Raw genomic sequence first — 55,898 nt, forward strand, 5'->3', positions numbered from 1 at the left:
GCCAAAGACGACACCGAAGACAAGATCACCGGCTTGACGGTCGGGGGCGACGACTATGTCACCAAGCCCTTCAGCCTCGACGAGATCGTCGCGCGCATCAAGGCGATCCTGCGCCGCACGATGCACGCCGAGGAAGACGCGGTCATCCGCACGGGCGAGCTCACGATGGACCAGGACACCCACGAGGTGCTCGTCGGCGACGTGCCGGTCGAGCTCTCCCCGACCGAGTTCAAGCTGCTGCGCTACCTCATGCTGAACCCCAACCGGGTGCTGTCGAAGGCGCAGATCCTCGACCACGTGTGGGAGTACGACTTCAACGGCGACGCCGGCATCGTGGAGAGCTACATCTCCTATCTCCGCCGCAAGCTCGATCAGCACTCCGCCGAGCCGCTGATCCAGACCAAGCGCGGATTCGGCTACATGCTGAAGTCCTCCAAGGCCTGACTCAGGAAGGCCCACCTAGACTCGGCCCGCCATGAATCAGATCTCCGAGCGGTGGAACCGCATCTCGCTGCGCACCAAGATCACGGGCGTCACCGTGCTCATGCTCACGCTCGGCCTTCTGGTCTCCGGAATCGGCACCGCGGCCATGCTGCGTTCCTACGTCGAAGCGCAGATGACGACCAAGCTCGAGACGATCGCGTCGGGTGAACTGAAGAAGTACTTCACCGATGAGAAAGACCTCGACAAGCGGGAGTTCATGCCGTCTGACGATGTCTTCATCGCGATCTACGATGCGACGACCGGCGAGAAGCAGAATACCAACTGGATCGATGGTGGGCCCGAGACGCATCCCGTCGTCCCCGAGAACCTCACGCAAGATCAGGTCAACGAGCTCAACGGCTCGAACTACCAGGTCTTCCCACTGAAAGACGCCAACGGCTCGCCGAGCTTCAGAGGGGTCGCGGCGCTCATGCTCGCCGACGAGCACGGTGCATACTCTCCCATCATCATCGCCGTCTCCTCGAAGGACACCGAGCAGCTCCTCGCCGTCTACCTGACGATCTTCCTCGGCTTCGGGTTCGGTGTCGTGCTCGTCGGCGCGCTCCTGACTCGCATGCTCGTGACGACGACCTTCATGCCGCTCCGCGAAGTCGAGCGCACCGCTGCCGCGATCGCCGACGGCGACTTCAGCCAGCGCCTCGGCGGGGCGACGCCGAACACCGAGGTCGGGCGGCTGAACCGTTCGCTCAACACGATGCTCAACCGCATCGACCGGGCGTTCCGCGACCGCGCACGCACGATCGACCAGATGCGCCGGTTCGTCGGCGACGCCTCGCACGAGCTCCGCACTCCTCTCGTCTCGGTGCGCGGCTATGCCGAGCTCTACCGTATGGGCGCCCTGCAGAGCGCCGAAGAAGTCGGTCAGGCGATGGAGCGCATCGAGAAGGAGGCCATCCGCATGGGCGGCCTGGTCGAAGACCTGCTCGCCCTCGCCCGTCTCGATGAGGCCAAGCCGCTCGAACTCGCCGAGGTCGACCTCGTACCGCTCGCCCGCGACGCCGCCCTCGACACGATGGCCGCGCACCCCGCTCGCACGATCACGGTGATCGCGCCCGAAGATGTCAGCCGGGCGGATGCCGCGGGCGAACCCGCCCCCGACCTCGAGGTCGAGCTCGAACCCGCCGCCGACCGCGCCAGCACGCTCACCGGCCCGATCTCGTTCGCGGGTGCGACGCTCGCACGGTTGCGCGGCCGTCGTCCTCGCGGCGAGGCTGCGACGACGACCGGTAGCCGACGGGCGGCCGGGAAGGCCGGAGGCGGAGCATCCGTGCCCTCGAAGCGCGCCGGCCGCGCGTCGGCCGCTGCCGCGTCGGCCGCAGCCGCTTCGGCCGCAGCCGCTGGCGCGCTGCCCGCACCGGCGACGGCGGACGCTCCCTCGGCTCAGGGCCGTCAGAAGCCTGTGCGGCGCACGGTCGTGCTCGCGGAGGAGAACAAGATCCGCCAGGTGATCACGAACCTGATGGGCAACGCGATCCGGTTCACCGCCTCCGACAGTCCCATCGAGATCCGCATCTCCGTCGATGAGTCCGCCGAGCGCGCGATGATCGAGGTCGTCGATCACGGTGAGGGCATCCCCCCGCAGATCCGCGAGAAGATCTTCCAGCGCTTCTGGCGCGCCGACACGTCTCGCACGCGCGAGACGGGTGGGTCCGGCCTCGGACTCGCGATCGTGTCCTCGATCGTCGCAGCGCACAACGGCACTGTCGACGTCGTCGAGACGCTGGGCGGCGGAGCGACCTTCCGGGTGTCGCTGCCACTGGCCGGCTCAGCGGCGGCGCAGTCGGTCGACGTCGACTGAGGCGCCCGCGCGTCCTTCAACGCAACCGACTCGTCCTCAACATGCGGCGGTCGACGGATGCCGCGCACCGATGCGTGCCCAAGCGATTCCCTCGGTCGGTGCGCTCGTAGCGTGGCGACACACCGAACGAAGGGAACACCATGACCACATACCAGGTCGACTCCGAGCAAGTCGCCGCCGCAACCCAGACGATGCGCGGCACGATCGGGCGCATCCAGTCCGAAGTGGCGTCGCTTCTCGGTCAGCTCACGGGCTTGCAGTCCTCGTGGTCGGGTCAGGCGTCGTCCGCCTTCCAGGGGGCTGTCGCCGACTGGCGCGCCACGCAGACGCAGGTCGAAGAGAGTCTCGCCGGTCTCAACACCGCCCTCGGCACCGCAGCGATGCAGTACTCCGATGCCGAGCAGTCGAATGCCCGACTGTTCCTGCGCTGACGCCTGCTCAGCCCGCTGCGACGCGCTTGACCACGATGGCAACGATCTCCTCGGCCGCTGCCCGCGCCGCTTCGTAGTACGCGGCCGGTTGCGCGTAGTCGATATCGGGCGACGGCGTCGGATACACCATCACCTGCACCCAGTTCCCCGCGACCGAGGCGTCGATTCGACACTCGATCTCAGCATTGGCGCACCGTGCGATCACTGCACCGTCGGGCACCCCGGCAACGTCGAGCGCCACCCCGCCCTCGGCGCGCCAAGCCGCAGCGAATCTGTCGAATGCCCAAGATCCGCTCGGGAGGATGCCGATCTGCCCCAGGGATGCGTCGCTGTCTGACAACGCGAGCGAACACCGCGCCGCGCCGATCTCAGTCGTCGCGTACCAGTATTGACCGATGCGCGGACCGTCCCATTGCGGCCCAACGCGCAGGCCGGGCACGTCCGTGACGGCAACGATCACGTCCGTCGGTGCGAGGGCGTCGCAATCCGCCGGCACGATGGCACTCGCGGCGTCGGGCACCCACCGCTCGTGCGGGGTCATCAATGCGACTCGCGCGATCATCGGGTCGATGAGCGCGCGGAACCCGGCAACGAGATCCTCGTTCGTCGTGTCCTCTGCGACCTCGATCCCGTCGACGGTGAGCTCGATCCAGGTCTGGCCGATGACGCCGAAGAGCTCGCAGTAACCGCGATCGAAGTCATCAGCCGCGCCGATGCAACGCGGCCCCTGCACATGCTCGCCGTACGTCGGATCTGCAATCTGATAGCCGTCGACGTAGGCGATCGCCCCATCGAGCCCCTCGGGCAGGATGCTCAGACGCACCGCTTTGCCGGTCGAGCCGGACCCGACGAACGGGTCGATCGCGAGTCCGTTTTCCCAAAGGCAGGTCAGCGCACCGAGCTGCTCCCGCGCGGCGTCGTCGGGCGTGAGCCGCACCGCAGGGTCGACTTCCGCGAGCGCCGGATCGCTCGATCCGAGGAACGCCCGCAACGCCGCGGGATCCACGATGTCTTTGCATGTCGCGTCGATGCGCGGCGTCGGCCCTTCGGCGACCGCGGGTTCGGGGGTCGCAGTGGGTGTCGTCGTCGGTATGGCAGTCGGCGCAGGCAACGGGGCGACGCATCCGGAGAACGCGACCGTCACGAGCGCAGCGGCGAAGATGAGCGGCACGCGATGGCGGAGCATGAGCTCACGCTATCGATGCGGACTCTTCGACGACTCACACTGCGGCTAACGATTTCAGCACGGTCACGCTGAGCAATCGGGATACGACGAAGGGCGCCTCCCTGAGGAGACGCCCTTCATCGTGCGCAGAGCGCGGAGGACTAGAAGTCCATGCCGCCCGTGGGGTCGCCGGCCGGAGCCGGGTTCTTCTCGGGCTTGTCGGCGACGACGGCCTCGGTGGTGAGGAAGAGGCCGGCGATCGACGCAGCGTTGAGCAGCGCCGAACGGGTGACCTTCACCGGGTCGTTGATGCCGGCAGCCAGCATGTCGACGTACTCGCCGGTCGCGGCGTTCAGACCGTGGCCGATCGGGAGGTTGCGCACGCGGTCGACCACGACGCCCGGCTCGAGGCCGGCGTTGAGGGCGATCTGCTTGAGCGGCGCGTCGATGGCCACGCGCACGATGTTCGCGCCGGTCGCCTCGTCACCCGTCAGTTCGAGCTTCTCGAACGCGGTCTTGCCTGCCTGGATGAGAGCGACGCCACCACCAGCGACGATGCCCTCTTCGACGGCGGCCTTCGCGTTGCGAACTGCGTCTTCGATGCGGTGCTTGCGCTCCTTGAGCTCGACCTCGGTCGCCGCACCCGCCTTGATGACGGCGACGCCGCCGGCGAGCTTGGCGAGGCGCTCCTGCAGCTTCTCGCGGTCGTAGTCGGAGTCGGTGTTGTCGATCTCCTTGCGGATCTGCGAGACACGGCCTGCGATGGCCTCCTCGTCGCCGCCACCCTCGACGATGGTCGTCTCATCTTTGGTGATGATGACCTTGCGGGCGGTGCCGAGCAGGTCGAGGGTGACGTTCTCGAGCTTGAGGCCGACCTCTTCCGAGATGACCTGGCCGCCGGTGAGCGTCGCGATGTCCTGCAGCTGCGCCTTGCGGCGGTCGCCGAAGCCGGGAGCCTTGACGGCGACCGACTTGAAGATGCCGCGGATCTTGTTGACGATCAGCGTGGCCAGGGCCTCGCCGTCGACGTCTTCAGCGATGATCAGGAGCTGCTTGCCGGTCTGGATGACCTTGTCGACGATCGGCAGCAGGTCTTTGATGTTCGAGACCTTGCCGTTGACGATCAGGATGTAGGGGTCTTCGAAGACCGCTTCCTGACGGTCGGGATCGGTGACGAAGTACGCCGACAGGTAGCCCTTGTCGAAGCGCATGCCCTCGGTCAGCTCGAGCTCGGTGCCGAAGGTGTTCGACTCCTCGACGGTGACGACACCCTCTTTGCCGACCTTGTCGATCGCCTCGGCGATGAGAGCACCGATCTGCTCGTCGCCGGCCGAGATCGAAGCCGTTGCGGCGATCTCTTCCTTCGTCTCGACGTCTTTCGCGTTCGCGAGGAGCTCGGTCTCGACGGCCGCGACGGCCTTCTCGATGCCGCGCTTCAGCAAGATGGGGTCGGCGCCTGCTGCGACGTTGCGAAGGCCCTCGCGCACGAGCGCCTGGGCGAGCACGACCGAGGTCGTGGTGCCGTCACCGGCGACGTCGTCGGTCTTCTTGGCGACCTCCTTGACGAGCTCGGCACCGATCTTCTCGTACGGGTCGTCGAGCTCGATCTCCTTGGCGATCGACACGCCGTCGTTCGTGATCGTGGGCGCGCCCCACTTCTTCTCGAGCACGACGTTGCGGCCGCGCGGGCCGAGGGTCACCTTCACCGCGTCGGCAAGCGTGTTGAGGCCACGCTCGAGGCCGCGACGGGCCTCCTCGTTGAAAGCAATGATCTTTGCCATGTGTTTCTCTCGTCCTTTCCCGGACGTCTTCAAAGATTCGTTGGGTTAGCACTCAAAACGAGTGAGTGCTAAGACGATTCTGGCACTCGACCGTCGGGAGTGCAAGCGAGCGCGAGGCTGTCCGCTCAGGGCGTGAAGCTCGCCGAACCCTCGTTCGGCACGAGCTCCACCCATGTGTTGCCGGGGGCGAGGCGCAACGGCGAGCCGTCATCGGCGGTGAGGGTGATCGGCGACGCCGCGGCATCCTTCGACCAGGTGCCGTGCGCTGTGCGGCCCCCAACCGAGACCCAGGCCTCACCCGAGCCGATCAGGATCGTCTTCGGAATGTCCTCGTACGTGCTGTCGTCGATTCCGACGCGCAGCGTCACGACGTTCGTCGCCCGCACGCGCTCCCCCGACGCCTCGAGATCGGCCGAACCCTCCTGCGAACGCAACCACACGGATGCCCCGCCATCCCACTCCCATGCCGGGAAGCGCGCATCGGAGAACACGAGGTCGATCCGCGACGTCGGGGCCGCAGCGAGGGCCGGCGCAGCCAACGGATCCGCCGCGCCGTACACGAACTGCATGGGCGGCGGCGTGAGAGACGCGTTTCGTGCAACCGCCTCGCCGGCACGGAGGATCACGTCGTGCGGCCCCGGCCGCTCGTCGGCCCGGGAGAAGAGACCGGTGTCGTCGTAGTCGAAGACGATGTTGAGGAGCGGCGTCGCCATCATCATCTCGACGAACTGCTCCTGCCCGCCCGAATACGAGATGATGCCGCCGAACGGCGTCGCGATGTCGGGATCCATCGGACGAATCGAGCGCACGGGGCCAACCTCGTCGGGGACATCCGAATGCCAGACCGCGAGGTACCTGGTGATGCCGCCCTCGACGAGCTCCTCGAAGACGATGTCGGTTCGATTCAGCGCGACTTGCGGCCGAGCCTCTTCGTGGTTGTCGATCTTCACTGCGAGCGAGGGGTGGGCGAGCCCCGCAGCATCCGCCGCCGTGCCTCGAAGCGGCGCGAACGCCACGGCCACCGCAGACGAATCACCCGCGGGACGCGCCGTCACTCCGCCGGGCTGCGGGCCGGAGCCGGACGCCGATGACTGGCACCCGACGAGCATGACCACCGCCGAGGCGAGCACGGCGAACGCCGCTGCCCGCCGAAGCGGTGCCGGCCGGGCCCGCGCTGCCATGCGCTCAGCGTAGTCGGGCGGGCATCGGAGTCGGCCTGCGGCACGCCACGGACCCACTGCGACATACCGGGCGGATCAGGTGGAACCGGCTCAAGCGAGGCGGACCGCCTCGGCCTGAGGGCCCTTCGAACCCGTGCCGACCTCGAACACGACCTGCTGGCCCTCTTCGAGCACCTTGTAGCCGGACATGTCGATCGCGGAGTAGTGGACGAAGACGTCTTGGCCCCCCTCATCGACGGTGATGAATCCATAGCCCTTTTCAGCGTTGAACCACTTGACGGTTCCGTTCGCCATGCGTTGCTCCCATGTTGCCGTGTGTCGATCAGCACGTGCCTGTCGCCTGTACCGGGCCCCTCGTTCGTGCTGACGGGGCACCGGGACGGCGCCGGGCGTTCACACGGGATAGAGCGACCGAGTCCAGATACTCACGTCGAGACGTGCGGGCACAAGAGGAGGGACCGGGCGAGAGGTCTCGGAATGGCAACGATTGGATCGCCAGTCAGCCCGCCGTGGCCTCCGCGTAGTCGGATCCGAGCACCACGACGAGTTGGTTGCCCGTGGCCACGAACTGGTCCGACATCCGCACATCTGCTTCGGGCAAGAACTGCGCGACGCCTCGAGCAGCACCCTCGAGCTCGGGGGTCGCGTAGTAGACGACGGTCTCGGTCAGCGTGTCGTCGCTCGCGTTCGCGGTGGAACCCACCGGCACACCGTTGGCGACGAGGGCCTCTTGCGCCTGTGCCGCGAGCCCCGACGTGGCCGTGCCGTTCAGCACGAGCACCGGGATGTCGGGAGCGACCACCGGCTCGGCGGTGACGACGGGTTCCGGGCTCGGCGACGCGGCCGCTGGATTGCCGAAGTTCAGCCGGTCGTTGAAAAGCATGACGCCGGCGATGCCCACACCCACCAGCACGACGGTCGCGAGCGTCGCCCAGCCGAAGGTGATCCAGCCGGCGCCCCGGCGCGCGGGTGCCCGATGGGCGCCGACGCGGTCGATGCCATGCGGGATCGAGTCGAAACGATCGCGGGGGAACTTCTGCGCCATGGGTCCAGTCAGGTGTCAGGGCCGCGCTCAGTCGAGCGGTCGGCCGATCGAGAGGGAACGCCGCGTTCGCGCCGCCACCCGGGCCGCACGCAACCGCTGCAGTCGCTTGACGAGCATGGGGTCGTGCCGGAGGGCGGCGGGCGAATCGATGAGTTCGCCGAGTATCCGATAGTAGCGGGCGGCGGAGATCGCGAACTCATCGCGGATCGCCTCCGCCTTCGCGCCCGGCTGCTGCCACGCGCGTGACTCGAACGCGAGCACGCGCACAGCGCGCTCGTCGAGTGCCGACTCGGCGGGACGTTGCGGTATGCGCTCGGCGCTCATACGACCTCCCGTCGAGGCGAGCCGGATGCGCCGCCTGCACAAATCCTAGACACTGTCGGCCGTGCACGAGCCGTGTGGCGGCGGCGTGTGTCCGGTCCGCACCCGGTCGATCCCGCGACCGACCCGCCGCTCGGAACATCGACGCTCGCCAGTGCGTTGCACCCGGTGTCGGAACCTGCCGCAAGACCTGCGAGCATGGTGGAGCACCGACGCGAGGACTGAGAGGACCGCTCATGGCGTACAACGTGGACAAGACCGACGAGGAGTGGCGCGCCGAACTCGGCGACGAGCAGTACTCCGTGCTCCGCGAGGCCGCGACCGAGCGTCCGTGGACGGGTGAACTCCTCGACGAGGAGCGTGGCGGCGTGTACGCGTGCGCCGCCTGCGGCGCCGAGCTCTTCCAGAGCGGCACGAAGTTCGACTCCGGCTGCGGCTGGCCGAGCTTCTACGAATCGGTGCGCCCCGAAGCCGTCGAACTCATCGAGGACTCCTCGCTCGGCATGGTGCGCACCGAAGTGCGTTGCGCGAACTGCGGTTCCCACCTCGGGCACGTCTTCCCCGACGGGTTCGGCACGCCCACCGGCGACCGCTACTGCATGAATTCGCTCTCCCTCGACTTCACTGCCGAGGCCTGAGTGGCGGCATCCGTTCGCGAGGCGATGCTCGCGCGGCGGTCGGCGCCCAAGGTGACGGATGCCGCGCCCGACGACGACCAGATCGTCGCGTTGCTCGAGGCGGCAGGCCGGGTCGCCGATCACGCGGCACTGCGGCCGTGGCGGGTCATCGCGCTCCGCGGTGACGCCCGCGTTCGGCTGGGCACCGCGCTCGCGGGTGCAGCCGGACTCGACGGCGAACACGGCGCCCGGCTCGCGGGCAAGCCGCTGCGGGCACCACTGCTGCTCGCGATCGTGGCTGTGACCTCGCAACACCACAAGGTGCCGGAGTGGGAGCAGGAGATGGTTGCGGCGGGCGTCGCCCATCAGCTCAGCCTGCTGCTCGACGACGCCGGGTGGGGCGTGATGTGGCGCACGGGCCCGCACACGCGGCATCCGCTCGTCGCCGAACTGCACGGTCTCGCGACCGGTGAACGGCTGCTCGGTTGGCTGTACGTAGGCGGACTGCCCGGCGGGCGACGACCCGATCGCGGCCCCGACGTCGCGGCTGTCTCTCGCTTCAGTTCGCTCGGCTGACCTCGGTGGGCGCGACCTCGGGCTCGTCCGCCGACTGCTGATCTGCGAGCGCCACGGCGTGCTTGCGCCGCCCCCAGCGGATCGACGCGACTGCGACCGCGACGAGGGCGAGCACGGTGCCGCCGACGGTCGCGAGCTCGACCGGACGATCGGCCGTCGGCAGCAGCAGGTCGAGGGCAAGCGCGGCGACGAGTTGGCCGGCCACGCCGCAAAGGGCGAGCAGCAGCACGCCGAGGCGTCGCACGAGCATCGCCTGTCCGGCGATGAAGATGCAACCCAGCGCCCCGCCCGCGTAGAGCCACGGCTCAGCGGGCAGTGCAGTGGGCCAGCCGGCGGACGCCGCGTGCACGAGCATCACCACTGCGAGCGCCGTCGTGCCGACGGCGAAGTTGATCACGGTCGCGGTGAGGGCGCTGTCGGCGGTGGCCTTGACCCGGCCGTTCACGGCCTGCTGCCACGCTGAACCGACGCCAGCGATGAACGGGAGCACCATGAGCAGCACCGGCGCATCGCCGGCGACCTGCGCCGAAACCGCCCAGCCGATCGCGGCGAGCGCGAGCACCGCACCGATGACCCGTGTCGTGCTGAGCGGGCGGCGCCCGCCCGGGCCGAGACCAATGAGGTCGAACACGATGCCGCCGACGGTCTGCCCCGCGACGATCGCGATCGTGAAGAGGGCGACCCCGATGACACCGGCCGAGAGTCCCTGCGTGGTCACGAACCAGGCCCCGGCCAGGCCGCCCAGCACCATCCACCACGGGAGCGAGCGGGTGCGGAGCGCACTGCCGACACGGCCGAGGCCTGCACGACCGGGCTTCCACAAGGTCAGCACGACGAGCAGGATCACCAGCCCGCTGCCGAACGAGATCGCCGCGGCCGTGTACGGGTCGTGGAGTGCCTGTGCGAGTTGCCCGTTGACGCGGGACTGCAGCGCCGTGCCGGCGCCGAATATCAGGGCGAGTACGAGGCCGATCCACAGCGGGATCTTCGACTGCTCGACGTGTGCGTGGTGATGCCGCAGTTCGGATCCCTGCGCATGCCGGGTCGCTTCGACGGTGTGCTGGTTCAAGTGCCGACTGTGGGACTCGAACCCACAACCCCCGCTTTACAAGAGCGGTGCGCTACCAATTGCGCCAAGCCGGCGAGAGGAAAGACCTCCCCGACATCTTATCGATCGTCCCACCGCTCGAATGCACGAAGGCCCGGCGCGGGGCCGGGCCTTCGTGGCGATCGTCAGGACGCCGGTGCGGGCGTCGGGGTCGGCGTCGAGGTCGACTCGGAGAAGGTCTCACCGGTCGCCTGCAGCACGAACGACTGGAACTCGGCCGGGTCGGTGAGCGAACCGGCGTACTGCTTGCCGTTCACGAGCACCGTCGGGGTACCGGTGATCGACTCGAGGTCGGAGTTCGGCACCGGTTCGGAGAGCGCGCGCGCCGTGGCATCCTGCACCCATGCCTTGAACTGGGTGTCGTCGATGCACTTCTCGATCGTCGAGAGCGAGCTGACGCCGGCCTCTTTCGCGAGGGCCTTGATCTCGTCGTTGTCGAGGCCGGTCGACGTCTCTTCGGGCTGGTTCTCGAAGAGCAACGCGTTGAAGTCGAAGAACGACTCGGGCGAGGCATCCGCGACGCAAGCGGCAGCGTTTGCGGCTCGCAACGAGTACTGGGTGCCGGCCGACTTGTTGGTCAGCAGTGCGATCGGGTGCACCTCGAGCGTCGCGGCCCCCGACTCGACCATCGTTCTGATCGACTCGGAGTTCGTCGACTCGAACTGGCCGCAGAACGGGCACAGGTAGTCGATGTATATGACGATGTTGGCCACGGTGCCGCTGTCGTCGGGCACGGTCGGGGTCGGAGTGCCGTCCGCAGCCAGTGCCGGCGACTCGGTCGCCGTGATGACGCCGTCGACACCCGTGAGCAGAATGCCGTCGCTCGCCATGTTGGCGGGGCCGGGGCCCGCCGGCTTGACGCTCTGGAAGATCAGCGTGCCGATGACCGCCGCGATCGCGACGACTGCGACGATGACGCCGCCCTGAAGGAGCACCTTGTTGCGGCGCTCGCGCTTCTTCTGCTCCTCGCGGAGAACTCGCGCCGTCTCACGTGCCGCTTCGCGCTGCTCGTTACGGGTGGGACGTGGCTGATTCGATCCGCCGTTGCTCATCGATGGTCACTCCGGTCGCTGTGTGGGCGCGCGCGTGTGCATGCGGACGCAAAGACGATAGTAGGGAGGATGGCTGGGAATCACCCAAACGGATGCCGCGAGCGCGCCGAGTTCCGACTAGATGCCCCGGCCGGAACGGGTGCTTCGCGGCCATCCGCGCATGCGATACTGAGTGGGCGTCAGCGTCGACGCAGTCCATCACTACGGATCGTCCGGCACGTACCTGCCGGTGAAGGAGAAACAGAATCATGGCGTCAGTCACGTTCGACAAGGCCACCCGCATCTACCCCGGAGGCAACCGGCCGGCCGTCGATCAGCTCGACCTCGAGGTGGCAGACGGTGAGTTCCTCGTCCTCGTCGGCCCCTCTGGTTGCGGCAAGTCAACCTCGCTCCGCATGCTCGCCGGCCTCGAAGAGGTCAACGAGGGCAACATCTTCATCGGCGACCGCAACGTCACCGACGTGCCGCCGAAAGACCGTGACATCGCGATGGTCTTCCAGAACTACGCGCTCTACCCGCACATGACCGTCGCCGAGAACATGGGCTTCGCGCTCAAGATCGCGGGCATCGGCAAGGAAGAGCGCGCCGCACGCGTGCTCGAGGCAGCCAAACTCCTCGACCTCGAGCCGTACCTGGCCCGCAAGCCGAAGGCACTTTCGGGCGGCCAGCGTCAGCGCGTCGCCATGGGCCGCGCGATCGTGCGTCAGCCGCAGGTGTTCCTCATGGATGAGCCGCTGTCGAACCTCGACGCGAAGCTCCGTGTGCAGACCCGTACGCAGATCGCCTCGCTCCAGCGCCGTCTCGGCGTCACCACGGTCTACGTCACCCACGACCAGACCGAGGCGCTCACCATGGGCGACCGCATCGCCGTGCTGAAAGACGGCGTCCTGCAGCAGGTCGGTACCCCGCGCGACCTGTACGAGGCCCCGAAGAACGTGTTCGTCGCCGGCTTCATCGGCTCGCCCGCGATGAACCTGTTCCACGCCGACCTCGTCGACGACGGCATCAAGTTCGGCACCGCAACGGTGCCGGTCGACCGCGAAACGCTCGCCCAGTCGAGTGGCAAGGTCGCCACCATCGGCGTACGCCCCGAAGACATCGTCGTGTCGCCCACTCAGGGTGATGGCCTCGCAGTCGAGGTCGACCTCGTCGAAGAGCTCGGCGCCGACGGCTACCTCTACGGCCACTCCACAGTCGAGGGCAAGCGCACCGACATCGTCGCTCGCGTCGACGGCCGGCTGCACCCGTCAGCCGGCGACAAGGTCTACCTCACCGCCACGCCGAACCACGTGCACCTCTTCGACGCAGAGTCGGGCGACCGCCTCGGCGGCAAGGTCGTGCTGGCCTGACCCACGCAATCACCGGCGATGCCGGCCGGGCTTCGGCCCGGCCGGCATCGTTGTTCTCCCGCCTGTTCTGCGCCCACCTCAACCGCGGCTACGCTGAACCACAATGAGCGGCTCACTCTCCATCACCTCGGCCACGGCCGACCCTGCACTGCTCGACCTGCCCTGGGACCTCCCCCTCGAGGCGTGGCCGAACGACACCATCGCGGCGCTGCCCAAGGGAATCTCGCGCCACCTCGTGCGGTTCGCGCACCTCGGCGCGCACGTCGTGGCGATCAAGGAGACGACGGCCGAGATGGCCAAGGGCGAATACGAGATGCTGCGCACGCTGCAGCGCCTCGACATCCCGTGCGTCGAGCCCGTCGCGTTCATCACCAACCGCACCGACGCCGAAGGCGATTCACTCAAGCCGGTACTCGTCACGCGGCACTTGCGCTTCTCGCTCCCCTATCGAGCGCTCTTCTCGCAGACGCTCCGGCCCGACACCGCGACGCGGCTCGTCGACGCCCTCGCCGTGCTGTTGGTGCGCCTGCACATCGTCGGGTTCTTCTGGGGTGACGTCTCACTCTCGAACACGCTGTTCCGCCGCGACGCTGGTGCATTCGCGGCGTACCTCGTCGACGCCGAGACCGGCAAGCTCTACGAGGGCGGGCTCTCGAACGGCCAACGCGAGAACGACCTCGAGATCGCTCGGGTCAACATCGCGGGCGAACTGCTCGACCTCGAGGCGGGCGGCAAGGTGGCCGACGAACTCGATCCCGTGAACATCTCGAATGGCATCGTGGAGGCCTACCGCAGCCTCTGGATCGAGCTCACCGGATCCGAGTCGTTCTCGAGCGCCGAGCGGTGGCGCATCAATGAGCGCGTGACCCGGCTGAACGAGCTCGGCTTCGACATCGAAGAACTCGCGATCAAGACTGACGAGACGGGCACGACCGTGCGCATCCAGCCGAAGGTCGTCGATGCTGGCCACCACCAGCGGCGCCTACTGCGACTCACAGGGGTCGACGCCGGCGAGAACCAGGCACGACGACTGCTCAACGACCTCGACTCGTACCGGGCCGCCTACGGCAAGACCGAGCTCGACGAGGAGATGGTCGCGCACGAATGGCTCATGCGTGTGTTCGAACCGGTCGTGCGGGCGATTCCGCTCGACCTGCGCGGCAAGCTCGAACCGGCCGAGGTGTTCCACCAGTTGCTCGACCACCGCTGGTACCTCGCCCAGCAGGCCGGGCACGACATCCCGCTCGCTGAAGCGGTGACCTCCTACATCAACACCGTGTTGCGGCATCGGCGCGACGAGGCGACCGTGATCGGCCCGCCGACGGGCGCGTTCACCATGCCGATCGAGACGATCCCCTCGACCGACACCGCGGCCTTCGCCGCCCTCGATCCCGACGATGACGGCGACTGGCGAACCAACGTCTGACCCACACGGGAACCCGCTGTCGAGTAGCGAGCGTATGCAGGTCCGCTGGGCGCTACTCGACCGACGGACCCGCTATTCGGCGCGGAGCTTGGAGATCTCGTAGAGGGTGACGGATGCCGCGATTCCGGCGTTCAGCGACTCGGTCGCGTCACTGATCGGGATGGAGACGATCGCGTCGCACGTCTCGGCGACGAGCCGCGAGAGCCCCTTGCCCTCGCTGCCCACGACGATCACGATCGGCCGATCGGCCCACGAGAGGCCCGGCAGCGAGACATCCCCGCCGCCGTCGAGACCGAGCACGAAGACTCCGCGCTCCTTCAGCGCCTTGAGCGTCTGCGTGAGGTTCGGCGCCATGGCAACGGGCACACGTGCCGCCGCCCCGGCCGAGGTCTTCCACGCCGCAGAGTTCACGCCGACCGAACGACGCTGCGGCACGATGACGCCCTGGCCGCCGAACGCCCCCGTGGAGCGGAGGATCGCGCCTAGGTTGCGAGGGTCGGTGATGCCGTCGAGCGCGACGAACAACGGGGTCTCGTCGCGCGCCAGCACCTCGTCGAGCAGCTCGATCGGATGCGCGTACTCGTAGGCGGGCACCTTCAGGGCGAGCCCCTGGTGCACGCCGCCCTCGCCGGCAAGCCGGTCGAGTTCGGGCTTCATGACCTCGAGAATGGGGATGCCGCGGTTCGTTGCGACCTTCATCGCCTCGCGCACCCGGTCATCCATCTCGATGCGCGCGCCGACATACAGCGTCGTCGCCGGAATGCGGGCCCGAAGCGCCTCGACAACCGAGTTGCGACCGGTCACGATCTCGGACTCGTCACCGGACTTCGACCGGCGAGCGGCACCCGACGCGCCGCGCGGCGCGCCCGAACGCTGCTCCTGCCCGGCGACCCGCTTGCCGCCGGACGAGCGAGAACGCTCCTCTGCCGCCTTGCGCTTGCCCGCGGGATGCCAGGCGCGATCCTCCGCCTTGGGCGTGGGCCCTTTGCCCTCGAGCGCCTGACGCCCTTGGCCTCCGGAGCCGACCTGCTTGCTCTTACCCTTGCGCACGGCTCCGGCGCGCGACTTGCCGCTGCTGCCCTTCATGATCCCAAGCTCCAATGCGTTCCGGTCTGGCTGTCTTCGGTGGTGATGCCCGCGGCCGAGAGTTCGGCGCGGATGCGGTCTGCGGCAGCGTAGTCCTTCGACTCGCGCGCAGCCTGGCGGTCTTCGATGAGACGGGTGACGAGGGCGTCGAGCGCGGATGCCGCGGGGCCGGTGTCGGCCGGCGCCCATTGCCGATCGCGCGGGTCGATGCCGAGTACTTCGACCATGGCCACGACCTCGCCGTGGGCGATGGCGGCATCGCGGAGCTCGTCGGCGTCGAGCGCCTGGTTGCCGGCTCGTACGGTGTCGTGCAGTACCGCGAGTGCTTGCGGCACCCCGAAGTCGTCGTCCATCGCCGCGGCGAACGCGTCTGGGATGACGGTGCTGCCGACTGCGGCGTACCGAGTGCCCGCGAGGCGTCGTTCGACCCGCGAGAGGAAGACGCGGATGCGGTCGACGACCGCCTCGGCCTCAGTGAGGGAACCGGGCACGTAGTCGAGTGTCGACCGGTAGTGCGCGGCGCCGAGCAGGTAGCGTACGGCGAGCGGCGAGGCGAGCTCGAACAACTCCGCCGCGTAGACGGAGTTGCCGAGCGATTTGGACATCTTCTGCCCGCCGATGTTCACGAGTCCGTTGTGCACCCAATATCGGGCGTACTCGTCGCCGGCCGCGGTCGACTGTGCAAGTTCGTTCTCGTGATGCGGGAAACGCAGGTCGAGGCCGCCGCCGTGAATGTCGAACTCGGCGCCGAGGTACCGGCTCGCCATGGCCGAGCACTCGATGTGCCAGCCGGGGCGACCATCGCCCCACGGCGAGGCCCAGCTCGCTGAATCGGGTTCGGTGTCCTTGCGACCCTTCCAGAGCGCGAAATCGCGCGGGTCGCGCTTGCCGCGAGGATCCGCGTCGACCGCGGCCTCCATGTTGTCGCGCGCCTGACGCGTGAGCTCGCCGTAGGCGGGCCAGCTCGCGGTGTCGAAGTACACGTCGCCCGAGGCATCCGGGGCCGCATACGCATGGCCGCGCTCGATGAGCCGCGCGATGAGCTCCTGCATCTGCGACACGCTCGCGGTCGCCCGCGGTTCGTACGTGGGCGCCAAGATGCCGAGCGAGGTATACGCCGCCGTGAACTCGAGTTCGACGCGGTAGGCAAGCGCCCACCACTGCTCACCGGTCGACGAGTCGACGGCCGCGTTCAAGATCTTGTCGTCGATGTCGGTGACGTTGCGCACGAAGGTGACGTCGTTGCCGCGGTATGCGAACCAGCGACGCTGGATGTCGTAGACCAGTGCACTGCGCAGATGCCCGATGTGCGGGCTCGACTGCACCGTCGGTCCGCAGACGTACATGCCGACGTGACCCTCGCTGAGGGGCACGAAATCACGTAGGGCCTGGGCCTTCGAGTCGTAGAGTTGCACGGTCACTCCGTAAGCCTACCGGCCGGGCGTGTCCGGGACCTGCGCGACTGCGGCTCAGGCGACCGGCAACAGCAGGGCCGTCGCAATCGCCGCGACGCCCTCACCGCGGCCAGTGAATCCCAGCGCATCGCTCGTCGTCGCCGACACGCTCACGGGTGCGTCGAGGATGCCTGACAGAAACGCCTCGGCCTCAGCGCGGCGCGGCGCGAGTTTCGGCCGATTGCCGACGATCTGCACCGTGACGTTGCCCACGCGCCAGCCCGCGGCTTCGACGAGCCGGCGCGTCTCGGCCAGGAACACCTCACCGTGCGCCGCCTCGAATCGTGCGTCGGCCGTGCCGAACACCTGTCCGACGTCGCCGAGTCCCGCAGCGGCGAGGAGGGCATCGCAGATCGCGTGCGCCGCGGCATCGCCGTCGGAGTGGCCCGACAGACCGCGCTCGCCCGGCCATTCGAGACCGGCGAGCCACAGCGGCACGCCGGCCTCGTCGGCGAACGCGTGCACGTCGGTGCCGGCGCCGATGCGCGGCGCTGCACGGCCGACCGCGGCCGCAGCCCGCCGCTCGTTCACGAGCTGCTCTGCGCGGTGGAGGTCGGCCGGCACGGTGATCTTGAATGCACGCACGTCGCCGGGCACCACTTCGACGGTGAGCCCAGCGGATGCCACGAGCGCCGCGTCATCCGTGAAGTCTCCGTGAACCGTGGCGTAGGCGTGGTCGAGCGATGCTCGCGGGAATCCCTGCGGCGTCTGCACCGCGCGCAGCGTCGACCGGTCGACGGTCTCGAGTACGTGTCCGTCTTCGGAGATCCGTTTTACGGTGTCGACCACGTCGAGTGCGGGCACGATGCCGCGCCGCCTGGCTCGAACGGCGCCGGCGACCTCGTCGAAGAGCAGGGCGGGCGCGAGCGCCCGCGCCGCATCGTGCACGAGCACGGTCTCGACCGAGGGCGGGAGCACCGCGAGGCCGCTTGCGACGGAATGCTGGCGAGTCGATCCGCCCGCCACGACGACGAGCTGAACGGATGCCGCGGCAGCGGCCGGCCCGAACGTCGCTTGGATGGCGTCGACCCGATCGGCGGGTACGACGAGCACGAGGTGCGGCGGTTCGCGCATGCCGAGCACGGCATCGACAGCGACCGAGAGGATCGTGCCGTCGCCGAGCGGCACGAACGCCTTCGGCTCGGTGTGGCCGAGCCGTGTGCCGCTGCCCGCGGCGACGACGATGACGGCGGTCGCTGAACTCACGATTCGAGCGTAGCCGCGTCTGCCGTCGGGTGGGGTCTCGATACGGCGCTGGCGCGCCTACTCGACCAACGATGGGGCGCGTCACCCGCTGGTCGAGTAGCGACGAAGGAGCGTATCGAGACTCGTCGCGGGGTCTCGATACGGCGCTGGCGCGCCTACTCGACCAACGTGGGGTGCGCTGGCGCGCGCGCCTACTCGACCGACGTGGGGTGCGCCGGCGCGCCTACTCGACCAGCGGGGACGCGAAACGGCGGGCGCTCTCGCGCCCGCCGTTCGTGAGGACTCGACTCGCTAGGAGGCGAGCACCTCGTCGAGCACGGTCGAAGCCGCCTCTTCATCGGTCTTCTCGGCGAGCGCGAGCTCGGAGATGAGAATCTGGCGCGCTTTCGCGAGCATGCGCTTCTCACCGGCCGAGAGGCCGCGATCCTGATCGCGGCGCCAGAGGTCGCGTACGACCTCGGAAACCTTGATCACGTCGCCTGAAGCGAGCTTCTCGAGGTTCGCCTTGTAGCGACGCGACCAGTTGGTCGGCTCCTCGGTGAATGGGGCGCGCAGTACCTCGAAGACCTTGTCGAGGCCCTCTTTGCCGATGACGTCGCGAACGCCGACCAGGTCGACGTTCTCAGCGGGCACCTCGATGACGAGGTCGCCCTGCGTGACGTTCAGCTTGAGGTAGAGCTTCTCTTCACCCTTGATGATGCGTTTCTTGACCTCGGTGATCGTTGCGGCACCGTGGTGGGGGTAAACGACGGTTTCGCCAACCTCAAAAAGCATGAATAGATGTCCTTTCGGCAACTAACAGGATATCACATTCAGGATCATGCTAAGGTTCCGCCTCCCTACTGGAGTGGCATCCTCCGTACGATATGCTCGGTTCCGATCCCTTTGCGCCCGGGCCACAGCTCGCGCGCTCGCTTGCACTTGGAGGTTCTGTGAAGGCGCGTCTCGCGGCATCCGCTGCTTTGGCCCTCGGCATCGCGCTCGGCGCGAGCGGATGCTCGATGCTCACGTACCAGGCGACGACCGAGCACTACAACGCGAGCGACGGCGTCTCAGCCGACGTCGGCGATCTCGACCTCCGCAACATCCTCATCGTCTCCGACGACGGGGTCGACGGAAACCTCGTGATGGCCATCGTGAACAACGGCACCGATGACGTCGAACTCGGCGTGCAGTTCGGCGGCGGCGACACCCAGACCATCGAGGTCGAAGCCGGCAGCACGGTCGAGTTCGGCACCGACGACATCGAAGGCATCGACGTCATCGAGCCGCTGCTGCTCGATGGCATCGACTCCATCCCCGGCAGCCTCCTGCCCATGTTCTTCCAGTACGGCTCCGTCGAGGGCGTGGAGAAGCTCGTGCCCGTGCTCGACGGCCGTTTGCCCGAGTACGCGCACCTCGTACCCTGACGTCACGGAGAAGGGGTGGCGGATGCAAGGCATCCGCCACCCCTTCTCCATACCGTTCCGCGTGCTCAGGCCTCGAAACGGTAGCCGAGCCCTCGCACGGTCACGAGTTGCACCGGCTCCGACGGCTGCAATTCGATCTTCGAGCGGATGCGCTTGATGTGCACGTCGAGCGTCTTCGTGTCGCCGAAGTAGTCGGAGCCCCAGACCCGGTCGATGAGCTGGCCCCGCGTCAGCACGCGACCGGGGTTGCGCATCAGCAGTTCGAGCAGCTCGAATTCCTTCAGCGGCATGGGCACGGGCTCCCCATCGACCTCGACGGTGTGCCGATCCACGTCCATGCGCACCCGGCCGCCCTCGAGCACCGCCTCGTCGAAATCCTCGATCTCGATGCGGCGACGCAGCACCGCCCGGATGCGGGCGAGCAGCTCGCGCGTCGAGTACGGCTTCGTGACGTAGTCGTCGGCGCCGAGTTCGAGGCCGACCACGATGTCGATCTCGGAGTCCTTCGCCGTCAGCATGATGATCGGCACCGTCGAGCGGCTGCGGATCTCGCGGCACACCTCGGTGCCCGGCAGCCCCGGCAGCATGAGATCGAGGAGCACGAGGTCGGCGCCCGATTGGTCGAACGCGGCGACCGCCGAGGGGCCGTCAGCCGCGACCTCGACCTCGTAGCCCTCGCGCTCGAGGAGGAAGCTCAGGGGGTCGCTCAGGGCGATCTCGTCTTCGACGAGCAGGATGCGGGTCACGTACGGTCTCCTCGATCGGAGGCTGCGAGCTTCGCAGCCGATGTTGCTGATGATCCCTTGGACTTCGATGTACGCGTCGGCGCGACATCCACAGGGCTCTCGAGCTCGCCATCGCCGACCTCCGGCTCGATGGCGAGCTCGGCCACGGGCAGCCGGATCATGAACGTCGATCCCCTGCCTGGCTGGGACCACACGCGAACATCGCCGCCGTGGTTCTGCACCGTGTGCTTGACGATGCTGAGGCCGAGACCTGATCCGCCGGTGTTGCGTGAACGCGCCTGATCGACACGGTAGAACCGTTCGAAGACGCGCTCGAGGTCGTCGGCCTCGATGCCGATGCCCTGGTCGGTGACGGCGATCTCGACGACGTCGCCGACGACCTTCGCGCCGACGCCGACGCGGCCGCCCTCGTTCGAATAGGCGATCGCGTTCGCGATGAGGTTGTGCACGGCGACCACGAGCAGGGCGCGATCACCGTAGACCTCCGCCTTCGCGGAGGCACGCACGGCGATCTCGACGCGCTTCGCACCGGCGACGACGCGGTTCTGGTCGACCGCGGCCGCGATGACCTGGTCGATGCGCACGAGTCGATCGGGGCGAAGCGCGTCGCGTGCCTGAAGCCGAGACAGGGTGATCACCTCACTCGTGATGTGCGCGAGCCTGGCAGCTTCGACCGAGAGCCGGCCTGCGAACCGGCGGACCTGCTCGGGTTCATCGGCTGCCTGGTCGAGCGCCTCCGCCAGGAGGGTCACGGAGGAGATCGGTGTCTTCAATTCGTGACTGATGTTCGCGACGAAATCGCGTCGCACCTCGTCGAGGCGGTGCGCCTCGGTGCGGTCGTCGGCGAGCAGCAGCACGAAACGTGTGCCGAGCCGGGCGACCCTCACGTGCAGGCGCAGCGTCGAATCGCCGAACGGGCCGCGCGCGACGCTCACCTCGTCGTCGATGGCATCGCCGCGGCGGCGAACGGATGACACGAGTTCGAGCAGTTCCGGGTGCACGAGCGCCTGCTGCCGCACGAGCCCCATCGCGAGCGCACCGGGCGAGGCTCGAAGCACGTTGTTCGAGGGATCGAGCACGACACCGGCGGACTCGAGCACGTCGAGCACCTGGTCGACCCCGTCGGGGATCGTCGGCGCGACGACCTTCGCGGCATTCGAGCCGCGGCGCTCGGCTACGTGCAGCACGATCATGAAGGCGGCGCCGAGAAAGATGCCGAAGGCCAGCGCGGTGAGCACCAACCAGGTGGAGTCCATGGCACCAGACTAACCAGCCGATCCGGCTCTCTCCCCTGTTCTCCGCCTGTGCGGCGGTACGTTAGGGAGTGTTCAGTGTCCCGGCACCAGTTGTTCACCTTGCGTCGGGAGGATGTCCCGGGGCCGGATCGTCCCGGGACGTCCGTGTTCCGTCACGGGCCAGAGCAGACAAGGATTCACAGACATGCGTGAGGTGTTCCAGCAGGAACTGCGCGAGGTGCAGGAGCGGCTCGTCGAGCTCGCCGGACTCGTGGCCGAATCGATCGACAAGGCGACGCGTGCATTCAACGAGTCGAACGTGAGCTTGGCCGAAGAGGTGATCGCCGACGACGACCGCATCGACCAGGAGACGGTCGCGCTCGACGAACTCGCGATCACGATCCTCGCCCGCCAGCAGCCGGTCGCACGAGACCTGCGCATCGTCGTGAGCGCATTGCGCATCAGCGCATCGCTCGAGCGAATGGGCGACATGTCGACCCACATCGCCCAGCTCGCGCGCTACCGCTTCCCCGACAAGGTCGTGCCGAAGTCGCTGCGCCCGACGTTCGCCCAGATGGGTCGTCTCGACGTCGAGATCGCCAGAAAGCTCGTCGAGCTGCTCCGCATCGAAGACGTGCACCTCGCCGAGGAGATCCGCAACGACGACGACGAGATCGACGCCCTGCACCTCCAGGTCTTCGACAAGGTGCTCGGCGAGACGTGGAAGGGCCAGGCGGTCGACACGGTCGACGCGACCCTCGCGAGCCGGTACCACGAGCGTTTCGCCGACCATGCGGTCTCGATCGCCAAGAAGGTGCAGTATCTCGCGACGGGCGACTGGGACCCCGAGAAGTCTGCACTCTGACTCATCGCATGCGGCGCTCGAGGCCGGAGGTCGAGTAGCGACGGAGGAGCGTATCGAGACCCCGGTCCGGATCTCGATACGCTCGCTGGATATCGATGCCGCGCTGTCGCGCCTACTCGATACGGCGCTCGATCCGGCGCTCGATGCGGCGCTCGATCCGGCGCTCGATCAATGAGCGGCTACTTCTTGCCCTGCGCGGCGACGGCGGCAGCACCGGCCGCGGCGGCCTCGGGGTCGAGGTACTCCCCCGGGCCGAGCGGCATGAAGTCGTCGCCCAGTCGGTAGACGAGTGGGATGCCGGTCGGGATGTTGAGCTCGGCGATGTCGTCGTCGCTGATGCCGTCGAGGTGCTTGACGAGTGCGCGCAGCGAGTTGCCGTGAGCCGTCACGAGCACGGTCTTGCCGGCCTCGAGGTCGGGGACGATGTCGGAGCGCCAGTACGGGAGCATGCGCTCGATGACGTCTTTCAGGCACTCTGTGCGGGGCAGCTCCGCGTCGGCGAGGTTCGCGTAGCGCGGGTCGCCGACCTGCGAGTACTCGGCGTCGTCGGCCAGCACCGGCGGTGGCACGTCGAATGAGCGGCGCCAGAGCTGGAACTGCTCTGGGCCGTACTTCTCGAGCGTCTCGGCCTTGTCCAGACCCTGCAGCGCGCCGTAGTGGCGTTCGTTGAGGCGCCACGAGCGGCGCACGTCGATCCACGCACGGTCGGCGACGTCGAGGGCGATGTTCGCGGTCTGGATGGCGCGTGTCAGCACCGAGGTGTGCTGCACATCGGGGAGCAGGCCGGATTCGGCGAGCAGCTCGCCGGCGCGCACGGCCTCGGCCGTGCCGAGTTCGCTGAGTCGCACGTCGACCCAACCGGTGAACAGGTTCTTCTGGTTCCATTCGCTGTTGCCGTGGCGAAGCAGCACGAGGGTGTGAGACATGCGAACAGCCTACCGACGAGGCATCCGTCGCCTACAACGCCCCAGGGGCGGCGCTCGATCTCCGGGCCGAGCTCGCTGGCGAGGTCGATGCCGCGGGCATCGGCAACACGAACGGGGCCGACATCCGGCTCACCACCGAATGGGGAACCTACAAGGTCGTCAAGGTCGCGCCCGGTGCGGCCCTGTACCACCTCTTCGACACGGGGTCGGCGAAGGTGAAGAAGGGCACGGCGACGGTGGCGGCCTTCCACTGGGACGGCAGTCAGGGCCACTACACCAGCCAAGTGAGCGCGTTCGCCAAGGCGAATTGCAAGAAGTAGCCTGCCCACGCTCGGCGGCCCGATCTCCGGATGCCGGGCCGCCGATGCGTCCGGCCCAGGCGCGTCCGGCCCAGGCTCAGCCGGCCCAGGCTCAGCCCGGCACGGGAAGTACGGTTAGCGCTTGTGGACGCCGAGCCGCGGCAGGCGCGGCACCTCGACGGCTGCCCCGGAATCGGCGGGGACGATCTCGACCTGCGCCGCCGCGACGTCGATGCCATGGCTCAGCACGATGAGCGGCAGGTCGGCCGGCACGGCGCGCTTGACGAGCGCGAGCGCGACGGGGCCGAGTTCGTGGTGCATGACCGCCGTCGTGATGCGACCAACGACCTTGCGCTCGGGCTCCGTTTCCTGAGCCTGTCGAAGGGCACCGGCGGCGGGCTCCGGGCGAACCTTCTCGCCGACGACCTCGTCACCCGGCGCGGGCAGCACGGTGTCGCTCCCGTCGAGGTGCAGCAGCACCAGTCGACGCGGCGGCCGCCCGAGGTTCAACACCTTCGCGACCGTCTCCTGGCCCTTGTAGCAGCCCTTGCCGAGGTCGACGGCGCTTCGCAGCCAGTCGAGTTCGTGCGGGATGGATCTCTCGTCGACCTCGGTCGCGAGGCGCGGACGCCACGCGGCGACCCGCAGGGCCTCGGCGGCGAGCGAACCTGCCATGTCGACCCGGCCGGCACGCGCAGCCTCTGCTGCGTCGGCCAGCGCAGCGCGCGGCACGATGCGTTCGATCCAGTGCCATTCGGATGCCGGGTGGCCGGCGTCGCGGGCGTACTGATGGGCCCCTGGGCGGAGGTGCTCCCACGGGTCGACCCAGTCGAGGGCGACACCGTTCGGGGCGAACGCGGGCACCGCGGCATCGAGCGGAGTCGTGGACATCGCGCCGAGCACGGCGACCTCGCCACTCGCGTCGGCGACCTCGACTCGCAGCATGAAACGCATTCGGTCGAGGAAGGCGGCGAGCGGTGCGGCCTCGTCGCCTTCGACGATGAGCCACGTGGTGGCGCCGTCGTCGATGATATGCGCCGCGTGCTCGATGCGCCCCGAGGCGTCGAGGAACAGTGCCTCGGCGCTCTCACCGGGAGTGAGCCGGTCGAGCGCCTGACTCGCCATGGAATGAAGCCAGGAGAGCCGGTCGGGGCCGGTCACGGTCACGACGCCACGACCCGAGAGGTCGACGATCGCCTGCCCGCGTTCGAGGCGGCGCTGCTCGACGATCGGGTTGCCGTAGTGGCCGGCGACGCCCGCATCGACGCCTTCGGCTGCGACGGCGCCCGGCAGGCCGAGGAACGGGGAAACAGTCATCAGTCAACCTTCGCGAGTCGGGCCGACGCGTGGGTGCGCAGCTCGTTTCCGAGGGCGGCGATATCCCACGCCCAGAGCAGATGGCCGTCGACGAGGCCGTAGAGCCTCGTGGCGGCCGCATAGTCTTTCGCGCTGCTGGTGCGCAGCACCGCGTCGGTCGCGAGGTCGATTCGTGGGCCCTTCACCTGGCCGAGGTAGAGCTCGCTGACGCCGTCGGGGTGCACGATCGACACTTCGATGTCGAAGCCGCCGTCGGCGTTGCGCAGAGACTCGACGGCCTCGGCGTCGGCGAAGCGCGGCTCGCCGACCGCCGGCAGCATCGCCGGCCCCGGGTCACCTTCGCCGAGCTCTCGGGCCAAGCGCCAATAGCCGGTCTCGGTGACGAGCGGCGTCGGTTCTCCGCCTTCTTCTGCGGGGAACAGCCAGGAGTACGAGGTGTAGTTCAGGTACGGGAGACCGTCATGACTGAAGCTCACCCGCTGCCCGAACTCGTGCGTGACCGGTTCTTCGCCGCCCTTGTAGTCGATGACGCCCGAGCCCTCCCAGACCCCGAGGAGCCAGGAGAGCGGCACGAGCTCTGGCGGGAGGTCGACGGGCAGGTCGATCATTGCCACGTCCTCACGGGCACCTAGCGCTGGCCCTTGAAGAGCTTGTAGACGACGACGCCGCTCACCCAGGCGATCGCGAGGCTCGCGAGGCCGAGCAGGCCGATGAAGAGGAGTTCGAGGGCGAGCAGCTCAGACATGTTCCGAGTCTATCCGCTCACGGCACGGCGACGGGCGCCACAGCGAGGGCCGCGATCGCGACGACCACGACGGCGCCGGCGATACTCCAACTCCCCCGCGCAACGAAGCCCTCGGGTCGTCGCGTGGCGAGCTGGGTGACGAGAGCGGCGATGACGGATGTCGCGAGCACCACGCCGAGCGCACCGTACACGCCGAGCCGCGTCGTGTCACCGAGCCAGACCGCGGTTCCCGCGTAGGCGAGCGCCACGACCACGACCGCGCCGACGAGTGCGATCGCCCAGACGATCGCGATGCCGAGCCATCCGCTGCTCGTGTCGGTCTCGTCGTTCATCGTCTCCCCATTCGTTTCGCGGAGCGCCCGTCGGCGTCCCGTAGTATTGACCGCACCTTACTACTGGAGGGTGTGCGTGGCTCAGCTGCTGATCTTGTCGCCGGCAGCCAACGATGAAGTTCTCCCGGCTCTGTTACTTCTGACTCATCGAACGCGGATCATTCCCGCTTCGCCTGAGCAGCTGGTCAGGGCGCCTGAATCCGATCTCGTCTTCCTCGACGCGCGTACGAATCTCGCCGCCGCCAAGGCCCTCTCGCAGATCCTCCGCACGACCGGACTCTCCGTGCCGCTCATCCTGATCGTCACCGAGGGCGGGCTCACGGCCGTGACGCCCGATTGGGGAACCGACGACGTCGTGCTCGAACACGCCGGCCCTGCCGAGCTCGACGCGCGCATCCGCCTCGCGATCGGTCGTTCGCAGTCATCGCAGCCGAGCGAGCGCATCCAGACCTCCGGCGTCGTCATCGACGAGGCGAGCTACTCGGCGAAGGTGCACGGTCGCACCCTCGATCTCACCTACAAGGAGTTCGAGCTCCTCCGCTTCCTCGCAACTCACCCTTCGCGCGTCTTCACCCGCGAGCAGCTGCTCAGCGAGGTCTGGGGTTACGACTACTTCGGCGGCACCCGCACGGTCGATGTGCACGTGCGGCGGCTCCGAGCGAAGCTGGGCGACCTCGACAGCCTCATCGGCACGGTGCGCAACGTCGGGTACCGCTTCAACGTGCACGAGGAAGACGACGAAGGCGCATCCGTCACCGCCCGTTGACGAACACCCCATCTGCCGGCCACAGGCCAGTGGCATGATGAAGGGATGACCGCCGACAGCATCCTCGACGACCGCACGTCGAGTGACTTCGACGACGACTTCGAGCCGTTCGACCTCGAAGGCGCACCCGAACTCGCGCCCGAGCGCTACCTCGACCGCGAACTCAGCTGGCTCGCCTTCAACCAGCGCGTGCTCGAGCTCGGAGAAGACCCGAGGGTGCCCGTGCTCGAACGAGCGAACTTCCTCGCGATCTTCGCCTCGAACCTCGACGAGTTCTTCATGGTTCGGGTCGCCGGCCTGAAGCGCCGTATCGTGACCGGTCTGGCCGTGCCGTCGAATGTCGGGCGATCGCCACTCGACGTGCTCAGCGACATCTCCAAGAAGGCGCATGTGCTGCAGGAGCGGCACGCCGCCGCCTACCAGGAGCTCGTCAAGCCCGCGCTCGCGGAGTCCGGCATCCGAATCATCACGTGGGCCGAGCTCGGCGATGAAGAGCACGCACACCTCCGCGAGTACTTCTCCAAGCAGATCTTCCCCGTGCTCATGCCCCTGGCGGTCGACCCGGCGCATCCCTTCCCCTACATCTCAGGGCTCTCGCTGAACCTCTCGGTTCGCGTGCGCAACAGTCGCACCGGGCGGCAGGAGTTCGCGCGCGTCAAGGTGCCGCAGATGCTGCCGCGCTTCGTGCGCGTCGATCCGGGCGAATCGATCGAAGACGCCCGCTACGTCACCCTCGAAGACCTCATCGCCAACCATCTCGGCGACCTCTTCCCCGGCATGGAGATCGTCGAGCACCACGTGTTCCGCGTCACCCGCAACGAAGACGTCGAGATCGAAGAAGACGAGACCGAGAATCTCATCAAAGCACTCGAGAAAGAATTGCTGCGCCGCCGGTTCGGTCCACCGATCCGGCTCGAGATCACCGACGACATGGATGACGTGACCCTCGGGCTCCTCGTGCGCGAGCTCGACGTGACGGAGCAGGAGGTGTTCCGCCTTCCCGCGCCGCTCGACCTCGGCGGTCTCTTCGACCTCTCGCGCCTCGACAGGCCCGAGCTGCACTACCCCACCCACGTGCCGACCACCGCGCTGCAACTGCAGCCGAGCGAGTCGAACCTTCGGGCAGACGTCTTCGCCGCCGTGTCCCGACAAGATGTGCTGCTGCACCACCCCTACGAATCGTTCGCCACGAGCGTGCAGGCGTTCCTCGAGCAGGCAGCCGCCGACCCCGACGTGCTCGCCATCAAGCAGACGCTCTACCGCACCTCGGGCGACAGCCCCATCGTCGAAGCACTCATCGACGCTGCCGAGTCCGGCAAGCAGGTGCTCGCCCTCGTCGAGATCAAGGCCCGCTTCGACGAGCAGGCGAACATCTCGTGGGCGCGAAAGCTCGAGAAGGCCGGCGTGCACGTCGTCTACGGCCTCGTCGGCTTGAAGACGCACTGCAAGCTGGCGCTCGTCATCCGCCAGGAGAAGGGCGTGCTTCGCCACTACAGTCACATCGGCACCGGCAACTACAACCCCAAGACGAGCCGTATCTACGAAGATCTCGGCCTTCTCACCGCCGACGACCAGGTCGGCAAAGACCTCACCCGGCTCTTCAACGAGCTCTCCGGCTACGCCATCGAGAAGAAGTTCAAACGGCTGCTCGTCGCGCCCCTGCACCTGCGCAAGGGACTGCTCAAGCTCATCGCCGGCGAGATCAGCAATGCCGAGGCCGGTCGTCCCAGCGGCATCCGCATCAAGATGAACTCGATCGTCGACGAGGCGATCATCGACGCGCTCTACCGCGCGTCGAATGCGGGAGTATCCGTCGACGTGTTGGTGCGCGGCATCTGCAGTCTTCGGCCAGGCATCCCGGGGCTCAGCGAGAACATCCGCGTGCGTTCTGTGCTCGGCCGCTACCTCGAGCACTCGCGCATCTTCTCATTCCTCAACGACGGCGACCCGCAGGTCTACATCGGCTCAGCCGACATGATGCACCGAAATCTCGACCGCAGAGTCGAAGCACTCGTGCGGCTCACCGATCCCGCCCACCTCGCTGAGATCGACTCGCTGTTCGACCTCGCGATGGCCGAGACGACGAGCGCGTGGTGGCTCGACGGCTCGGGCGAATGGACGAGGCAATCGGTGGATGCTGCGGGGCATCCGCTCGATGACATGCAGAATAGGCTCATGCAGCAGATCGGTCAGCGCACTCGTTCGGGCCAGCGCCCTCGCTCGGGACCGAGGCGGTGACGACGGCGGTCTACGCCGCGGGCGCCGTCTGTTGGCGAGTCATCGACGGCAAGATGCACGTGCTGGTCATCCACCGCACCGCCTACGGTGACGTGACGATCCCCAAGGGCAAGGTCGACCCCGGCGAATCGTTGCCGCAGACCGCGGTGCGCGAGGTCGCGGAAGAGACCGGGCTCGAGGTCGCACTCGGGGTCCCGCTCGGGATCTCGCGCTATCCGTTGCCGAGCAAGCGCGAGAAGATCGTGCACTACTGGGCCGCTGAAGTGAGCGAACGGGCCGTGCAACGCTCGACGTTCAAGCCGAACGCCGAGGTCGCCGCGCTCGAATGGGTCACGATCAAGCGGGCTCGGGGATACCTCAGCTACAAGCCCGATGTCGAGATCCTCGACGCCTTCGCGAAGCTGCTCGACCAGGGCGTCACTTCGACGTTCTCACTCGCACTCGTGCGCCACGGCAAGGCTGTCGGCCGGTCGGGCTGGAAGGGAGCCGACGCCGCGAGGCCGCTCACCGAGCGAGGCGTCAAGCAGGCGGCAGGGCTCGTGGCGACGCTCGGCGCGTGGGCGCCGAAACGCATCGTGTCGAGCCCGGCCGTGCGGTGCGTGACGACGGTGACGCCGCTCGCCGCCGCGACCGGCATCGAGATCAAGCGCGATGCGGCCATCAGCCAAGACGCGTGGGAGTCCGGCGGCGCCGACGTACGCCACGTCGTCGGCAAACGGGTGCGGGCCGGCAAGAGCGCGATCATCTGCAGCCACGCCCCGGTGCTTCCCGAGATCATGCGCGAGGTGGCCCTCGCCACCGGCACTCCTCTGGGTACCTACGTCACGGATGCCGCTGGGCTCGAGGCAGGCGCGTTCAGTGTCGTGCACCTCTCGGCCACGAGCCCCGGCTCGGGCATCATCGCGATCGAGACGCACGCACCGCGGGCGTGACGCGCTCTCGTGGGTTGAGGAGGCGCGCCAGCGCCGTCTCGGGTAACTCCCGCGCCTCCTCAACCCGCGGGAGTTGTCCGATTCGGAGGTTTCGAGACGGCGCTGACGCGCCTCCTCAACCCACGGGAGTTGTCCGATTCGGAGGTTTCGAGACGGCGCTGACGCGCCTCCTCAACCCGCGGGAGTTGTCCGATTCGGAGGTTTCGAGACGGCGCTGGCGCGCCTCCTCAACCCGCGGGAGTTGTCCGATTCGGAGGGTTCGAGACGGCGCTGGCGCGCCTCCTCAACCCGCGGGAGCTACCCGATCGGGGGTTCGAGACGGCGCTGGCGCGCCTCCTCAACCCGCGGGAGTTACCCGAGACGGCGCTGGCGCGCCTCCTCAACCCGCGGGAGGGTTCAACTCGATACACCGGCCGCGACATCCGCATCGACAGCGGTCGTTCACCTGCTGTTTACCGTCGTAGCGGAAGCTCGTAAGGCGCGCTCATTAGCGTCGCAGGCGGGTCGGCACCGGCCCACAAACCTGCAATCGAACCCCGGAAGGGAATTCACGTGAACCTCAAGCGTTTCGGCGTGCCCGCTGTCGTCGCCGTCACGGCGGCGATCGCGCTCAGCTCCTGTGCCTCGAACGAAGGCGGCGGAGCGTCGTCTGACTCGGCATCGACGCTCTCGGGCAACCTCGTCGGCGCGGGCGCCTCCTCGCAGGATGCCGCTCAGCAGTCGTGGATCGCCGGCTTCCAGACCGCGAACCCCGACGTCACCATCGACTACGATCCCTCCGGTTCGGGTGCAGGTCGTGAGACCTTCCTCGAGGGTGCCAGCGACTTCGCCGGCTCCGACCGGGCGTTCAACGACGAGGAGATCGCCGCCGGCGGCTTCAAGAAGTGCGCGCCCGACTCGACCATCGTCGAGCTTCCGCTCTACATCTCGCCGATCGCCGTGATCTTCAACGTCGAGGGCGTCGACTCGCTCGACCTCGACGCGGCGACCGTCGCGGGCATCTTCGCCGGCACGATCACCAACTGGAACGACCCGGCGATCGCCGCGACGAACCCCGACGCGACGCTCCCCGACCTCGCCATCACGCCCGTGCACCGCTCGGACGATTCCGGCACGACCGAGAACTTCACCGAGTACCTCGGCGCCGCGGCATCCGACGTCTGGACCTGGGAAGCTGACGGAGTCTGGCCGATCGAAGGCGGCGAAGCCGCTCAGGGCACCTCGGGCCTCGTCGACGCCGTGACCGGCGGCAACGGCACCATCGGCTACGCCGACGCCTCGCGCGCCGGTGACCTCGGCACAGTCTCGATCAAGGTCGGCGACGAGTTCGTGCCGTACTCCCCCGAGGCAGCTGCCGCCATCGTCGACGCTTCGCCGTTCGCCGAGGGCCGCGCCGATGGCGACCTCGCCATCGAGATCGACCGCACCTCGGAAGAGGCCGGCGTCTACCCGATCGTGCTCGTGAGCTACCTCATCGCGTGCGGCCAGTACGAGGACCCGGCGAACGTCGAGCTCGTCAAGGGCTACCTGTCGTACATCGCGAGCCCCGAGGGCCAGGAAGTCGCCGCGACCGACGCGGGCTCCGCGCCGATCTCGGACACGCTCCGCGAGAAGGTGACGGCTGCGATCGACTCGATCAAGTAGTAGGTTCGTGCCCGACCCCGATCGCTCGCGACGGGGTCGGGCATGATCGTCACCCAGAATCCCTCCCTTGAGATCCGAGGATCGCATCAGATGTCCGTAACGGCCCCGATCAAGGCGAAGCTCCGCGTCGGAGACCTCGTCTTCTCCCGCTCGGCGGTGTTCGCAGGCTCGATGATCCTCGTGACGCTCGCGGCTGTGGCGATCTTCCTGATCGTGCAGAGCCTGCCTGCGATGGCGGCGACCAGCGAAGAAGCTTCCATCCTCACGACGAACTTCTGGGCGTACGTCGGCCCGCTGCTCTTCGGCACCGTCTGGGCGGCAGCGCTGGCGCTCATCGTCGCGTTGCCCGTCTCGATCGGCATCGCGCTCTTCATCTCCCACTACGCGCCGCGACGGCTCGCCTCAGTGCTCGGTTATATCGTCGACTTGCTGGCCGCGGTGCCGTCGGTCGTCTTCGGCCTCTGGGGCATCGGCGTCTTCGCACCGGCCCTCGTCTCGGCATACGCCTGGCTGAATGCGAACCTCGGCTGGATCCCCCTCTTCAGCGGCACGCCGTCTGCCACCGGCCGCACGATCCTCACGGCCGCCCTCGTGCTCGCCGTGATGGTGCTGCCGATCATGACCGCCATCTGCCGCGAGGTCTTCCTGCAGACTCCGGTGCTGCACGAAGAGGCGGCCCTCGCGCTCGGCGCCACCCGCTGGGAGATGATCCGCACCGCGGTGCTGCCCTTCGGACGCCCCGGCATCATCTCAGCATCGGTGCTCGGCCTCGGGCGCGCCCTCGGCGAGACGATGGCCGTCGCGATGGTGCTCTCCGCATCGCCCGTCATCACCTTCCAGTTGATCACCTCGGTCAACCCCAACACGACCGCCGCGAACATCGCACTGAGCTTTCCCGAGGCGTACGGCCTCAACGTCAATGTGCTGATCGCAACGGGTCTCATCCTCTTCATCGTGACTTTCGCGGTCAACGCGTTCGCGCGCTGGATCGTCAGCCGCCGCAAGGAATTCTCGGGAGCGAACTGATGACCATCCAGACCACTCGAGCTCCCGAGTCCGGCACGCCGATCGCCAATTCGCTCACCGCGGGCCGGCTCCCGAAGTCGGCGCCGTGGACGATCCTCGTCGCCGCGATCGCCGTCGCCGCCGCGATCTTCGGTGTCGTCGCCGTGGGAACGGGGGCCGGCTACAACTGGGGCGGCGCACTCTTCATCGGCGCACTGCTCTACATCCCCTCGATCTGGTTGTTCTCGAGCCTCGTCGAGGGTCGGCGCCGTGCGATGGACCGACTGGTCACGGCACTCGTGACGGGCGCGTTCCTGCTCGCGATGATCCCGCTCGTCTCACTCGCGATCACGGTCGTGAGTCTCGGCGCCGCCCGATTCGATGCCGACTTCTTCTCGATGTCGATGCGCAACGTCACCGGCGAGGGCGGCGGGGCGCTGCACGCGATCATCGGCACGCTGTTCATCACCGGCGCAGCGGCGATCATCTCGATCCCGATCGGGCTCATGACCTCGATCTACCTCGTCGAGTACGGTCGGGGCAAGCTCGCCCGCGGCATCACCTTCCTCGTCGACGTCATGACCGGCATCCCCTCGATCGTGGCCGGGCTCTTCGCCTACTCGCTCTTCGCGATCTTCCTCGGCCCGGGCACGCGCACCGGCATCGCCGGCGCCGTCGCCCTGTCGCTGCTCATGATCCCCGTTGTCGTGCGCTCGAGCGAAGAGATGCTCAAGCTCGTGCCGAACGAGCTCCGCGAGGCGGCCCTCGCCCTCGGCGTGCCGAAGTGGCTGACGGTCGTCAAGGTCGTGCTGCCGACTTCGATCGCCGGCATCACGACGGGCGTCATGCTCTCGATCGCCCGCGTCATCGGCGAGACCGCACCGCTGCTGATCGCCGCGGGATTCACCGCCAGCGTGAACTACAACCTCTTCGACGGCCGCATGCAGTCGCTGCCCGTGTACGTCTACACGCAGTACATGAACCAGGGCAACCCGGCCGAGGCGTTCATCGACCGCGCCTGGGCTGCCGCGCTCACCCTCATCCTCATCGTCATGGCGCTGAACCTCATCGCGAGGCTCGTCGCCCGATTCTTCGCGCCGAAGTTCGGCCGCTGAGACCCGCAAGCAAAGGAAACCCGTGTCCAAGCGCATCGAGGTCCGCGACCTCAACGTCTACTACTCGAAGTTCCTCGCCGTCGAAGGCGTGACCCTCTCGATCGAGCCCCGCAGCGTCACGGCGTTCATCGGCCCGTCGGGTTGCGGCAAGTCGACCTTCCTCCGCACCCTGAACCGCATGCACGAGGTCATCCCCGGCGCGCGCGTCGAGGGCGAAGTGCTCATCGACGGCAACAACCTCTACGACCCCGACGTCGACCCGGTGCTCGTGCGTCGCCAGGTGGGCATGGTGTTCCAGCGGCCGAACCCGTTCCCGACGATGTCGATCAAAGAGAACGTGCTCGCGGGCGTGAAGCTGAACAACAAGCGCATCTCGAAGTCCGACGCCGACGAGCTCGTCGAGAAGTCGCTCCGCGGCGCGAACCTCTGGAACGAAGTGAAGGACCGCCTCGACCGCCCCGGCTCTGGCCTGTCGGGTGGCCAGCAGCAGCGTCTCTGCATCGCCCGCGCGATCGCCGTCTCCCCCGAGGTGATCCTCATGGACGAGCCGTGCTCGGCACTCGACCCCATCTCGACCCTCGCGATCGAAGACCTCATCGAGGAGCTGAAGCAGCAGTACACGATCGTGATCGTGACGCACAACATGCAACAGGCCTCGCGCGTCAGCGACCGGACCGCGTTCTTCAACATCGCCGGCACCGGTAAGCCGGGAAACCTCATCGAGTACGACGACACCACGACGATCTTCTCGAACCCGTCAGTACAGGCGACCGAGGACTACGTCTCGGGCCGCTTCGGCTGAGCTTCGTCCGAGCACAGGACGCGACGCGACATCCACACCACTCGCGTCTGTTCTCGGCCGAGTCGGCGTGTCGTCCTGTTTGGGGCACTGCGTTCTTGGAGCGGTGGCCCGCTGCAGTTCAGTCGCGAGGCGAGAGCAGGTAGGCGTTGAACGCCCTGGTCTCGTCGGCATCGTAGGCGACGGATGCCCCGTTGAGTCGGGTCACTCCGACGGCGAGCCGCACACTCGACACGAGCCAGAGCGCGTCGGCCGCAGCGAGCTCGGCGATCGGGATGTCTCGGTACTGCGTCGCCCGACCCGTCGCGGCGAGGTGCTCGAAGAGGCTCTGCTGCGTGGTGCCATGCAGGATCGCGCCCGACGGCGCCGGCGTCGAGTACACCTCACCGTGCCGGAGGATCACGCTCGAGGTCGGGCCCTCCATGACGAACCCGTCCGAGGAGACGAAGATCGTGTCGTCGGCCCCGCGGCGGCGTGCCTCGCGAAGCGCGGCCATGTTCGTCGCGTAGCTCAGGGTCTTCGCCCCGAGCAGCAGCCACGGTGCCTGTTCGGCGGCGTCGTGCGCATACCCGCGATCGAGTGTGACGACGGCGACCCCGCGCTCGCGCAACTCGCTGAAGTCCGCGGCCGGCGCCGCGTGCAGCCAGGCGGTCGGAGCGGGCCCGTGCTCGACGCCGCGGCTCAGTACGAGCTTCAGCGACCATTGACCGACGGTCGGCAGGCTTCCGACCGCGCGATCGATGGCGGCGCGCCACTGCGGCAGGTTCGGCTCAGGCAGTTCGCAGATGAGCGCCGAATTGCGCAGGCGTTCGAGGTGCGGGCCCGCCTCCTGGGCGTGGCCGTCGATCACAGCGATCGTCTCGAAGACGCCGTCGCCGCGCTGCGTCGACAGCTCGCCGACGCGGAGCGCCGGGGCCGCGGCGTCGACTTCCCGGAGCGTCGACGCGAAGTCCGTCGCGCCGGCGTCGGCGGGCACGGGTTCGATGAGTAGCGTGACGGTCGCGGGCATGCTCCGATGCTACGCGGATGCCGCGTGCACGAACGGCTCCGGAGCATCCGCTCGCCGTGGTTTACCGGCAGCGCACGCGGCGCTGTATCTGGCGAAGCGCTGGGACGATGAAGGCCGGCCGCAGAACGCCTCTCGGCGCGAGGCCGCTCGGAGCGGCGAATATTGGAGCCCGGGGTTACTGCGGCCGGCCTCGTCAAGTCTAAACGAGGTCGGGTGCCACTTCATTCCCCAGCCCGTGGCGATCAGTCGAGCGAGTCGGTGCGCCAGAGTCGCGCGCACGAGGTGAGCTCCTCGGCGAGTTGCGTCAAGCGGAGCGCACGCTTCGTGAGTTCGCCGGAGCGGGCGGGGTTCGCAGCGTCGGTTTCATCGGCGTCGTCGGCGAGGCTCGCCATGCCCGCCGCCGTGACTCGCGCGAATGCGGATGCGCGGTCGAGGGCGACGGCGAAGTCGCCCGTGAAGAGTCCGTGCAGGATGCGGTCGGCGAGCTCGCGGACCTCATCTGGGCCGGCGGGGATGGCCGCGCCGGCGACGACCTGGTCGATCGTGTGCGAGACCTCGGTGCCTCGCTGGAATGCGAGGCTCAGTCCGTGCGGATCCTGGCGGATCAGCGTGCGCAGCAGGTAGACGCGCCACAGCGCGCCGGGCAGGCTCTTCGGCGATGCCGGCGCCCAGAGCTCGGCGATCGCATCGATGCCGTGTTCGTCGGTGTACGTCACGAGGCGGGCGACGACCTCAGGATCGGGGTCCGCGCGCACTCTCGCGAGCAACGCCGCCGCGGTGTCATGCGCGACGCGGCTGATCTGTGCAGGGTCTTCGGCGCCGAGGAATCCCTCGAACTTGCCGGATGGGAAACGAGTAGGGCGATGGAAGTCGGAAGGCATTGCCGCACACATTACTCGCACGAGCCGAGCGCCGCCCGGGGTCGAGAAGATCGACGGACTCAGACCGCCCTGCCCGGGTCGACGAAGTTCGTGCGCCATGTGGTGCCCTGGCGTGCGTACGTGGCCCTTGCATGACAGTTTCGACATCGGACATCACACTTCGCGATCTCGGACATGACACGGGCCAGCGAATAGCCGTCGTGTGCGAGCTTCATTGCAACCACGGCAGACGTTCTGCAGGCCGTCACGCGAGTCGCGCCGAATGTTGAACTCCGTGAGTGGTTTAGACTGCTTGCAGCCCGTGCATCGCTTGTCGGTCATCGGTCGCGCCCCCGTAGCTCAGAGGCAGAGCAACGGACTTTTAATCCGTGGGTCGAGATATCGTAATTCTCCGGGGGCACTTCTCAACGCATGACTCGACTGAACAGGTCCGTCCCAACGGACGGATCTGTTCGCACGGAGCGTCACGTTTCACCTTCCTCGAAATGGGCCGTCGGGGCGAGGCTCTCGGCCTCGACCGACATTCGCGCGAAGTGCAGAACCACCGACAGCCGTCACGAACTCGCCGCGATCACCGCGCGAGCCCGTGCTCGTACGCCCAGATCACGACGTGCACGCGGTCGGGCAGCCCGAGCTTCGCGAGGATCGAGGCGATGTGGGTCTTCGCGGTGTTGACGGTCATGTAGAGCCGCTCGGCGATCGCATCGTTGGCGGCGCCCGTCAGCAGTTCGTGCAGCACGTCGCGCTCGCGAGCCGTGAGGGGTGCGAGGAGCGATTCGGCGTCTTGGGGCTGCGGCGCTCGAGCGACGAAGTCGACGATGCTCGCCGTCGCGCGTGGGGCGAGCACGGCATCGCCGCGGTGCACGGCGCGGATCGCCGCGGTCAACTCCTCGCTCGAAGCGTCCTTCGTCAGGAAGCCGCTGGCGCCGGCACGCACCGCAGCGAACACATATTCGTCGAGGTCGTACGTGGTCAGCACGAGTACGCGAGTGCGCGGGTGCTCGAGCACGAGCCGGCGAGTGGCCTCGATGCCGTCGAGTCGCGGCATCCGGATGTCCATCAGCACGACATCGAGGCGATGGGCCCGCGCCGCCGACAGGAGTTCGGCCCCGTCGGATGCCTCGGCGACGAGCTCGAGGTCGGCCTGTGCTTCGATCATGACCGCGACGGCTGACCGGATGAGCTCTTGATCATCGGCGACCGCAACTCGGGTGCGATCGGATGCGACGGCGCCGCCGCCGAGCTGTGAGGTGTCGGAGGCGTCAGCCATCCTGCGGCTCCCGGTCGGTGAGGTACGGCTGGAACGGCAGGATCGCGCGGGTCTGCCAACCGTCGACGCCATCGCGAGGGCCGCTCTCGAGGCGGCCGCCGGCCTGCTCCACGCGGTCGCGCATCCCCCGGACGCCGCGCCCGACTCCCGGCTGACGTCCTTCCGCCGCGGCACCGTCGTCTGAGACGGTCATCACGAGCGCGTCGGCCGTCCAGTCGAGCCGCACCTCGCTGCGAGTAGGAGGACGCGTGTGCTTCAGCGTGTTCGTGAGCGACTCCTGCGCGACCCGGTACGCGGTGAGCGCGGTGCCGGGGCTGACGGCTCCGGGCTCACCCGTCGATGTGAGGTCGACGATTCGTTCGGGGCCGGATGCGCGCAGGGCGAGATCGGCGAGATCGGCGAGGCCGGGGCTCGGTACGCGTGGCGCTGGATCGACGATGCGGTCGCCGCCGGGCGCGGGCTCGGCGAGCACCGTGAGGAGTCCCCGCATGTCGTTCATGGCGGCGCGCCCGGTGGCGACGACCTGTTCGATCGCGACGCGCGCTCGCGGGTCGGCTGTGCCGTCAGCGGTGCCTTCGGCACGGCTCTGGAGCACGCGTGCCGCCTCGGCCTGGGCGACCATGACCGCGAGGGAATGCGAGATGACGTCGTGCAGCTCTCGGCCGATGCGGCGACGCTCATCGGCGATCGCCTCGCGCTCGCGCTGCACGACGAGTTCGGCGGCCTGCGCTCGCCCGAGTTCCTGCGCGGCACGCTTGCGGCGTGACTCGCGCCGATACCGCCCGAGCGCCCACGCGGCGCCGATCGACGCGACGAGGAAACCCGCGAGGGCGATCAACGCGCCGGGTTCGGGTTCCACTGCGGAAGCCGTCAGAGAGCCGTGCGCGATCGCCACCACGGTCATCATCGCGGCGCCCGCGATGCCGAAGACGAGCGCGAGGCGGTCTGCCCACCGGTCGTCGCTCGCGGCGGCGGTGAAGACGAGCACCAGATAGACGAGACTGCTGGGCAGCAGCACCGCGACGGTCGGCGCACCCGGCAGGCTCGCGGCGGTGAGCCCCAGCATGGCGACGGATGCCACGACGAGCGTGCCGCGCGGCGACCTGCGACGCAGCGCCACCGTGAGGTGGAGCACGAGGTAGAGCGCGACGACGACGACCGCCCAGGGAACTCCCTGCGGGGTGCGCACCGTGCGTGCGAGTTCGACGATCGTGATGGGGAGCAGTGCCGCAGCGCCGGCCGCTGCCCATGCCCAGTCCGCAAGCGTCGGCGCAGGCGATGCGGACGCGCGGGCCGGCTTCGACTCCGGCGCTGAGGGATCTGACGCGGCATCCATTTCGCGACCCACGCTACCGGCGGCCGATGCCGGGCGCCTCACCCGTCCGGGTGAGGCGGCGGTTCGCGGGCGCTGCGACGATCGGCCGGTGACCGCGAGTCCGCGGCGCAACCATCGCACCGTTCCGAGGAGAAGCCCGACATGACCGACACTGCACGAACCGCGTCTGCTGTGACGAGATCCGCTCTGCCACCCGCCGACGCCCGCCGGGTGCGAGCACTGGTCGTGGTCGCCCTCATCGGCTCCACCGGCATCGCCGGTCTCGGACTGGTCTGGCTGTTCGCGCCTGCGCTGAACCCGTTCGCCGCCGACGACATGCTGAGCCTCGCGAGCGCACTGCTCGGGGCGACGCCCGTCGCCGTGATCGCCGTCGTCGCGGGCGGTGCCGGGGTGCTGCTGACGGTGGCGGCGCTCCGGCGAGGGGCGATGGCGGCGCACCCTCGCCTGATCGGCAGCGGAGCTGCGGCGATCGCCGTGACGCTCGGCTTCTCCCTCGGGAGCATGGCGGTCATCGCGTACGCCGGATACCTCTTCGGTCTGGCGTCGGTCGTCGCCGGAGTCGTCACGATCGCCGTGATGCTCGTGCGGGCTCCCCGGCTCGGATTCGCGTTGCTCGCCGGTCTCATCGCGATCGTCGCGGCATCCGTCTGGCTCGCCGGCCTCACACTCGACGGCATCGCCGAGTTCGCAGTGGGCTTCTCCGGTGCCCTCGCGGCCGACCTTCCCGGCCTCCTGGTGGTCATCGTGTCGGTGGCTGCGACCGCCGGCTGGACTGTGGTGGCCGTCATCGCCATCCGCGCCGCACCGGCCGGTCGTCGATTCGAGGGCTGGCTCGTACGTCATCGCCGGACGCTCACGATCCTCGCGGCACTCGGCCCGCTGCCCTACGCGATCGCGCGAGTGAGCTGGCTCACCCCGTGGCCGTTGTTCTCGCCGTCCACGGACCTCCCGTCCGCAATGCTCGCCACCGGCCTCATGATCGGATCGGGTGCGGCCGCCGCGAGCATCCTCACACTCGGGCTCATCCTGCCGTGGGGCCGCGTCTTCCCGACGTGGATGCCGCGGGTCGGCGGCCGCCCGGTGCCGGTACTCGCGGCTGCCGTGCCCGGCTTCACTGCAGCAGGCCTGCTCTGCATCGCAGCCGGTCCGATGCTCGTGACCAGCGTCGGAAACCCGAGCGGGCCGATGGACGCACTCGTCGTGTCGCTCGTGCTGCCGCTCTGGTACTGGGGCCCGACGCTCGCACTCGCCGTCTGGGCGTACGCGGCCTGGCGGTCACGCGAGCAGGTCGCCGATCGACTGGCCCGGTGAGCACTTGAACGGCGATCCATTCGAACGCGGTCGGACTCGACGCCACGCATCAGACGAGACGCATTCGTACCGTGCTTTCGTACCTGGCACCGCCTCGGCGGGCGCTCGAACTACTCGGCCTGGTTGACGATCGGTGCAGCGGGCGCGTTCGTGCGCACCGACTCGATGCCGCTCTTCGCGGCCGCCTTCGTCGTGCAGGCCTCGGATGCCGCGATCGTCTGACCGTTGCCGGCCTTCAGTCGGAACCTGAATTGCCCGCTCGCATCCTCGTAGAGCTCGAACGTCCCCGCCACGGCGGCTCCTCCCCAGGTGTCCCTTTGCGCCCACGTCTTCGTGTGCACAGTTTCACGGTAGACCTGCAACGGCGCACCGCGCCAGAGGCAGGCGAGAGTTCATACGGGAGAGTTCATGCACGCGACATCCGTTGGCCACCTGCAGGCGAGCGGATGTCGCGCGAGCTGCCTCCTCAGGCCACGAGGTTTCGGAAGCCCGCCATCAGGGCGACCCGCTCGGCCGAGGTGCGGGCGAGCGGGGTGACGGCGAGAGTCGTGATGCCGGCCTCCGCGAAGGCGGCCACTCGCTCTGCGACGTGTGAAGCGGAACCGATGAGCGAGACGGCACGCACGAGCTCGTCGGGCACGGCGGCGATCGCCTCGTCTTTGCGCCCCTCGAGATACAGGTTCTGGATCAGGGCCGCCTCGGCTTCGAAGCCGTAGTTCGAGATCAGCTCGTTGTAGAAGTTCTTGCCCCGGGTGCCCATGCCGCCCACGTAGAGCGCGAGTTGGGGCTTGACGAGCGGCAGCACCTGCTCGGGGTGGTCGGTGATCGCGAGCGCGGGGCTCGCGAAGATGTCGAGCGGCGCGAGCTCGGGCCCACGCTTGGCGGTGCCCGCGGCGAGCGCGTCGCCCCACACCCCGGCGGCACGCTCGGGGTGGAAGAACATCGGCAGCCAACCGTCGGCGATCTCGGCCGTCTGCTCGACCGATTTGAGGCCGAGCGAGGCGATCGTGATCGGGATGCGCTCGCGCACCGGGTGGTTGATGAGCTTCAGCGGTTTGCCGAGGCCGGTGCCCTCGCCTTCGGGCAGCGGGATGCGGTAGCGGCGCCCATCGTGCACGACGGGCTCGCGGCGCCACACCATGCGGCAGATCTCGACGAGTTCGCGTGTGCGGCCGAGCGGCGCGTCGTAGGGCACTCCGTGGAATCCTTCGATGACCTGCGGGCCGGATGCCCCGATGCCGAGCTCGAACCGGCCGTCGGAGACGTAGTCGAGGCCGGCGGCGGTCATCGCCGTGAGCGTGGGCGTGCGGGTGTAGAGCTGCAGGATGCCGGACGCGAGCGTGATGGTCGACGTGCGGGCGGCGAGGAAGCCGAGCTGGCTGACCGCGTCGAACGAGTAGGCCTCCGGCACGGCGATGAGGTCGACGCCCGCTCGTTCGAGCTCGACGACCTCGTCGGCGACCTCACGGAAGCCGCCCGCGTAATTCAGGAACATGCCGACGCGCATCCAAACTCCTCATCGTGTGGTGGGCCCGGCCGTTCGGCCACGGGCACTCAGACCCTAACCGAGGTGCCGCGTCGACGCGGCATCCGTTGTCGCAGGTCGACTACGTGGCGATGACGACGATCGGTTCGGTCGTGGGTTGCGGAGAACCCGCCCTGCCGTGTGCGCGCCTTCAGCACTCTCAGAGACGGATGCCGCAGGCTGGAGATCCCCGCCCGCCGCCGACGAATGGAGCCACAGTGGTCTGGAGCATCCTGCTCGACATCGCGCTCGTGCTCGTCTTCATCGGTGCCGTCGTGAACGGGTCGCGCGCGGGCCTGCTGCGCACGGCCGCCGGACTCATCGGGCTCGTCGCCGGCGGAATCGCCGCGTACTTCGTCATGCCCTGGATCTCCGGTGTCGTCGCCTGGCCCGAGTGGCGGGCGCCCGCGGCCATCGCGGTCGCCATCGTGCTGCTCAGCCTCGGTGGGTGGCTCGGCGCGGTCGTGGGCCGTGCCCTCCGGCACGGCGCGCGGGCAGTGAAGCTGGGGGTGCTCGACCGAGTCCTCGGTGCTCTCGGCAACCTGCTCGTCACTGCGTTCGTCGTCGCACTCGTCGCTTCGGGGGTCTCGGCGATGGGGGTCCCCGTGCTCTCCCCCGCGGTGGCCGGATCGCGGATGCTGCAGAGCCTCGACGCCGTCACGCCGGCACCGACCCGCACACTCCTCGCCGAGATCCGAACCGCCGCGCTCGGCGAGGGCATCCCCTGGCTCGTCGACGTGCTCGACGGCCCGACGGAGAGCCCGGCACTGCCCACGTTCGAGGTCGACGATGCCGAGCTCGCCCGCGCCGCGGCATCCGTGGTGCGCGTCACCGGCAGCGCGTTCCAGTGCGGCTCGACCCTGTCGGGCAGCGGCTTCGTGGTCGCACCCGACCGCATCGTGACGAACGCCCACGTCGTTGCCGGCGTCACCGAGCCGATCGTCGAGGCACCGGGCCAACCCGCGCTTCCGGGGCGGGTCGTGGCCTACGACGACACGCACGACCTCGCGCTCATCGCCGTCGACGGACTCGCGACGCCGCCCCTGGCGCTCGCAACGGCAACACCGGGCCAAGAGGTCGCCGTCGCCGGGTACCCGTTCGGCGGGCCATTCGAGTTGCGCCCGGCGAACGTCATGGCGAGCGGGCCGCTTAGGATCTCGGTTGCCGACGGCACTTCGACGCGCAACGTGATGACGCTCGCCGCCGATGTGGACCACGGAAATTCGGGCGGGCCGGTGCTCACCGGGGACGGCGCCGTCGGCGGTGTGGTCTTCGCGAAATCGGAGGCTGTCGACAACGTCGGCTTCGCGATTCCGGCATCGACCCTCGCGCCGCTCGCCGGCGACGCGCCGAATCTCAGCAGGGCTGTGGACTCGGGAGCGTGCGTCGTCGGTTGAGCCCGTGCCTATTCAGCCGGGGGCGAAGAGCGCCCGCGCCGTTCGATGAGGGAAGCGGGCGGCCCGCAAGCGACGGTTATCGACCGTGGCCGGAAGCGATGAGCCCATACGATTGCGGCCATGCGCAAAGACTTGCGATCGCACATGCTCTCAGTTGCCGGAGTCGTCCTTCTGACCGTCGCAGCGCTCACCGCCTGCACGAGCACCGAGAGCGACGTCGGAGCGTCCGCGGAGGTACCGACGTCCAACCCGCCGGAAAAAGCCAGCGACGGGCTTCGAGCCGATCCTGAGGCTTTCCAACAATTCATGATGACGTGCATGGCTGAGAAGGGCTGGGCTGTCGTGGCCGCACCGGATGGCGCTGTGAGTCCGGCCGACAGTAGTTACTCGGCCGAACCGGCGTTCAACGATGCGCTCATGGGCTGCATTGAGGGTGCCGCGATTCCATACCTCGATGAGTGAACTGCGCTCTGCCCCGGCTATGCGGCATCCGGTTCCGTGGCTGGTGCTCACATTCGGTCTGGGCGCAGTGTTGTTGTTCCTTCCCCTCGCGATCAGTCTCGAGGGGCTGGCGGTTGCGAACACGTATGCCGGCAACCCCGACTCGACCTCGCAGGGCCACGCAAGCGAAGCAATGTTCGGGGTGGTGCTCGGCGGGCTCCTTGCGTCGATTCTGGTGATCGGGTGCGCCATCGTCGGAGGAATCATCGCCCGGCGTGGCGGACTCAGCGTCTTCTTTACGATCCTCGTTGGTGTCCTGCTCATGGCGCTCGTCACGCTCCCGTTCGTCTGGATCTTCATCCAGCCTGTTGGCGGGGCATGGCTCGCCTGACGTGGGTTGCGCATGAGTGGCAAATCCCAGGTTGGCGAGTCAAAGGAGCAGTCCGCTGAGCAGTGTGGCGACAATCGCAATCCCCCACGGCCAATGGATTGGCTTCTTACCGCTTTGCCAGTTCGTCGCTCCCATCCTGGACTCCCCCGTCACACCCTGAGATACGAGGCGACCCAACGTTTCGCTCAGAAATGAGCGTCTCTGAGACGTTATACGGCTTGGAAGGCCGTATAGCAGGAGCATCGGTAGCCCGATCACGAGGCCGAGGATTCCGATCCAACGAATGGAGTCTCCAAGGCCTGTCGCACCTTCCGTCCTGCTTCGAGGAGCCACCCCGTGATCGCTGCTGCTGCGCCACCGGCAATAAGAAGCAGCGCCACCGTCTGAAAGAAGAGAGCCATGGTGCCCATCGTGGCGGAGTGTGGTCACGCCCGACCCGATCGTTATTGCTCTGTGAACCGCGTATGGACTTGGGCGCGGGCACAAACGACGGTTTTTGAACACTGCTGGCGAAGCGGTCAAAACCTGCCGCGCGGCGCGCGGTCCAGATCTGTCCCGCACGGCTCACCTCATCGTCACTATCGTGTCAATGACGAAGGCGAGACGATTCTGATGATCATGTCCAAGCAGAACGTTCCAGTGGTGCGGATCGCGTTGGGTGCACTGTTCGTCGTCGCCCTGCTGATGCAGTTCTGGGTCGTTCCCAGCGTTGCTGCAGAGTCTGCAGCCCGATATCCCGAATATGCGGGCCTGGCGCGTCCATACGTCATCGTCGTCGGGGTCGCGATCGGACTGTTTGAGCTGGCCCTGCTGGCCGCATGGCAGGTGCTATCGGCCGCGGCCACGAACATCCGCACCCAGCGAAAGAAGTGGTGGGCGATCGCCCTACCTGTGGCTTTCGGTTCGTCGGGCGCACTGTTCGCCGGCGTCTTCGTACATGCCGGATCCGTCGCAGGCGTCGGCGGTCCACCGATGCTCTTCGGTCTCCTCGTCTCCGTCGCGGTCGTCATCTGCGCGATCGTGTTGAGACGCAAGGCGTTGGAATTCACACTTGACGATGGCAACGAGCGGGCGCCGCATCCTGCCGATGCTCGCCACTAGCCTCGGCGCTCTCAGCTCACCCGCAGGCCGGTCCCTTACCGAAACACGCACCGACCACGGCGAGCGGCTGTGCACGTGGTCCTTCTTCAGGATGGGATTCCTGGTTCAGCGCGTTGAGTTCGGATTTGAGCTTCGAGAGCGGTATGGACGTTTCGGGCGCCGGCGGACATATATGTGTAAGTCGAACGATTGGACGGGCTGCACGGTGAACGAAGATCTGGATGAGCTGCTGCGTCGATCGCAGCCCGAGTTGGCAGAGCGCAGCCCACGCCTAACATCCGCGCTGGATGACCTGGTTGATGCACAGCCGCTGACGGCGCGACGCCGGTGGCGCCCGATGGTAACCGGCGGCTTCATCGTGTTCGCACTCGCGGGTGGGGCCTCTCTCGCCGCGGCCACACCCGGCGTGCTCGCGTGGTTCGGGTGGACGGACAACACGACGTCGTACTCGCGGGGCGACGAGCTCTGCCATGAAGGACTCCGTGTGGTACCCGCCTCGATCTCAGAGCGGGAATCAGAATTGGATTCGCCGTCGTTGCAGGCTGCACAGGAGTACCTCGCGACGCTCGACATCAGCGCCGTCGACATCACGGCGCAACTCGCCGAACTGACCCGTAACGGCGGAGGACCCAGAAATCCCGAGTCCGCGGCGCGCCACATGGCCATCTCCGAGCTCATGGTGGAGCACGTCGCGAGCCTCGGCCTTCCCACCGAGGATGTGTCCTTGGAATCGGGCGGCCAATGCGACGGGGCCGATCGATGAGCCGCGCGTCAGGCCCGCGCACGGCGGAACTCACCAGCGCCCTTCGCGCGAACGCGCCCGACCTCCTCGCCTACTTCGAACGACGCACTGAGCCTCGCGCAGACGCGGCGGATCTCCTCAGCGAGACCATGATCGTCGCCTGGAAACGCATCGACCGGCTCCCCGCCGACGAAACCGAAGCCCGAAAATGGCTATACGGCATCGCCTCCCGGGTCCTATCCGCTTCCTACCGCGCGAGCCGGCGCCGGCACGCGGCAGTCGAGCGGCTTCGCGACGAACTCGCCCGCGCGAATCTGGTCACGCCGAGCGAGACGGAGTCGCTCGAGGAGTCCGCGCACATACGTGCCGCGATAGCGAGACTGCCTCGCCAGCTCCAGGAACTTGTCCGACTGATCCACTGGGACGGATTCAGTCTCGCCGACGCGAGCACCATGACAGGAACCTCCGCGTCGACCGCCCGTTCACGGTACGCACGCGCCCGTGAACTCCTGCGCGCCGATCTCAGCCCGACACCCATGGATGTGCGAACTACGACGGTCATAACCGAGCTGTAGAAACACCCGACTCACACAAGGAGCAGCACTCGTGAATGTCCAGCCGATCGACCCCGCCGCAATCGATCTGCCCCCTACGAAGCCGATCGATATCTCGGACAACGCGAACGCGGCTTCGAGACTCCCACCGCTCCCAGCAGGCAGGAATTCCGTGAGTCGTACTACGACGAGCCATGGCTTCCTCACGCCGAGGCATATGAGGGCGCCGCTACAGAAGCTGAATTAGCAGATCTGGAACAGGCCTGCCCCCGGCTACCCGAAACGCTGTGGGACTAGGGAAGAACTCGGTATGAAAACCTCGAAGAGGGGCGCCCTATAGTCGATCCGCATGCGGACGTCAGATGGTCGACCGGCATTCGCGATGCACGCCAAGGCGTGCGCAGAAACTGCTCGGCCGTTTGTAGAGCGATGTCGTCTGCGTCGACGAAGGCTTCCGCGTCGTTGCCGGCCGGGAGTCGCAAGTCGCCAGCGATGACAAAGGGTGCGAGGAAAGTCTTCGCTGACGTTCTGGTTGAACCACCGCAGGCGCAGGACCGCGAGACCGAGTCTGAGATCGCGACGACCGAGCAAACGAGCACGAACAAGAAGGCAGGATGGCTGCACTGATGATCTTCTATTGAGCGTCGCCGCGCAACGCGACGGTGCTCGCACGACCAGCCCGACCCTCCGTTGCAGGCACGACCGTGGTCGGATGCACCCGAATCCCCTCGTAGCGGAAGATGCCTCGTCGAGAGAGAGAGGCCTTTGCCTATTCCGCCGTGAACCCCTCGAAGCGGATGCCCCACGAAACCTGCCACTCGTCGCCGGGATCGAGCCAGCGCAGGCCCCGGCCGGAGTTGAACGCCTCCGCCGGCGCCGTCATCGGCTCGACGGCGATCGCGACGTCTCCGTCTTCGCCGGGGAACTCGCGCGAGGTGTACACCTGCACGTAGTCGAACTCGTCGTCGGCCCAGATCGAGACGCTGCGGCCGTCGGGCGCGGTGAGCGTGTGCAGCACCTGGCCGTCTTCGCTCGCGAGCTCACCGAAGGCGTCGTCGAGGGAGACATCGCCGACCCTGCGGCCCTCACGGAAGTCCCACTCGGTGCCGTCGACGGGCACCTCGCCCGTGGGCAGCAGTCGGCCATCGACCTCGATGTGACTCGCCGCGTCGAGGCGCAGGGTGAGGTCAGCTGTCGGCACGCCGCCGATCTTCAGGTAGGGGTGGGTGCCGATCGCGACGGGCGCGGGGTCGGCGCCGAGGTTCTCGACGAAGTGCGTGACGCGCAGGCCGTCGGCCACGAGCTCGTAGTGCACGGCAGTGCCGAGCAGGAACGGATAGCCGAGCTGCGGATACACCGTCGCCGCGAGGGTCACGGAGTCGCGCTCACGGGAGATCGGCTTGTACTCGGTGTAGCGCAGCAGGCCGTGGATGGCGTTGGCCCGCGCCGGCTCGGTGATCGCGAGCTGGTGCTCGACGCCTTCGTGGCTCCACCGCCCGTCGCGGATGCGGTTCGGCCACGGCACGAGCACGATGCCGGCGCCCATGGGCGGCGCCTGGTCTTCTGGGAACGACGGCACGAGATCGATGCCATTGATGCTGAGGGTGCGGAGGCCTGCTGCGACGGCGGTGATCGTCGCACGGATGTCCCCGCTCGACGTCGACGTCTCGAGGGCGAATTGCTCGCCCGTGGGAAGGGTCATGGATCCACTCTAGAGTCTCGTGCGAAGTGCACCGCGAGCCCCGCGTCCTCGAGCTCGGCGACGATCGGCCGCGGCGCCGCGGCATCCGTGACGAGCGCGTCGAAGGCATCGATGAGAGCGACCCTGCCGAGATGGACCTCGCCGAGCTTCGTCGCGTCGGCGACGACGACCGAGCGCGCAGCGGCTCTCATCATGAGCGCCTTCACCGCCGCCTCGGGCAGGTTCGCGTTGGTCACGCCCTGCACGGGGTCGACGCCGTTGCAGCCGATGAAGGCCAGATCCACGTGCACCTCATCGAGCATCGAGCCCGCGAGCGGGTGCACGAGCGAGTGCTGCTTCGGCCGCAGCGTGCCGCCGGTGACGACGACCGTGAAGCGCGGGATCTCGGCCTCGAGCTCGAGCGCGATCGAGAGCCCGTTGGTGAAGATCACGACGTCGTCGAGCTCGGCACGCGCGCGCAAGGCGCGGGCGACCTGCAGCGTCGTCGTTCCGACATCGAGGATGATGCTCTGCCCGCTCTTGACGAGTGAAGCCGCGAGCTCGCCGATGAGCCGCTTCGGAACCACGGATGCCTCGAGCGCCTCTTCGAAGCTCGGTTCTCGTTCGGGGCGCTCGGTCGCAAGCGGCGAGGAGACCGGCACGGCCCCGCCGTGCACGCGCCGGATGCCGCCCTGACGTTCGAGCGCGTCGAGGTCGGCGCGCGCGGTGACGGTGGTGACGCCGAATGCGGTGCTGAGCTCGGCGACGCGCACGAAGCCGCGCTCGGCGACGAGGGCGAGCGCAAGCTCCCGCCGCCGCAGCACGTCGGGCTGCCCGCTCGCGCGCGCGGTTGCATCGGTCATAAGGGAATCATGCGGCCTACCGGCCTACTTTGCAATACGAAACCGAGTTGTTTGCGAAACGAAAGACGCGTAGGGTGTGCCGCGTGACCGACTCGAACGACGTCGCCGAAGCGGCATCCGCCCCGCTCGTCGACCCCCGCATCGCTGTGACCACGACCCGGTTGGCCGATGGGCGCGAACTCATCTACTTCGATGACGCCGACTCGACGCTGCCGCCCGGGCGCGGCGTCGACGAGCGGGTGCTCGACCCCCGCCCGGCGAACGCCGAGATGCGACAGGACCCGCTGACCGGCGAGTGGATCTCGATCGCCGCAGCCCGCCAGAACCGCGTCTTCCTGCCGCCCGCCGACCTCGACCCGCTCGCGCCGCAACGACCGGGCAACCCCTCGGAGATTCCGAGCAACTACGACGTCGCCGTCTTCGAGAACCGGTCGCCGTCATTCGGGCCGGCGCTCGGCGAAGCGGATGCCTCGAATGCCGACGCCCTCGCCGAGCTCCGGCGCGTCGGACTCGAGCGCACGCACCCCTCGATCGGCCGCTGCGAGGTCGTCTGCTTCAGCCCCGAGCACGAGGGATCGTTCGGCACGCAGACGCTCTCCCGCGCGCGCACCGTGATCGAAGCGTGGGCACAGCGCACCGCAGCCCTGTCGTCGCTGCCGGGCGTGCAGCAGGTGTTCCCGTTCGAGAACCGCGGGCGCGAGATCGGCGTGACGCTCGGTCATCCCCACGGCCAGATCTATTCGTACCCCTACGTGACGCCGCGCACCGAGCGGCTGCTCGCCTCGATCGACGCCTACGGGCCCACGCTCTTCGCTGACCTGCTCGAACGCGAACGGAGCGGACAGCGCGTCATACTCGCCGGCGAGCATTGGACCGCCTTCGTGCCGTTCGCCGCCCGGTGGCCGATCGAGGTGCACCTCCTCCCCCACCGCCAGGTGCCCGATCTCGCCGAGACGAGCCTCGCCGAACGCGACGAACTCGCGTCGATCTACCTGCGGCTGCTGCGCGGAATCGACCTGCTCTACGACACACCCACGCCGTACATCGCCGCGTGGCACCAAGCGCCGGTGCACGAACGACGTGACGACGTGCGACTCATGCTGCAACTGACGAGTCCGCGGCGAGCCGCTGACCGGCTCAAGTACCTCGCCGGGTCGGAAGCGGCGATGGGAGCATGGATCGGGGATGTCCCCCCGGAAGCCCAGGCAGAGGCGCTGCGCGCCGCGATCGGAAAGGCCGAAGTATGAGCGAGGCGGCACACGGGTTCGCAGAGTGGTTCGGCCGGAGCCCCGCGGGCGTCTGGTCGGCGCCCGGCCGAGTCAACCTCATCGGCGAGCACACCGACTACAACGACGGATTCGTCTTCCCCTTCGCGATCGACCGGCGCACCGCCGTCGCCCTCGGCGACCGCGACGACCGGGTCATCCGCGTCGCCTCGACATTCTCGCCTGAGGCCGTCACCATCCACCTCGATGAGCTGACTCCAGACGCCGTCACCGGCTGGGCCGCATACCCGCTCGGCGTCGCATGGGCACTCGGCGAATTCGGCGCCGACCTCGAACACGTGCGGGGCGTCGACCTCTATGTGGCTTCCGACGTGCCGATCGGCGCGGGCCTGTCGTCATCGGCCGCGATCGAATGCGCCGTCGCACTCGCGCTCGACGAGCACTGGGGTCTCGGCTTCGACCGGCCCACGCTCGCGAAGGTGGGCCGCCTCGCCGAGAACCGGGCGGTCGGCGCACCGACGGGCATCATGGACCAGTCGGCATCGCTGCTGGGTGAAGCCGACGCCGGAGTCTTCCTCGACTGCCGCAGCCTCGACGCCGACGTCATCCCGCTCGGCTTCGATGCCGACGGTCTCTCGGTGCTCGTGATCGACACGCGAGTCGCGCACGAGCACTCCTCGGGCGGGTACGCCGCCCGCCGGGCGTCGTGCGAGGCCGGGGCTCGGGCGCTCGGGGTCGACTCGCTCAGGGACATCCGACCCGCCGACCTCGAACGGGCTGCCGAGCTGCTCGACGAAGAGACCTTCCGCCGCGTGCGTCACGTCGTCACCGAGAACCAGCGCGTGCTCGACACCGTGCGCACTCTCCGCGAGCACGGGCCCGGCGCGATCGGGCCGTTCCTCGACGCCTCCCACGTCTCGATGCGCGACGACTTCGAGATCTCGGTACCCGAACTCGACCTCGCCGTCGCGACCGCGCAGGCCACCGGAGCGATCGGCGCTCGGATGACCGGTGGCGGTTTCGGCGGCGCGGCGATCGCGCTCATGGTCGACGCACTCGTGCCGGTCGTGACGCGCGAGGTACTCGCGGTGTTCGCCGAACAGGGCTACCGCGAGCCGTCGGTGTTCACCGTGCACGCCGCGCAGGGTGCACGACGCGACGCCTGACCGCTCGAGGATCGCGCCGGGCACCGGTGCACTGCCCCACGGTCGGTCGTGGTCGCCGGGCAGTCATGTTGCCGGTCGAGCATGCTCGCGCATGGTGTGCAGTGCGGCGGTCAGCCCCCACAGCGGCATCCGCACTCGGCGACGCAGCCGCGGCTTCCCCAGCACAGGTCGGGGCATTCGCACGTCATCTCGATCAGCACCGCAGCTTTCAGCGCCGAGCCTCGCAATCGCACGTTGAGTCGCGTTCGCTCGAACGCCTCGAGCGTGCGTCGCGTCGGCTGGTCGTCGATCGGATGGACAGCCGACGTGGACCGCCGCCGATCACGTTCGGCGCGCTGGTGGTACCACGCCGTACGCCTCACCTCGTCGCGGTGCGCCGTGAGCCACGCGGATCTCGGGCGGTCGGCCACTGTCCTGACATCCAGATGCGCGGGCAGCCGCCGACCTGCGCGATCGCGAATCGTGTCGGCCTCGATCGGTCGAACCTCGGCGCCGTCGCCGTCGATCACGGCGATGCGCATGCCCGCGACGCCCAGAATGCGCTCCAGCAGTTCGAGATCGACACCGGACCGCGACGCCTCGATCCGTGCGATCTGCGACTGATCGCGCCCGACTGCCGCAGCGAGCTCCCGTTGACTCAGGTCGCGGGCGCGTCGAACTCGCATCACCATGCCCGCGACATCCATTCCCGATCGCGTGTCGGGCGCTCTCTGTCCGCCTGAAGATTCGCGATCAGATTGGAGATCACCAACGTTCTGGCGAACTTCAGTCGGTTCTCCGTTCATGCATGCGCCTCCTCGGAAGGAGCATGGCAAACCCCACCGACATCGACACCAGACCAACGTCGCCGGCGCTTGACCCTCCCGCGCCCGCAGGCACTCTCTGGCGACCGCCGCACTCCACCATCACCAACGGCCCCGAAGTGCTCGTCAGATCAGACCGGTCGGGTCTCCAACATTCACGTGTTGATGCGTGTGGCGCATCAAAACGCGGCCAGGCGCAGTACGTTCACGCGTTGATGCACTCCACGCATCAACACTCAACCACCCCACCACGTTCACGTGTTGATGCGTGTGGCGCATCAACACTCAACCACCCCCACCACGTTCGGGTGTTGATGCGTGTGACGCATCAACACCTGAACCGGCTGCGCCGGAGACGCCGCGCTCGCGATGCTCGTGCACCGCGGCGAGCGACAGAACCGAACCCACCGAAACCGGAGCAGACCGGAACAGACCGGAACACGCCAAGCTCGCACAACGGAAGGGCGCGGCCGTCGGAATCGAGGCGGGACTGACGAGGAGGTGGCGGCGGCGGCGGCGGGCAAGGACGTTACGCCGCGCCCGTTTCCGGCGCACCCTTCTTCGCCGCACCCGTCTCCGCCGCACCCGTCTCCGCCGCACCCGTCTTCTCCGCAGACTCGACCGCTGGAGGCTCGACCGCGCTCGGTGTGCCGCCCGTGATGCGTACCAGTTCGTCGAACGACGTCGGGAACACGGTCTTTGCGTGCCCCGCGGCGGCCCAGACGACCGAGAATTCAGCGAGCTGCACATCGACGATCGTGCGCACCGGCGCGGGATGGCCGATCGGGGCGACCCCGCCGATCACCTGACCGGTCGCCTCCTTCACCGTCTCCTTCGCGGCACGACGGATGACGCCGCCCAACTGTCGCCCGAGCCATTCGGTGTCGACTCGGTGCGATCCAGAAGTCAGCACGAGGATCGGCGCGTCGTCGATCGTGAAGACGAGCGAATTCGCGATCTGACCGACGCCGACGCCGAGCGCATCGGCGGCGAGCTGAGCCGTGGTGACGGCGTCGTCGAACCAGACGATCTCGGGGGCGAGCCCGTGCCCGGCGAGGGCTTCGGAGACACGGTCGACAGCGGGGTGCGCAGGTGACGGCATGCGGATGATCCTAGCGACGAGGCCGCGCGGCGGCACATCGATGGAGGGGGGCGCGAGACATCCGTTCGCGGGCACATGAAAGCCGGATGAAAGCGCCCCGCGGCAAGCTCGTATGCACAGTGACGGGACTGTCACGACGGATGGGGCACCGATGGGGATCAGGATGCAGTGGGCGGCGGCGATCGTCGCGGGCGCGATGACGTTCGGGGCGTCGCCGGCGCCGGACGAGCACATGTTCGACGACCCATGCGCAACGACTGGGATCACGACCTGCGAGGCGCTCGCGTACGATGCCGGCGAGCGGCTGAGCGCGCGGGCGGCGACGGCGGGGCGGGATGATGATGACGCATTCGATGTCACGGCCGAGATCCGGAACACGAACGCTCGCGAGGGCGTCGCCTACACGGCGGAACTCAACGCCGGCACGAACCAGCTCGTGGTGCACGATCGATCCGACGACGGGCATGAGGCCCGGGCGGAGGTGGTCGTCGCCGGCACGCACCGCAATCGCTTCGTCAGCCCCGCCACCGATCGAGTGCTCGCGATCGAACTGAGCGAGCACCTCGACGGCCGTGCCGTCGCGATCCGCGTCTGCATCGAACATCATGAGTGTTCGCCATGGGCCCTCGGCACGATGTGACGAGCCAGCGCGACTGACAACCGACCGCGAGTTTGCCCGGACCGCCACCGGCACGTCAGCTCGATGCCAGAGTGTGCGAGCGTGAACCAACCCGTCCTCGCCCGTCGGCTCGGATTGGGCGACGCCGTCTCGATCGGGCTCGCGGCGATGATCGGTGCCGGCGTCTTCGCCGCGTTCGCGCCCGCCGCGGAGGCCGCGGGCGCGGGCCTCATTATCGGCTTGGCTATCGCGGCGTTCGTCGCCCTCGCCAACGCGGGTTCGATCGCGCAGCTCGCCGCCCGGTACCCGGAGTCGGGCGGTGCGTACCGCTACGGCCGAGAACGGCTCGGCGAGTGGCCCGGATTCCTCGCCGGGTGAAGCTTCGTGATCGGGAAGACCGCGAGCTGCGCAGCGATGGCCATCACCTTCGCCGCCTACCTCGCGCCTCTGGAGTGGCAGCGTCCACTCGCGGTGCTCGCCGTGATCGCGATCGCCGCCCTGAGCCTGCGCGGCATCACCCGCACCGCCCGGGCGGCGACCGTCATCGTCATCGCCGTGCTCGCCGTGCTCGTGCTCGTCATCACAGCCGGTGCGGCCGCGTCCTCAACGGCACGGGTGCGATCACGAGCCAGCCGTTGGTGTTCGACTCCGAGTCGCTCGACCACGGCTCGTTCGGCATCTTGCAATCGGCCGGACTGCTCTTCTTCGCGTTCGCGGGGTACGCGCATCGCGACGCTCGGTGAAGAAGTGCGGGAACCCGCGCGCACCATTCCCCGGGCGATCGGCATCGCGCTCGGCATCGCCGTGGTCGTGTACGCCGCCGTCGGGGCGGTGGCTCTCGGGGCCGACGGGCTCGCGGCATCCGTCGTCCCGCTCGTCGACGTCGTCGAGGCCGCGGGCTGGCAGTGGGCGGCCCCGATCGTGCGCATCGGAGCCGCCGTCGCCGCGCTCGGGGCGCTGCTCGCACTCATCGCGGCCGTCGGTCGCACTGCCCTCGCAATGGCGCGCGACGACGAGCTGCCGCGGGCGCTCGCCAGGGTGCATCCGCGTTTCCAGGTGCCGCACATCGCCGAGATCGCCGTCGCGCTCGTCGTCATCGTGCTCGTCGCCACCGTCGACCTCCGCGGGGCGATCGGGTTCTCCTCGTTCGGCGTGCTGCTCTACTACTTCGTCGCGAACACCGCGGCGCTCACGCAGCCGAGACAGGAACGACGGGTACCGCGGACCCTCTCAGTCGCGGGCGCGATCGGATGCCTCGTGCTCGTCGCGACCCTGCCGCTCGTCTCGATCGTGGCGGGCGTCGCCGTGCTCGCCGTCGGCGCTGCGTACCGGCTCATCGTGCGAGGTGCGCGAGGTGCGCGATCGCGCCGGAGCGGGTCGCCCGATCGCCGCGCGTAGGCTGACGGCATGACTGCAGACCCCTCGGCTCGCATCCTGACCATCGCCGGGGTGCCGGCACCCGTGCTCCACGAGACCGCCTTCGTGGCCGCCGGCGCAGTCATCGTCGGCGATGTGCGGCTCGCCGCCGGTTCGAGCGTCTGGTACAACGCGGTGCTCCGCGCCGAGGCCGAACCGATCATCCTCGGCGAAGACGCGAACCTGCAGGACACGGTCGTCTGCCACGTCGATGCGGGCTACCCGCTCACCATCGGACGCGGGGTCTCGGTCGGCCACGGCGCGGTGCTCCACGGCTGCACCGTCGAAGACGACTGTCTCATCGGCATGAGCGCGACCGTGCTCAACGGCGCCGTGATCGGCGCCGGATCCCTCGTCGCTGCCGGCGCCGTCGTACTCGAGGGCACGGTCGTGCCGCCGGGTTCACTCGTCGCCGGGGTACCCGCAAAGGTGCGCCGCGAACTCAGCGAGACGGAACGCGCGGGCATCAAGCGCAACGCCGCGGCGTACCTCCGCCATGTCGAGGCGCACTCCACTCCCGTGGACTGAACGCTCGGCGCCCCGAAGGGATTCACGCCTCGGCATCTGGTTCACGCCTCGACGGGGCCGGTC

55 protein-coding genes, 2 tRNA genes and 2 pseudogenes (2 of these 59 only partly in view) are annotated in these 55,898 nt (G+C 68.2%); 29 read left to right on the forward strand and 30 right to left on the reverse strand.

The features are described 5' to 3' along the window. The 3 genes from AC1C2U_RS16240 to AC1C2U_RS16250 all read left to right on the forward strand — a co-directional run. Positions 1–444, forward strand: partial view of a response regulator transcription factor gene (locus AC1C2U_RS16240; protein ID WP_495362817.1) — the 3' portion only. It extends 249 nt beyond the left edge of the window; the window shows 444 of its 693 coding nt (coding positions 250–693); its start codon lies beyond the left edge, outside the window; its stop codon occupies positions 442–444. A 31-nt stretch (positions 445–475) separates the two neighbouring features. After that, positions 476–2,302 carry a sensor histidine kinase gene (locus AC1C2U_RS16245; protein WP_495362818.1) on the forward strand — a complete coding sequence of 609 codons (1,827 nt, stop codon included), beginning with the start codon at positions 476–478 and terminating at the stop codon, positions 2,300–2,302. A gap of 140 nt (positions 2,303–2,442) precedes the next feature. Next, complete coding sequence (locus tag AC1C2U_RS16250; RefSeq protein ID WP_495362819.1) at positions 2,443–2,733, forward strand: WXG100 family type VII secretion target; 291 nt, start codon at positions 2,443–2,445, stop codon at positions 2,731–2,733. A 7-nt stretch (positions 2,734–2,740) separates the two neighbouring features. On the opposite strand, the gene AC1C2U_RS16255 is transcribed toward AC1C2U_RS16250, so the two are convergent. The 6 genes from AC1C2U_RS16255 to AC1C2U_RS16280 all read right to left on the reverse strand — a co-directional run bounded on the left by AC1C2U_RS16255 (position 2,741) and on the right by AC1C2U_RS16280 (position 8,229). Beyond that, positions 2,741–3,919, reverse strand: a complete 1,179-nt coding sequence (locus AC1C2U_RS16255; protein ID WP_495362820.1) for a hypothetical protein — start codon at positions 3,917–3,919, stop codon at positions 2,741–2,743. Positions 3,920–4,059: 140 nt separating this feature from the next. After that, complete coding sequence (gene groL, locus AC1C2U_RS16260) at positions 4,060–5,679, reverse strand: chaperonin GroEL (protein WP_495362821.1); 1,620 nt, start codon at positions 5,677–5,679, stop codon at positions 4,060–4,062. 125 nt (positions 5,680–5,804) lie between these two features. After that, positions 5,805–6,860 carry a DUF3048 domain-containing protein gene (locus AC1C2U_RS16265; protein ID WP_495362822.1) on the reverse strand — a complete coding sequence of 352 codons (1,056 nt, stop codon included), beginning with the start codon at positions 6,858–6,860 and terminating at the stop codon, positions 5,805–5,807. Positions 6,861–6,950: 90 nt separating this feature from the next. Continuing rightward, positions 6,951–7,154, reverse strand: coding sequence for a cold-shock protein (locus tag AC1C2U_RS16270; RefSeq protein WP_495362823.1), 204 nt, complete (start codon positions 7,152–7,154; stop codon positions 6,951–6,953). A 205-nt stretch (positions 7,155–7,359) separates the two neighbouring features. Then, positions 7,360–7,905: a LytR C-terminal domain-containing protein gene (locus AC1C2U_RS16275; RefSeq protein WP_495362824.1), complete on the reverse strand. Its 546-nt coding sequence runs from the start codon at positions 7,903–7,905 to the stop codon at positions 7,360–7,362. 27 nt (positions 7,906–7,932) lie between these two features. Then, complete coding sequence (locus AC1C2U_RS16280) at positions 7,933–8,229, reverse strand: DUF3263 domain-containing protein (RefSeq protein ID WP_495362825.1); 297 nt, start codon at positions 8,227–8,229, stop codon at positions 7,933–7,935. A gap of 233 nt (positions 8,230–8,462) precedes the next feature. Between AC1C2U_RS16280 and msrB the strand changes: the two genes are divergently transcribed. Continuing rightward, positions 8,463–8,864, forward strand: a complete 402-nt coding sequence (gene msrB / locus AC1C2U_RS16285) for a peptide-methionine (R)-S-oxide reductase MsrB (RefSeq protein WP_495362826.1) — start codon at positions 8,463–8,465, stop codon at positions 8,862–8,864. Beyond that, entirely contained in the window at positions 8,865–9,419 is a 555-nt protein-coding gene (locus tag AC1C2U_RS16290) for a nitroreductase family protein (RefSeq protein ID WP_495362828.1), read from the forward strand. Here AC1C2U_RS16290 and AC1C2U_RS16295 read toward each other — a convergent pair. From AC1C2U_RS16295 to AC1C2U_RS16305, 3 genes are all read right to left on the reverse strand, one after another. Next, on the reverse strand, positions 9,403–10,488 hold the full coding sequence (locus tag AC1C2U_RS16295) for a DMT family transporter (protein WP_495362829.1): 1,086 nt from the start codon (positions 10,486–10,488) through the stop codon (positions 9,403–9,405). The two genes, AC1C2U_RS16290 and AC1C2U_RS16295, sit on opposite strands and share 17 nt — an antisense overlap. Position 10,489: 1 nt before the next feature. After that, positions 10,490–10,562, reverse strand: a tRNA-Thr gene (locus AC1C2U_RS16300). Positions 10,563–10,652: 90 nt separating this feature from the next. After that, the gene (locus tag AC1C2U_RS16305) at positions 10,653–11,579 is read right to left on the reverse strand and encodes a DsbA family protein (RefSeq protein WP_495362830.1); all 927 of its coding nucleotides are present in this window, start codon (positions 11,577–11,579) and stop codon (positions 10,653–10,655) included. 248 nt (positions 11,580–11,827) lie between these two features. Between AC1C2U_RS16305 and AC1C2U_RS16310 the strand changes: the two genes are divergently transcribed. Both AC1C2U_RS16310 and AC1C2U_RS16315 read left to right on the forward strand, forming a co-directional pair. After that, positions 11,828–12,928: an ABC transporter ATP-binding protein gene (locus AC1C2U_RS16310; RefSeq protein ID WP_495362831.1), complete on the forward strand. Its 1,101-nt coding sequence runs from the start codon at positions 11,828–11,830 to the stop codon at positions 12,926–12,928. A 103-nt stretch (positions 12,929–13,031) separates the two neighbouring features. Next, positions 13,032–14,354 (forward strand): DUF4032 domain-containing protein, encoded by a 1,323-nt coding sequence (locus tag AC1C2U_RS16315; protein ID WP_495362832.1) that lies wholly within the window; start codon positions 13,032–13,034, stop codon positions 14,352–14,354. Positions 14,355–14,426: 72 nt separating this feature from the next. Here AC1C2U_RS16315 and rlmB read toward each other — a convergent pair whose 3' ends face one another. The 4 genes from rlmB to AC1C2U_RS16335 all read right to left on the reverse strand — a co-directional run bounded on the left by rlmB (position 14,427) and on the right by AC1C2U_RS16335 (position 18,874). Further along, on the reverse strand, positions 14,427–15,440 hold the full coding sequence (rlmB, locus tag AC1C2U_RS16320) for a 23S rRNA (guanosine(2251)-2'-O)-methyltransferase RlmB (RefSeq protein ID WP_495362833.1): 1,014 nt from the start codon (positions 15,438–15,440) through the stop codon (positions 14,427–14,429). Further along, a complete protein-coding gene (gene cysS / locus AC1C2U_RS16325; RefSeq protein ID WP_495362834.1) occupies positions 15,437–16,861 on the reverse strand; it encodes a cysteine--tRNA ligase in 1,425 nt (474 codons plus the stop codon). Before cysS ends, rlmB begins: the two co-directional genes overlap by 4 nt. Positions 16,862–16,909: 48 nt before the next feature. Next, positions 16,910–18,100, reverse strand: a complete 1,191-nt coding sequence (gene ispD / locus AC1C2U_RS16330) for a 2-C-methyl-D-erythritol 4-phosphate cytidylyltransferase (RefSeq protein WP_495362835.1) — start codon at positions 18,098–18,100, stop codon at positions 16,910–16,912. A 291-nt stretch (positions 18,101–18,391) separates the two neighbouring features. After that, positions 18,392–18,874 (reverse strand): CarD family transcriptional regulator, encoded by a 483-nt coding sequence (locus AC1C2U_RS16335; protein WP_022889889.1) that lies wholly within the window; start codon positions 18,872–18,874, stop codon positions 18,392–18,394. 158 nt (positions 18,875–19,032) lie between these two features. Here AC1C2U_RS16335 and AC1C2U_RS16340 point away from each other — a divergent pair, with 158 nt between their 5' ends. Continuing rightward, positions 19,033–19,509: a hypothetical protein gene (locus AC1C2U_RS16340; protein ID WP_495362836.1), complete on the forward strand. Its 477-nt coding sequence runs from the start codon at positions 19,033–19,035 to the stop codon at positions 19,507–19,509. A gap of 65 nt (positions 19,510–19,574) precedes the next feature. On the opposite strand, the gene AC1C2U_RS16345 is transcribed toward AC1C2U_RS16340, so the two are convergent. Together AC1C2U_RS16345 and AC1C2U_RS16350 are read right to left on the reverse strand one after the other, a co-directional pair. Further along, positions 19,575–20,255 carry a winged helix-turn-helix domain-containing protein gene (locus AC1C2U_RS16345; protein WP_495362837.1) on the reverse strand — a complete coding sequence of 227 codons (681 nt, stop codon included), beginning with the start codon at positions 20,253–20,255 and terminating at the stop codon, positions 19,575–19,577. Then, positions 20,252–21,511, reverse strand: coding sequence for a sensor histidine kinase (locus tag AC1C2U_RS16350; RefSeq protein WP_495362838.1), 1,260 nt, complete (start codon positions 21,509–21,511; stop codon positions 20,252–20,254). The genes AC1C2U_RS16345 and AC1C2U_RS16350 overlap by 4 nt, the downstream gene beginning before the upstream one ends. A 184-nt stretch (positions 21,512–21,695) precedes the next feature. On the opposite strand from AC1C2U_RS16350, the gene phoU reads away from it, so the two are divergent. Next, positions 21,696–22,355 (forward strand): phosphate signaling complex protein PhoU, encoded by a 660-nt coding sequence (phoU, locus tag AC1C2U_RS16355; protein WP_495362839.1) that lies wholly within the window; start codon positions 21,696–21,698, stop codon positions 22,353–22,355. Between the two features lie 179 nt (positions 22,356–22,534). On the opposite strand, the gene AC1C2U_RS16360 is transcribed toward phoU, so the two are convergent. The 4 genes from AC1C2U_RS16360 to AC1C2U_RS16375 all read right to left on the reverse strand — a co-directional run bounded on the left by AC1C2U_RS16360 (position 22,535) and on the right by AC1C2U_RS16375 (position 25,974). Further along, positions 22,535–23,281: a phosphoglyceromutase gene (locus AC1C2U_RS16360; protein WP_495362840.1), complete on the reverse strand. Its 747-nt coding sequence runs from the start codon at positions 23,279–23,281 to the stop codon at positions 22,535–22,537. Positions 23,282–23,715: 434 nt separating this feature from the next. Further along, positions 23,716–24,897: a CAF17-like 4Fe-4S cluster assembly/insertion protein YgfZ gene (gene ygfZ, locus AC1C2U_RS16365; RefSeq protein WP_495362841.1), complete on the reverse strand. Its 1,182-nt coding sequence runs from the start codon at positions 24,895–24,897 to the stop codon at positions 23,716–23,718. Continuing rightward, positions 24,897–25,505 carry a heme-binding beta-barrel domain-containing protein gene (locus AC1C2U_RS16370; RefSeq protein WP_495362842.1) on the reverse strand — a complete coding sequence of 203 codons (609 nt, stop codon included), beginning with the start codon at positions 25,503–25,505 and terminating at the stop codon, positions 24,897–24,899. The genes ygfZ and AC1C2U_RS16370 overlap by 1 nt, the downstream gene beginning before the upstream one ends. A gap of 154 nt (positions 25,506–25,659) precedes the next feature. Next, positions 25,660–25,974 carry a hypothetical protein gene (locus AC1C2U_RS16375; protein ID WP_495362843.1) on the reverse strand — a complete coding sequence of 105 codons (315 nt, stop codon included), beginning with the start codon at positions 25,972–25,974 and terminating at the stop codon, positions 25,660–25,662. Between the two features lie 76 nt (positions 25,975–26,050). On the opposite strand from AC1C2U_RS16375, the gene AC1C2U_RS16380 reads away from it, so the two are divergent. The 7 genes from AC1C2U_RS16380 (at position 26,051) to pstB (ending at position 34,476) form a co-directional block, all read left to right on the forward strand. Then, positions 26,051–26,740, forward strand: a complete 690-nt coding sequence (locus AC1C2U_RS16380) for a response regulator transcription factor (protein WP_495362844.1) — start codon at positions 26,051–26,053, stop codon at positions 26,738–26,740. Positions 26,741–26,785: 45 nt separating this feature from the next. Beyond that, positions 26,786–28,978: an RNA degradosome polyphosphate kinase gene (locus AC1C2U_RS16385; RefSeq protein WP_495362845.1), complete on the forward strand. Its 2,193-nt coding sequence runs from the start codon at positions 26,786–26,788 to the stop codon at positions 28,976–28,978. Continuing rightward, positions 28,975–29,910 carry an NUDIX hydrolase gene (locus AC1C2U_RS16390; protein WP_495362846.1) on the forward strand — a complete coding sequence of 312 codons (936 nt, stop codon included), beginning with the start codon at positions 28,975–28,977 and terminating at the stop codon, positions 29,908–29,910. The genes AC1C2U_RS16385 and AC1C2U_RS16390 overlap by 4 nt, the downstream gene beginning before the upstream one ends. Before the next feature lie 552 nt (positions 29,911–30,462). Further along, positions 30,463–31,554 (forward strand): phosphate ABC transporter substrate-binding protein PstS, encoded by a 1,092-nt coding sequence (locus AC1C2U_RS16395; protein ID WP_495362847.1) that lies wholly within the window; start codon positions 30,463–30,465, stop codon positions 31,552–31,554. Positions 31,555–31,644: 90 nt separating this feature from the next. Next, complete coding sequence (gene pstC, locus AC1C2U_RS16400; RefSeq protein WP_495362848.1) at positions 31,645–32,580, forward strand: phosphate ABC transporter permease subunit PstC; 936 nt, start codon at positions 31,645–31,647, stop codon at positions 32,578–32,580. Continuing rightward, entirely contained in the window at positions 32,580–33,674 is a 1,095-nt protein-coding gene (gene pstA / locus AC1C2U_RS16405; RefSeq protein WP_495362849.1) for a phosphate ABC transporter permease PstA, read from the forward strand. The genes pstC and pstA overlap by 1 nt, the downstream gene beginning before the upstream one ends. 22 nt (positions 33,675–33,696) lie before the next feature. Continuing rightward, positions 33,697–34,476: a phosphate ABC transporter ATP-binding protein PstB gene (gene pstB / locus AC1C2U_RS16410; protein ID WP_495353075.1), complete on the forward strand. Its 780-nt coding sequence runs from the start codon at positions 33,697–33,699 to the stop codon at positions 34,474–34,476. 118 nt (positions 34,477–34,594) lie between these two features. Here pstB and AC1C2U_RS16415 read toward each other — a convergent pair whose 3' ends face one another. Then, positions 34,595–35,482 (reverse strand): aminodeoxychorismate lyase, encoded by an 888-nt coding sequence (locus AC1C2U_RS16415; protein ID WP_495362850.1) that lies wholly within the window; start codon positions 35,480–35,482, stop codon positions 34,595–34,597. A gap of 242 nt (positions 35,483–35,724) precedes the next feature. Further along, complete coding sequence (locus AC1C2U_RS16420; protein ID WP_495362851.1) at positions 35,725–36,363, reverse strand: DNA-directed RNA polymerase subunit beta; 639 nt, start codon at positions 36,361–36,363, stop codon at positions 35,725–35,727. A gap of 328 nt (positions 36,364–36,691) precedes the next feature. Between AC1C2U_RS16420 and AC1C2U_RS16425 the strand changes: the two genes are divergently transcribed. Continuing rightward, positions 36,692–36,763 (forward strand) — tRNA-Lys (locus AC1C2U_RS16425). 171 nt (positions 36,764–36,934) lie between these two features. On the opposite strand, the gene AC1C2U_RS16430 is transcribed toward AC1C2U_RS16425, so the two are convergent. After that, positions 36,935–37,633: a response regulator gene (locus AC1C2U_RS16430; RefSeq protein ID WP_495362852.1), complete on the reverse strand. Its 699-nt coding sequence runs from the start codon at positions 37,631–37,633 to the stop codon at positions 36,935–36,937. Then, entirely contained in the window at positions 37,626–38,969 is a 1,344-nt protein-coding gene (locus AC1C2U_RS16435) for a sensor histidine kinase (RefSeq protein ID WP_495362853.1), read from the reverse strand. Before AC1C2U_RS16435 ends, AC1C2U_RS16430 begins: the two co-directional genes overlap by 8 nt. 141 nt (positions 38,970–39,110) lie before the next feature. On the opposite strand from AC1C2U_RS16435, the gene AC1C2U_RS16440 reads away from it, so the two are divergent. Further along, complete coding sequence (locus AC1C2U_RS16440; protein WP_495362854.1) at positions 39,111–40,280, forward strand: hypothetical protein; 1,170 nt, start codon at positions 39,111–39,113, stop codon at positions 40,278–40,280. 110 nt (positions 40,281–40,390) lie between these two features. On the opposite strand, the gene AC1C2U_RS16445 is transcribed toward AC1C2U_RS16440, so the two are convergent. Beyond that, positions 40,391–40,573 (reverse strand): YegP family protein, encoded by a 183-nt coding sequence (locus tag AC1C2U_RS16445; RefSeq protein ID WP_495362855.1) that lies wholly within the window; start codon positions 40,571–40,573, stop codon positions 40,391–40,393. 173 nt (positions 40,574–40,746) lie between these two features. Continuing rightward, positions 40,747–41,787 (reverse strand): LLM class F420-dependent oxidoreductase, encoded by a 1,041-nt coding sequence (locus tag AC1C2U_RS16450; RefSeq protein WP_495362856.1) that lies wholly within the window; start codon positions 41,785–41,787, stop codon positions 40,747–40,749. Between the two features lie 236 nt (positions 41,788–42,023). Between AC1C2U_RS16450 and AC1C2U_RS16455 the strand changes: the two genes are divergently transcribed. The 6 genes from AC1C2U_RS16455 (at position 42,024) to AC1C2U_RS16480 (ending at position 46,452) form a co-directional block, all read left to right on the forward strand. Then, a complete protein-coding gene (locus AC1C2U_RS16455) occupies positions 42,024–43,202 on the forward strand; it encodes a MarP family serine protease (RefSeq protein WP_495362857.1) in 1,179 nt (392 codons plus the stop codon). Positions 43,203–43,520: 318 nt separating this feature from the next. After that, positions 43,521–43,664, forward strand: coding sequence for a hypothetical protein (locus AC1C2U_RS16460; RefSeq protein WP_495362858.1), 144 nt, complete (start codon positions 43,521–43,523; stop codon positions 43,662–43,664). Next, the gene (locus AC1C2U_RS16465; RefSeq protein ID WP_495362859.1) at positions 43,657–44,034 is read left to right on the forward strand and encodes a hypothetical protein; all 378 of its coding nucleotides are present in this window, start codon (positions 43,657–43,659) and stop codon (positions 44,032–44,034) included. Before AC1C2U_RS16460 ends, AC1C2U_RS16465 begins: the two co-directional genes overlap by 8 nt. A 399-nt stretch (positions 44,035–44,433) precedes the next feature. Beyond that, a complete protein-coding gene (locus AC1C2U_RS16470; RefSeq protein WP_495362860.1) occupies positions 44,434–45,135 on the forward strand; it encodes a DUF2975 domain-containing protein in 702 nt (233 codons plus the stop codon). After that, positions 45,086–45,898, forward strand: a complete 813-nt coding sequence (locus AC1C2U_RS16475; RefSeq protein ID WP_495362861.1) for a hypothetical protein — start codon at positions 45,086–45,088, stop codon at positions 45,896–45,898. Before AC1C2U_RS16470 ends, AC1C2U_RS16475 begins: the two co-directional genes overlap by 50 nt. Further along, positions 45,895–46,452: an RNA polymerase sigma factor gene (locus tag AC1C2U_RS16480; protein ID WP_495362862.1), complete on the forward strand. Its 558-nt coding sequence runs from the start codon at positions 45,895–45,897 to the stop codon at positions 46,450–46,452. Before AC1C2U_RS16475 ends, AC1C2U_RS16480 begins: the two co-directional genes overlap by 4 nt. A 748-nt stretch (positions 46,453–47,200) precedes the next feature. Here AC1C2U_RS16480 and AC1C2U_RS16485 read toward each other — a convergent pair. Then, positions 47,201–48,133: an aldose 1-epimerase family protein gene (locus tag AC1C2U_RS16485; RefSeq protein WP_495362863.1), complete on the reverse strand. Its 933-nt coding sequence runs from the start codon at positions 48,131–48,133 to the stop codon at positions 47,201–47,203. Next, complete coding sequence (locus AC1C2U_RS16490) at positions 48,130–48,975, reverse strand: DeoR/GlpR family DNA-binding transcription regulator (RefSeq protein WP_495362864.1); 846 nt, start codon at positions 48,973–48,975, stop codon at positions 48,130–48,132. Before AC1C2U_RS16490 ends, AC1C2U_RS16485 begins: the two co-directional genes overlap by 4 nt. Positions 48,976–49,115: 140 nt before the next feature. On the opposite strand from AC1C2U_RS16490, the gene galT reads away from it, so the two are divergent. After that, positions 49,116–50,222, forward strand: coding sequence for a galactose-1-phosphate uridylyltransferase (gene galT / locus AC1C2U_RS16495; protein ID WP_495363108.1), 1,107 nt, complete (start codon positions 49,116–49,118; stop codon positions 50,220–50,222). Beyond that, a complete protein-coding gene (gene galK, locus AC1C2U_RS16500) occupies positions 50,219–51,367 on the forward strand; it encodes a galactokinase (RefSeq protein ID WP_495362865.1) in 1,149 nt (382 codons plus the stop codon). The genes galT and galK overlap by 4 nt, the downstream gene beginning before the upstream one ends. Positions 51,368–51,477: 110 nt before the next feature. Here the strand turns inward: galK and AC1C2U_RS16505 are convergent, their stop codons facing one another. Then, positions 51,478–52,038, reverse strand: a complete 561-nt coding sequence (locus AC1C2U_RS16505; protein ID WP_495362866.1) for a helix-turn-helix domain-containing protein — start codon at positions 52,036–52,038, stop codon at positions 51,478–51,480. A gap of 763 nt (positions 52,039–52,801) precedes the next feature. Next, positions 52,802–53,272, reverse strand: a pseudogene (locus AC1C2U_RS16510) (YbaK/EbsC family protein); the annotation flags it as partial. Between the two features lie 151 nt (positions 53,273–53,423). Between AC1C2U_RS16510 and AC1C2U_RS16515 the strand changes: the two are divergent. From AC1C2U_RS16515 to AC1C2U_RS16525, 3 genes and pseudogenes are all read left to right on the forward strand, one after another. Continuing rightward, positions 53,424–53,912: a hypothetical protein gene (locus tag AC1C2U_RS16515; protein WP_495362867.1), complete on the forward strand. Its 489-nt coding sequence runs from the start codon at positions 53,424–53,426 to the stop codon at positions 53,910–53,912. A gap of 81 nt (positions 53,913–53,993) precedes the next feature. Then, positions 53,994–55,289 (forward strand): annotated as a pseudogene (locus AC1C2U_RS16520) (APC family permease). A 9-nt stretch (positions 55,290–55,298) separates the two neighbouring features. Then, on the forward strand, positions 55,299–55,835 hold the full coding sequence (locus tag AC1C2U_RS16525) for a gamma carbonic anhydrase family protein (protein ID WP_495362868.1): 537 nt from the start codon (positions 55,299–55,301) through the stop codon (positions 55,833–55,835). Positions 55,836–55,876: 41 nt separating this feature from the next. Here the strand turns inward: AC1C2U_RS16525 and AC1C2U_RS16530 are convergent, their stop codons facing one another. Beyond that, on the reverse strand, positions 55,877–55,898 hold the final stretch of the coding sequence (locus tag AC1C2U_RS16530; protein WP_495363117.1) for a hypothetical protein. The gene runs 116 nt beyond the window's last position; 22 of the gene's 138 nt are visible here — the last part of the coding sequence; the start codon falls outside the window, past its right edge; the stop codon is at positions 55,877–55,879.

The organism is Agromyces sp. Y575, assembly GCF_059445445.1.

Coding starts and splice junctions, on each gene's coding strand:
- AC1C2U_RS16245 (WP_495362818.1), top strand. CDS start 476: ATGAATCAGATCTCCGAGCGGTGGAACCGCATCTCGCTGCGCACCAAG.
- AC1C2U_RS16250 (WP_495362819.1), top strand. CDS start 2,443: ATGACCACATACCAGGTCGACTCCGAGCAAGTCGCCGCCGCAACCCAG.
- AC1C2U_RS16255 (WP_495362820.1), bottom strand. CDS start 3,919: ATGCTCCGCCATCGCGTGCCGCTCATCTTCGCCGCTGCGCTCGTGACG.
- groL (WP_495362821.1), bottom strand. CDS start 5,679: ATGGCAAAGATCATTGCTTTCAACGAGGAGGCCCGTCGCGGCCTCGAG.
- AC1C2U_RS16265 (WP_495362822.1), bottom strand. CDS start 6,860: ATGGCAGCGCGGGCCCGGCCGGCACCGCTTCGGCGGGCAGCGGCGTTC.
- AC1C2U_RS16270 (WP_495362823.1), bottom strand. CDS start 7,154: ATGGCGAACGGAACCGTCAAGTGGTTCAACGCTGAAAAGGGCTATGGA.
- AC1C2U_RS16275 (WP_495362824.1), bottom strand. CDS start 7,905: ATGGCGCAGAAGTTCCCCCGCGATCGTTTCGACTCGATCCCGCATGGC.
- AC1C2U_RS16280 (WP_495362825.1), bottom strand. CDS start 8,229: ATGAGCGCCGAGCGCATACCGCAACGTCCCGCCGAGTCGGCACTCGAC.
- msrB (WP_495362826.1), top strand. CDS start 8,463: ATGGCGTACAACGTGGACAAGACCGACGAGGAGTGGCGCGCCGAACTC.
- AC1C2U_RS16305 (WP_495362830.1), bottom strand. CDS start 11,579: ATGAGCAACGGCGGATCGAATCAGCCACGTCCCACCCGTAACGAGCAG.
- AC1C2U_RS16310 (WP_495362831.1), top strand. CDS start 11,828: ATGGCGTCAGTCACGTTCGACAAGGCCACCCGCATCTACCCCGGAGGC.
- AC1C2U_RS16315 (WP_495362832.1), top strand. CDS start 13,032: ATGAGCGGCTCACTCTCCATCACCTCGGCCACGGCCGACCCTGCACTG.
- rlmB (WP_495362833.1), bottom strand. CDS start 15,440: ATGAAGGGCAGCAGCGGCAAGTCGCGCGCCGGAGCCGTGCGCAAGGGT.
- AC1C2U_RS16335 (WP_022889889.1), bottom strand. CDS start 18,874: ATGCTTTTTGAGGTTGGCGAAACCGTCGTTTACCCCCACCACGGTGCC.
- AC1C2U_RS16350 (WP_495362838.1), bottom strand. CDS start 21,511: ATGGACTCCACCTGGTTGGTGCTCACCGCGCTGGCCTTCGGCATCTTT.
- phoU (WP_495362839.1), top strand. CDS start 21,696: ATGCGTGAGGTGTTCCAGCAGGAACTGCGCGAGGTGCAGGAGCGGCTC.
- AC1C2U_RS16360 (WP_495362840.1), bottom strand. CDS start 23,281: ATGTCTCACACCCTCGTGCTGCTTCGCCACGGCAACAGCGAATGGAAC.
- ygfZ (WP_495362841.1), bottom strand. CDS start 24,897: ATGACTGTTTCCCCGTTCCTCGGCCTGCCGGGCGCCGTCGCAGCCGAA.
- AC1C2U_RS16370 (WP_495362842.1), bottom strand. CDS start 25,505: ATGATCGACCTGCCCGTCGACCTCCCGCCAGAGCTCGTGCCGCTCTCC.
- AC1C2U_RS16375 (WP_495362843.1), bottom strand. CDS start 25,974: ATGAACGACGAGACCGACACGAGCAGCGGATGGCTCGGCATCGCGATC.
- AC1C2U_RS16385 (WP_495362845.1), top strand. CDS start 26,786: ATGACCGCCGACAGCATCCTCGACGACCGCACGTCGAGTGACTTCGAC.
- pstC (WP_495362848.1), top strand. CDS start 31,645: ATGTCCGTAACGGCCCCGATCAAGGCGAAGCTCCGCGTCGGAGACCTC.
- pstA (WP_495362849.1), top strand. CDS start 32,580: ATGACCATCCAGACCACTCGAGCTCCCGAGTCCGGCACGCCGATCGCC.
- AC1C2U_RS16415 (WP_495362850.1), bottom strand. CDS start 35,482: ATGCCCGCGACCGTCACGCTACTCATCGAACCCGTGCCCGCCGACGCC.
- AC1C2U_RS16420 (WP_495362851.1), bottom strand. CDS start 36,363: ATGCCTTCCGACTTCCATCGCCCTACTCGTTTCCCATCCGGCAAGTTC.
- AC1C2U_RS16430 (WP_495362852.1), bottom strand. CDS start 37,633: ATGGCTGACGCCTCCGACACCTCACAGCTCGGCGGCGGCGCCGTCGCA.
- AC1C2U_RS16435 (WP_495362853.1), bottom strand. CDS start 38,969: ATGGATGCCGCGTCAGATCCCTCAGCGCCGGAGTCGAAGCCGGCCCGC.
- AC1C2U_RS16440 (WP_495362854.1), top strand. CDS start 39,111: ATGACCGACACTGCACGAACCGCGTCTGCTGTGACGAGATCCGCTCTG.
- AC1C2U_RS16450 (WP_495362856.1), bottom strand. CDS start 41,787: ATGCGCGTCGGCATGTTCCTGAATTACGCGGGCGGCTTCCGTGAGGTC.
- AC1C2U_RS16460 (WP_495362858.1), top strand. CDS start 43,521: ATGGCTGAGAAGGGCTGGGCTGTCGTGGCCGCACCGGATGGCGCTGTG.
- AC1C2U_RS16465 (WP_495362859.1), top strand. CDS start 43,657: ATGAGTGAACTGCGCTCTGCCCCGGCTATGCGGCATCCGGTTCCGTGG.
- AC1C2U_RS16470 (WP_495362860.1), top strand. CDS start 44,434: ATGGTGCCCATCGTGGCGGAGTGTGGTCACGCCCGACCCGATCGTTAT.
- AC1C2U_RS16480 (WP_495362862.1), top strand. CDS start 45,895: ATGAGCCGCGCGTCAGGCCCGCGCACGGCGGAACTCACCAGCGCCCTT.
- AC1C2U_RS16485 (WP_495362863.1), bottom strand. CDS start 48,133: ATGACCCTTCCCACGGGCGAGCAATTCGCCCTCGAGACGTCGACGTCG.
- AC1C2U_RS16490 (WP_495362864.1), bottom strand. CDS start 48,975: ATGACCGATGCAACCGCGCGCGCGAGCGGGCAGCCCGACGTGCTGCGG.
- galK (WP_495362865.1), top strand. CDS start 50,219: ATGAGCGAGGCGGCACACGGGTTCGCAGAGTGGTTCGGCCGGAGCCCC.
- AC1C2U_RS16505 (WP_495362866.1), bottom strand. CDS start 52,038: ATGGTGATGCGAGTTCGACGCGCCCGCGACCTGAGTCAACGGGAGCTC.
- AC1C2U_RS16515 (WP_495362867.1), top strand. CDS start 53,424: ATGGGGATCAGGATGCAGTGGGCGGCGGCGATCGTCGCGGGCGCGATG.
- AC1C2U_RS16525 (WP_495362868.1), top strand. CDS start 55,299: ATGACTGCAGACCCCTCGGCTCGCATCCTGACCATCGCCGGGGTGCCG.